Genomic DNA, 57,671 nt, shown 5'->3' on the forward strand with positions numbered 1-57,671 from the left:
ATAAGGGCGGAGATCTTGGTACGATTACAAGGGGACAGATTCCTGAATTGGAAAATGCTGTTTTTGACGGAACTGTTGGCGAGCTTAAGATCGTGACCACACAGTATGGTGTTCACCTGATCAAAATTGAGAAACAGGTTGGGAACTCAAAAGTAGCTAAACTGGCTTATATAGAAAAAAGCCTGGTGTCGAGTAACAAAACAAGGGATGCTGCCTATAAAAAAGCAAGCAATTTCCTAACCGAAGTAAAAGAAGGAAACTTTACTGATCTTGCTCAAAAGAAAGGTTATACGGTTGGTGTTGCAGATAAAATCACTCCTACTCAGGGCTTTGCCCCGGGTTTGGACAATCCGCGTCAGCTCATCCGTGACGCTTATGCAGCCGAAAAAGGAACTGTGCTTGATCAGGTATATCAGATGGACAACGCATTTGTGATTGCACGTCTGACTGACATCAAACCTAAGGGTACTTTGTCTCTTGAGGCGGTCAAAAAAGAAATCGAACCAATGGTTCGCAATGCGGTAAAGGCTAAAACCTTGTCTGAGAAAATTAACAAAGCACTGTCGGGTTCAGGTAATATTGACCAGGTTGCTCAAAAATTAGGAAAAACCGCCGCCCCGGTACAGAATATCGTTTTCAGTAATCCGATCATTCCAGGGCTTGGTCAGGAAAATAAAGTGGTAGGAGCAGTTTTTGGAGCACAGCCAGGAAAGATTTCTAAACCTATTGAAGGAGAAAGTGGTGTTTATGCCTTTGTTGTTGATGGATTTACCAATCCGGCACCAATGGCCAATACCTACAAACAGAAAGAAACCATGATCCAGGCAGCTGGTCAGCGTGCATTAGGTGCAGCTTTCCAGGCATTGCAGGATAAAAGCAAGATAAAAGACAATAGGGTGAAATTCTATTAATCTTATTTTACGTAATTTTGTAGCCGGAAGTAATAACTACTTCCGGCTTTTTATTTTACAGGCTATGGAGATTCAGGAAAATTTTGTCAATAAGGTAGCTGCCAGCGGGTTAATCACCTTCAATCTGGAAGAGTACCTGCATACGGGAGAAAGAGTTGTTTATGACATCAAGGATAATCTTTTTCATGGTTTGATGCTGAGAGAAAAGGATTTCAGGGAGTTTGTAAAGACCCACGACTGGCAAAGCTATAAAGGGAAAAACGTAGCCATAATTTGCAGTGCGGATGCGATAGTACCGACCTGGGCTTATATGCTGCTTGCCAACAAGCTGAAACCTTATGCCAATGAAGTGGTATTTGGAAGCCTGGAGACCCTTGAAACCGTATTGTTTTCAAAAGCTTTGGCTAAAATAGACCTTAAGGCTTTTGAAGGGGAGCGTGTTGTGGTAAAGGGCTGCGCAGACATTGACCTTCCGGTATCGGCCTATGTAGAGATCACCAATCTGCTAAGCCCGGTTGTGAAGAGCATCATGTATGGTGAACCCTGCTCTACGGTGCCCATTTATAAGCGAAAGGATTAATTGGATTGTTTTTTGTATTAGCTTAGGTATGAGAAAGTTATTGTTGGTTATCGTTGTAGTATTCCTGAGCTTTAAATCATTTGGACAAGAGCTTCCTTTTGTCAAAGAGGCGGTATTTAGGCCTGGGGAAGTACTAACCTACAAATTAAAATATGGTTTCATTACTGCTGCAGAAGGAACGCTGAAAGTTTTGCATACCGATCTGAAGTTTGACGGCAAACCAACTTTGAGGTTGAGCGTGGATGGGCAGACATCGGGTACCTTTGATGTTTTTTACAAGATCAGGGACCATTATGATTCCTATATAGACATCAATAATCTGAAACCCTATTTTTACCAGGAAAACATCAGGGAGGGAAGTTACCGGAGGCAAGATAAAGCGAGGTTTAGCCAGACTGAAAAGAAGGTCGTTGCTACCAAGGGCACTTTCACTGCACCAACCATGCAGACCTTTGATCTGGTTTCATCCTATTATTTTGCCCGGAGTCTTGACATTTCTAAAATGAAAATCGGTGATTTTGTGAAGCTGAATTATTTTTTGGGAGATGAGATCAGTCAGCTGGAAATCCAGTACCTGGGCAGAGAGGTGATCAAAACGAAGCTGGGCAAGATCAGGTGCCTGAAATTCAGCCCTTCTATAAAACCGGGACGAATCTTTAAAAAAGACAGCAGGTTGTATCTTTGGGTTTCGGATGACGGGAATAGGGTGCCCCTGAAGGCACAGGTAGAGATACTCGTGGGTTCCGTAATCATGGAAATAAAGTCTGCAGATGGACTGCAGCAGCCGCTGGAGATCATAAAATAAAAGAAATGATAGAAGTACAGAATACCCTGGTCCATGAGGACCTGATCACTGAGCATTTTGTATGCAATTTGAATAAATGCAAAGGGATCTGCTGCGTGGAGGGAGATGCCGGGGCCCCTCTGGATGTAGCTGAAACAGCGATATTGAAGGAAATCTATCCTAAGATCCAGCATTTGCTGGAAGAAAAGGGGATAGCAGCCATTGAGGCGCAGGGAACTTCGGTTGTGGACGCTGACGGAGACCTGACCACTCCATGTGTGGATGGAAATAAAGAATGTGCTTATGTGACTTTTGAAAACGGGATCACCAAATGTGGTATCGAAAAAGGATATGAACAGGGCCTGATTGACTGGCAAAAACCGATTTCCTGTCACCTTTATCCAATAAGGGTAACTCAATATCCTGAATTTGAAGTCTTGAATTATGACAGGTGGCACATTTGCCACGATGCCTGTTCGTTTGGACGGGAACTGAAAGTCCCCGTTTATCAGTTTTTGAAAGGTCCGCTGATCAGAAAATATGGAGAACAATGGTTCAAAGAATTGGAAGATAATGTATCTTCATAGCGTAAATTAACAAACCCCCTATACATTGAAAGGAATAATTTTAGCAGGCGGAAGCGGCACAAGGCTGCACCCTTTGACCCTGGTAATGAGTAAACAAATGATGCCGGTTTATGATAAACCGATGATCTATTATCCGCTATCTACGCTGATGCTTGCCGGCATCAATGAGATCCTGATCATTTCCACACCCCATGATCTTCCTAATTTTGAAAAGCTGCTGGGCGACGGAAGCAGCCTGGGCTGTAAGTTTTCTTACGCAGTACAGGAACAGCCCAATGGCCTTGCGCAGGCATTTGTAATCGGTGCAGATTTTATTGGCAGTGACAAAGTCGCCCTTGTGCTGGGCGATAATATATTTTACGGCGACGGGATGGCCAAACTGCTGCAGTCCAGCGCTGACCCTGAGGGGGGGGTAGTGTTTGCCTACCGGGTTTCAGATCCGGAGCGTTATGGCGTGGTAGAATTTGACGATCAGAAGCAGGCGATATCGATTGAAGAAAAGCCGGTAGCTCCTAAATCGGATTATGCGGTTCCGGGTCTTTATTTTTATGACAATTCAGTTGTTGAGATTGCCAGGAACATCAAGCCCTCACCAAGGGGCGAATACGAGATCACAGACGTGAACAAGGTTTACCTGGAACAGGGCAGGCTGAAAGTAGGTGTTTTAAGCAGGGGTACTGCCTGGCTGGACACTGGCACTTTTGCCTCTTTGATGCAGGCCGGACAGTTTGTACAGGTGATCGAGGAGCGGCAAGGTCTGAAAATTGGAAGCATAGAGGAAGTGGCCTACCGGATGGGATTTATTGATAAGGAACAGCTGAGAAAGATCGCTGAACCTCTGGTTAAAAGCGGATACGGCGCATACCTGTTGAAGCTCATTAAGTAGATGCCAAAATTGCTGAGTCTTTTGTAAATTACAGAAAACTTTGATGGTGTGATTTCAGCTTTCTTTGGATATTGAGGAAATCAGTTCCATCCAAATAATCTGTAATATCATATCATGAAGCAAAAATCTTTTTTTCTTTTAATCCTAATATTGCTTGTCCATGTCTTCGCATTTGGACAGCATGATCCAAAAGCATTAAAGGACTGGCAGGACCAGAAATATTCCATGTTTATACACTTTGGTGTTTATTCAGAACTCGGCGGTGTATGGAAGGGCAAGCCTTCTTACCGAAATGTGAGCGAGCAGATCCAGGCTCATGCCGGTATTTATACTGATGAATATGAAGAAGTCGCGAAAAAGTTTAACCCGGAGAAATGGAGCCCTGACTCTATAGTATCTCTTGCAAAAAGGGCAGGTATGCGCTCTATTGTGATCACATCCAAGCATCATGATGGGTTTTGCATGTTCAAAACAAATACCACTGATTTTAATATTGTCGATTTCAGCCCTTACGGGAAGGATGTGCTTAAGGAGCTTTCGGAGGCTTGTAAACGCGGTGGCTTGCGGTTTGCGCTTTATTTTTCTCTGATCGACTGGCATTTTCCGCAAGCTTCCCCTATATCGGGCAGTAATTCAGATTACATTACACCAGAGCATTTTGAACTGAATAAAAAGCAGATTACGGAATTGCTGACCAATTATGGGCCGGTTTCTGAACTTTGGTTTGATATGGGGTCGCAAAGTGCAAAAGAAAGCAGGGAACTGAGGGACCTGGTTCATAAGCTGCAGCCTGATTGCATGATCGGAAGCCGGATAGGTAACGATATGGGTGATTTTAACGTAATGGGCGATAACCAGGAGCCTGATTATGTCATTGGTGTGCCATGGCAGTCGCCGGCATCTTTTTTTGATGAGACCTGGGGCTACCGGTCTTTTCAGAAAAGGGGCAAAGAAGAGGATAAAATAAAAGAAAAGCTGAAAAGTCTGATCCAGGTGACGAGTCGCGGGGGTAATTTCCTCTTAAACATCGGTCCGAAGGGTGATGGGACTGTTGTTGAGTTTGAACGGGATGTGCTGCTGAGCATTGGCAAATGGCTGGAGAAGAATAAGGAAGCCATCTATGGCACTGATCCGGACCCTTTTCATATTTCCTTTAAATGGGGGAACCTGACCAGCAGACCAAATAAGATTTACCTGCATTTGTTGTCTGTGCCCGAAGAGGGTCTGATCACTTTACCGGGTTTGACTGGTAAGATTAAAAATGTCACTGTTTTGGGAGAGGGTTTAAGGCCTAAATACAGCCAAAATGCTGAGGGGGTTAAAATTACTGTTCCAGCCGGATTGGATATTGCAAAGGAATATAAGGTAATTGCCATTGAGTTTGCGAATGGTTTTAAAGTGCCGCCTGCAAACATTATTGCGGACAAGGTAAAGCCGTTGATCTTAAACAGCCACAATGCGTTTAAGCATTATAGCAGTTCGGGTATTGATTACAGCAACCGCTATCAGAGTACAGTGAAAGAGTCATGGTCGCTCAGCCCTGTGAAAAATGAGACTTTAACTCCTGTTGTGTACTTTACAGAGAATGAAAAGGAAAAATCAATTGATCTTGAAATTAACGGTAAGGTTTCGGTTGTGGCGTTAAAGGGTGGCGATTCAGAAGATCTGAAAAATGATCCTGCGGCAATTACCTGGGGGCCGTTGTATCAATCGGGTAGTTATTATTCCGGCCCGGGTGGCGTGCATGGCAATCTGAAGGATGTAGATGTCAGTAAGCCGTGGCCTGGTGATAAGGGCGTGGTATGGGAGAAGCGGGCTGACTGGAAGAACAATGAGACTTATGAAGTTAAAGCAGATAAGAACACGGCCACTTATCTTTTGCAGGAGATCACTGCTGATAGAGATCAGCCGTTTTTGGTAGGGATTACTTCTGGTGATGCGGTCACTGTTTCTTTGAACGGACACATCCTGGATGAACATAACAATCCGTTTAAGGTAAAAATGATGCACGATGTGATTCTTTTGCCGCTGAAGCAGGGTAAGAACCAGTTGATCGTCAAGTTCTATAATGGGTTTGAGAAAAGCAGCACGATTGGGATTGCCACTGACGTAAAGCAGGTAATTTATCATAAGACGCTGAAACCGCTTTCTGTTGAAAAGGGGCGGTACTATTCGGTCAGCTGGCAGTTGCATAATCCGCTGTCTCCGCATACGACATTGGGCTTGCCAAATGTGAGGTTGGAGTTGAAGTAGCATTGAGGTGAGCGAGGGAAAGGCAAGGAGCTTAGCTTTCAGAAAAAATATACTTCTCCTCTCAGGCTGCATCTTTTTAGGCGCACTGAAGAAGTGCGCAAAAAAGCGCTTATGCCTATTCGGAAAAGTATATTTTTTCTGAAAGCAGGGAGCATAAAACGCAGGGAGGTAAACATAGCTTATTGAAAATAGAGTATTTCTGAACGAGCTTATTACGCTGGAAAAGGTATGCATCCAATTTGGAAAGAAACTTAGTGTCTCAGAACAGGCATAACCAGGTTTGCACCGGTTCTTCACCGGGGCCTAAGCTGGACAGCCTGTGAAGAGATCACTCAGTTTCTCTGCCAAAATCACTTAATGATTAGATAAAATGTCAAAACAATTAACACAGGAATTTACGTCCTTTGAATAACCAAATTCAAAACCAATGACAAAGAACAGCTATTTGTTTCCCTTTATCATGATCACCTCACTTTTCTTTATGTGGGGATTTGTCCATAACCTGGATCCGATCCTTATTCCGCATCTGAAAAGGTCATTTAGTCTGACTACACTTGAAGCATCTTTAGTAGATTCGGCTGTATTTATCGCTTATTTCCTGATGGCTTTGCCTGCCGGATTTATCATGAAAAAATATGGGTATAAAGCTGGGATCATTTTTGGTCTTATTTTGTTTGCACTCGGTTCGTTTTTATTTATACCAGCAGCGAATACTCAGGCATATTCTTTTTTTCTGGGAGCATTGTTCATCATCGCTTGCGGACTCACCATATTAGAGACGGCAGCAAATCCCTATGCGTCGTTATTGGGACCAAAGGAGACCGCAACATTCAGGCTGAACTTTTCACAGTCATTTAATGGACTGGCAGCTACCCTGGCGCCGATTATAGGGGCAAGGATTATCCTGATCAAGGGAATATCTGACGAGGAGCTGAGCACCATGAGTACCTCTGCCCAGCAAATGGCATTGGCGGCTGAAGCATCTTCCGTAAAGACACCTTATCTGGTTTTGGGAAGCATCATCCTCGTCATAGCTGTCATATTTATTTTTTTGAAACTACCGGAGATTAAGGAGGAAGAAACGACTGGAGAAAAAAGGGGGATTCTGCATGCATTAAAACACAGACACCTTAGCTGGGCGGTAGCTGCACAATTCTTCTATGTTGGCGCCCAGGTTTGTGTGATGAGTTTGTTTGTACTGTACGCTACTGAGGCTGCAGGAATTACTAAAGTGCAGGCTGCTGATTATTTGGGCTACGGTATGGGACTGGCATTTCTGACGGGCAGGATAATCGGGACCCTTCTGATGAAATTCATCAAGGCTGAGCGGCTTTTGGTGATTTATTCGATATTGTGTGTAATACTGAGTGCCTCCGCCATGTTCACTGGAGGTCAGGTAGCTTTATTCTCGGTGATCGGCATTGCCTTTTTTATGTCTATTATGTTTCCTACTATATTTTCCCTTGGTATTAAAGACCTTGGGGTCGATACTAAATATGGCAGCAGTTTGATCATCATGTCGATTGTTGGCGGGGCTATTCTCCCGCCGGCTATGGGTTATATCAGTGATCTGATCAGTATTCAGATTGGGTATATTGTGCCGCTGGTCTGTTTTGTGGTGGTACTGTTTTTTGGAATTACAGGGCATAAAGTGATTAAAACGAATGAATTGAAATAAATGAAAAGATACTGTTTGACCCTCGACCTGAAGGACGACCCCGCGCTGATCAGTGAATACGAGGAATACCATAAGGAAATCTGGCCTGAGATCAGGGCCAGCATTACGACTTCGGGCATAGTTGATATGGAAATTTACAGATTTAGCAATCGGCTTTATATGATAATGGAAGTAAATGACGAATTTAGCTTTGAGAAAAAAGGAGCGATGGATGCGGGAAATGGAAGGGTGCAGGAATGGGAGACATTGATGTGGAAGTATCAACAGGCTGTTCCAGGTGCAAAGGCCGGTGAAAAATGGGTGTTGATGGATAAAATATTTGAATTGAATAAATAATGTCAGAAATAACAAATAAGAAATTTTTACAGATCCATCCGGATGATAATGTGCTGGTTGCTTTACAGGACCTGAAAAAAGGTGAGGTAGTGGTGTGGAATAACGGTGTCATTACCCTGCAGGATGAAGTGAATGCCAAGCATAAATTTTTCATCAATGAAATGCAGGTCGGGGATGAAGTGTTGATGTATGGGGTTTTAGTAGGGAAGGCAACAGCTTATATTCCGAGAGGCGGGAGAATGACCACAGAAAACATCGATCATGCCTCACAAGACTATGCCTACGGGGATGTGAACTACAAATGGCAGGCACCCGATGTTTCTGCTTTTGAAGGCAGGACTTTTAACGGGTATCATCGCGGTGATGGAAAGGTTGGGACGGCCAACTACTGGTTGTTCATACCTACTGTATTCTGTGAGAATAGGAATATGGATGTCATTAAGGAAGCGCTGCACAATAACCTGGGCTATACAGTAACTGATAAATACAAACAGTTTACCAGGCAGCTGCTCCACGCCTATCAGGATGGCGAGGCTATTGAGTCGTTTCATGCGGATCAGCTGGGCCTGGCAAATCCTGTTGCCAACAGGGTTTTTAAGAATGTGGATGGCATTAAGTTTCTGAACCATCAGGGCGGATGCGGGGGCACAAGACAAGACTCCCAGGTGCTGAGCAATTTGCTGGTTTCTTATGCGGATCACCCGAATGTGGCCGGTATTACCCTGTTAAGTTTGGGCTGCCAGCATTTGCAGACAGGCGATTTTTTAAACGATCTCCGCAAACGGAACCCGAATTTTAAGAAAAAAGTATTGGTTTTTGAGCAGCAGCTGAGCCAGAGTGAAGAGCAGATGATCGAAGATGCGATCGTACAGACTTTTATCGGGCTGACAGAAATTAATAAATTAGAAAGAAGACCTGCACCGCTGAGTGAGCTGTGTGTCGGGGTGAAATGTGGCGGCAGTGATGGCTTTAGCGGTATTTCTGCGAATCCATCAGTCGGGTATACCTCGGACCTGCTGGTTGCATTGGGCGCAAAAGTACTGCTTGCGGAATTTCCGGAACTGTGCGGGGCGGAACAAAATATCATTGACCGCTGTGAGAGCCAGCCGATTGCTGAAAAGTTCATCCGTTTGATGCGGGACTATGATGCGCAGGCCCATCTTGTGGGCTCAGGTTTTCATATGAACCCTTCGCCGGGAAATATTAAGGATGGTTTGATCACTGACGCAATCAAAAGTACTGGTGCGGCAAAAAAGGCGGGTACTTCACCAGTGGTGGATGTGCTTGATTATACTGAACCGGCAACTAAACCGGGACTGAGCCTTGTTTGTACTCCGGGCAATGATGTGGAAGCGACTACGGGTAAAGCTGCGAGCGGCGCAACTCTGATCTTGTTTACGACAGGTCTCGGTACTCCCACAGGAAACCCCATTTGTCCGGTAATTAAGATTTCAACCAATACGGCCCTTGCGACTAGAATGGGAGATATTATTGATATTGATACCGGTGCGGTGATCAGGGGGGAGAAAACCATTGAAGAAATGGGGACAGAAATTTTGGAGTATTGTATCAAAGCGGCAAGCGGCGAAGTTATTCCCAAAGCAGTTTTATTGAATCAGGACGATTTTATCCCATGGAAAAGGGGCGTTTCATTATAATTAAGCATATATGTTCAGTTTAAAAGGAAAATCAGCAGTGATCACCGGTGGAGGCAGCGGGATCGGAAGAGCGATAGCGGTGCTTTTCGCAAAACAGGGTGCGGTGGTGCACATCATTGAAGTAAATGATGAAGCAAGCACCGGTACGATTGCAGAGATCAATAAATTTAACGGAGAGGCGATTGGTTACAGATGTGATGTGACCAGCCAGCAGCAGGTTGTCGATATCTTTAACAAGATTGGAACCATTGATATTTTGGTCAATAACGCGGGCATTGCCCATATTGGCCGGGCAGATAATACTTCTGAGGAAGACTTTACTAAAGTATTTAATGTAAATGTGAAGGGTGCTTACAATTGCCTGTTTGCTGCAATTCCCCTGATGAAAAAAACGGGAACAGGTGCTGTTTTAAATATGGCATCTATTGCTGCTATTGTGGGCATTACGGACCGCTTTGCTTATTCAATGAGTAAGGGCGCTATTGCAGCGATGACTTTATCGGTGGCAAGGGATTACATGGCAGATGGCATCAGGTGCAACAGCATTTCTCCTGCGAGGGTACATACGCCTTTTGTGGATGGTTTTATTGCTAAGAACTATGCCGGGCAGGAAAAAGAAATATTCGAGAAATTATCAAAGAGCCAGCCGATAGGCCGCATGGGCACATCTGAAGAGATTGCCTCAATGGCCTTATATCTATGTTCAGATGAAGCCGGCTTCATTACGGGAAATGATTATCCGGTAGACGGTGGATTTGTTAAATTAAACAACTAAAACAGTACAAATGAAATTAATCAGATGGGGAGCGGCCGGTCAGGAAAAGACTGGTGTTATAGTCAATGAGACCTGGTATGATACTTCTGCCTTCGGCGGGGATTACAACGAGCAATTTTTTAATGATAATGGTCTGGCAAGACTAGAGGAGTTTGTAAAAGCCAATGAGGGCTCACTGACTGAGATCCCGAAAGACACGAGGCTGGGTTCACCGGTCGCACGTCCTTCTAAGATCGTTTGTATAGGTTTGAACTATGCGGACCACGCCCGCGAAACGAATGCGGCCATACCGCCGGAACCGGTTATTTTTATGAAGTCGACTACAGCGCTGACGGGTCCGTTTGATGACATCATTATCCCTAAGAATTCTGTAAAAACAGACTGGGAGGTTGAGCTTGCTGTAGTGATCGGCAAAAAAGCGTCTTATGTGGAGGAAGCTGATGCACTGGACTATGTGGCCGGATATGTGCTGCACAATGATGTTTCAGAACGCGAATTTCAGATCGAAAGGAATGGGACCTGGGATAAAGGAAAGGGTTGTGATACTTTTGCCCCGCTTGGCCCATTTTTGGCCACTCAGGATGAAATCAGTGATGTCAACAACCTGAGATTATGGCTTACAGTCAACGGCAGGAAGATGCAGGACGGGAATACGTCCAACTTTATATTTAATGTGCCGTTTGTGATTGCTTATGTGAGCCAGTTTATGACCTTGCTGCCAGGCGATGTAATTTCTACAGGAACACCTGCGGGCGTGGGCCTTGGCTTTAACCCGCCGGTATACCTTAAAGAGGGAGATGTGGTTGAGCTGGGCATTGACGGCCTGGGTACTTCAAGACAGGTGCTGAAGAATTATGTTAAAAATTGATTCACACCAGCATTTCTGGAAGTTTGATGAAGTAAGGCACAGCTGGATCAATGAAGAGATGGCGGCGATCCGGCGGGATTTTATGCCTGCGGACCTCGGCCCGTTACTTGAAGAAAACGGCATTGATGGCTGTGTTGTAGTGCAGGTAGACCAGACACCTCAAGAGAATGAGTTCCAGCTTCGGAATGCTTCGGATCACGATTTTATTAGGGGTGTAGTGGGTTGGGTGAACCTTCAGGCGGAAGACATAGAAGACCAGCTGCAGGAATTGAAGGGCCATAAAAAACTGAAAGGGTTCAGGCACATCCTTCAGGGCGAGACCGACCGTGCATTGATGCTGAAACCTGCATTTTTAAACGGGATCAGCAAGCTAAGGGATTTTGGTTTTACTTATGACATTCTTATTTTTCCGGATCAGCTTAAGTATGCGGCGGAGCTGGTGAGTCAATTTCCGGATCAGCCTTTTGTACTGGACCATATTGCCAAGCCTGATATTAAAAACAAGGAGATAACCGAATGGAAACGGGGCATCCAGGAACTGGCAAAGTTCGAGAATGTGTATTGCAAGGCATCAGGAATGGTGACCGAAGCCGACTGGAAATTATGGCAGCTTAAAGATTTTACACCTTATCTGGATGTGATTTTTGAAGCATTCGGCGCAGGGAGGGTAATGTTTGGCTCGGACTGGCCGGTAAGTCTTGTGGCTGCAAGTTACGGACAGGTGATGGGCCTTGTAAAAAATTATATATCGAAATGTTCTGCAAATGAACAGGAGCTGTTCTGGGGTGGTAATGCAACCAAATTTTACAATTTAAAATAAGCAACAATGGATCTGCAATTGAAAGATAAAGTGGTAATCGTAACGGGAGGTGCTAAAGGGATTGGTGAAGGTATAGTTAGGGTTTTGGCCAGGGAAGGCGCCATTCCGGTAATTATTGGCAGGAAGGAATCGGATAATTTAAAGGTGGTTGATGACATTAAAACCAATGGGGGAAATGCTTTTCAGGTAGTAGCTGAGCTGACCAGGCCTGAGGACAATGAGCGTGCGGTAAAGCAGGTGCTGGAACAATTTGGCAGAATTGATGGCCTGATCAACAATGCGGGGGTTAATGACAGCATTAGCCTCGAAAACGGCACCTACGAACAGTTTATACATAGTCTGCATAAGAATGTAGTTCATTATTACCTAATGGCACATCATGCCTTGCCGGCTCTTAAATTGTCTAAAGGGGCAATAGTAAATATTGGGTCGAAAGTAGCGGATACCGGGCAGGGCGGAACATCAGCTTATGCGGCATCTAATGGCGGCAGAAATGCGCTGACCCGGGAATGGGCGGTCGAGTTATTGCCGTATGGCATCAGGGTAAATGCGGTGATTGTTGCAGAATGCTATACGCCTTTATACGAAACCTGGATAAAGACATTGCCCAATCCTGAAGAAAAGCTTGCTTCTATTACTTCAAAAATACCTTTGGAGCAGAGAATGACGACGGCAGAAGAAATTGCTAATGCTGCAGTATTCTTGTTGTCAAATGCTTCAAGTCATACAACTGGGCAACTGGTTTATGTGGATGGTGGTTATACACATCTGGATAGGTCGATTAGCCCAAGTTAGCTGACCCTTGTTAATTTTATAAATCTGGTTAATTTTATAAATTAACAAAAAATACAAAGAATTACTCTAAGGCCGGACCTTGCGCCCTGAAGAGAGGCACAATCTCCCACGCCTTCTCGTAACACTTTGTATTTTTTGTTTTCAGGGCGCATACCTAGCCGCGGAAAAGGTAGGCGCTTAGTAAAAATTCAGCTTCTCAGAGAAAGCATTAGCTGGGATTTTGCGCAACCTGTCCCGAGTTTACCTCGGGAGCTTTGGCAGCTCTAGCTTTCGAAGAGAATGCTTAATTTTTCTAAATAGCCCTGACTTAGGCGATAAGTAAATACTAAATGGCTTTTGTCTCTTCCTTTAAGAATGTAGCTTCATCATCAGTAAGCAACGGACTCAGTGTTTCAAAAACAAGCGCATTATAATCATTCAGCCATTCGATCTGATTTGCTTCCAGCAATTCCTTCTTCACAATTTTCGTACTGATCGGCGCTATGGTCAAACATTCAAAAGCATAAAACTCGTTGAACTCATTAGTTACATCCTTAATGGTATTGACCAGGTTCTCTATTCGGATGCCATGCTTTCCCGGACGGTAAATCCCTGGTTCCACAGAAGTGATCATACCAAGTTCTACAGCGACCGGGGTAGCAGTTGCATTAAATACCTGCGGACCTTCATGAACATTTAAAAAATAACCTACACCGTGTCCAGTACCGTGACCATAATTGATGGCGTGGTCCCATAGCGGCTTGCGCGTAATGGCATCTATTTGATAACCGCAGGTACCTTTAGGAAATCGAACTTTACAGCCGTCAATCATCCCTTTGAGCACTAAGGTATAGTCGATACTTTCTTCTTCTGTATTATTGCCCATTGGAATAGTACGGGTAATGTCCGTAGTGCCATAAAAATACTGGCCGCCTGAATCCACTAAAAACAATCCCTCTGCTTTCACTCCCGAATTGCTTTCTTCAGTTGGCCCGTAATGCGGCAATGCGCCATGTGGCCCGTAAGCGCTGATCGTAGTGAAACTGTCTCCCACAAAACCCTCCTGCTGTGCCCTGAACTTATGCAGTTCGCCGGCAGTTGAAAGTTCGGTGATTGGAGTTTTGCCGATGTTTTCAGAAAGCCATTTTAAAAAACGGGTGATCGCAACGCCGTCCTTTCGCATGGCAGTGCGGGTATTGGCCAGTTCGGTTTCATTTTTTATGGTCTTCAGATTGGTCGAAGGATTGGTCTCTTTAATAATCCTGACTGAAACAGGCAGTATTTTCGTGTAGGCAAAACAATTTCTTTTAGGGTCTACGAGAATGGTGTTATGATCAGGAAGATGTTTGAGTGCATTTTCTATTTCTTCGTATTCAAATACTTCAACACCGCTTTTCAGCAGAATTTCTTTTTCATCAGCGGTTAACTTGTCCGGGTTGATGTATAATTTGGCATGATCCTGATTAATCAGCGCGAAACTCAAAACTACCGGGTTGTAGCTAACGTCCTTACCACGGATGTTGAAGAGCCAGGCGATATCATCGAGAGAAGATACCAGGTGATGATCCGCATTGCTGGCAAGCATGGCCGCCCTGACCTGGGCAAGTTTGCTGCTTACGGATTGACCGGTGTATTTTTCATCGATCAGGAATGCTTTTTCTGCAGGCAGCGCTGGTCTGTCTTTCCATATCGGGCTTAAATAATCTTTATCTGTAATACTGATCCCCTTTAAGGACAGCTGCTGAGTGAGCAGATCTCCCAAAAGCACAGAGACCAGTTTTTCATTGCTGGCGACTATAGCGCCTTTGCCGAGTTTTTCAGTGAGCCATTTGATGTATTCAGCGGCATGCTGGACTTTTTGTCTGACCAGTTCAAAACCGCTGTTTTCCAGCTGCTCTGCAGCCTGTTCAAAATAACGGAAGTCCGTCCATAGTCCTGCAAAGTCATGTGTGATCACCAGTGTTCCGGCTGAACCGGTAAAACCTGAAGCAAAAGGAATGCATTTATAATGGTCAGGCAGGTATTCACTGATGTGCGGATCGGCAGAGGGAATGATGTAGGCCTGCACATTGTCGGCCTTCATTTGATTACGTATGGCGCTCAGTTTTTCAGTATAAGTCATGTCTCGTTTTTTATGTTTTGCACAAATCTATGTATTTAATATTTTATCTGCCGGAGGCAATATGCGCTAATATTTGTTAATTTTAAAACTGTATGAAGAGACTTTTATTGCTGCTGCTTTTTCCTGTGGCGGCATTTGCACAGAAAACAGAAGACCTGACCAGATATGTACAGCCTTATTCCGGGACTGCGGCGTCTACTACCAAAGGGGCCCTGAAACATGGGAGCGGAACCGAGCTGAATGCCAATACGATTCCCGGTGTGGGCATTCCTTTTGGTATGATCCAGTGGACACCGCAGACGCAGACCGGGGAGACGAAATGCAACCCTCCTTATTTATACCGTGATACAAAGATCAGCGGATTTAGAGGCACGCATTGGTTAAGCGGTTCCTGCGTTCCGGATTATGGCAGTTTTACGATAATGCCGGTAACGGGAAAACTCAAAACTACTGTTGCGGCCTATGCTGCGGAATTTTCACATCAGGACGAAATCACTACTCCATATTACTATAGCGTTACATTGCCTGCTGATCAGCTAAAAACAGAATTAACGGGAACAGCCCGCTGTGGTATGTTGCAGTTTACTATGAATAAAACGGATAGCTTGTACCTGCTGATCGTGCCAAATAGTGATAAGGGCAAAGGTTTTGTTAAGATAGACAGGACCAGAGGGGAGGTTGTTGGTTATAATCCGGCTTACAGGATCTACCAGGGAAGCGGCAATCCTGCGGGGTTTAATGGCTGGTTTGTCCTACAGGTTGACAGGGTATCTGCCACGGGCGGCGTTTTTTCCGGCAGCGGACTACTGCTTCAGGACAGTATATTAAATCAAAAAGAATCAGGAGCTTACCTGGGCTTCAAGCTCAATAAGGGCGAGCGGCTTCGCATCCGCATCGGGACTTCCTTCAGCAGTTTGACCGGGGCACGGAAAAACCTTGAGGCTGAAATTAAGACCTGGAAATTTGATGAACTGGTAAAGCAGCAAAAAGAGGTCTGGCAAAAAGCGCTGGCACAGATCAAAGTTAAAACCTCCGTAGAGAAAGACAAAAGGATTTTCTATACGGCCTTTTACCACACGCTTCAGCATCCGCGTCTGTTTAATGATGTGGACGGTACCTACCCCCGGTTTGCGGGTCAGTATGAATTGTCGAAGCTGGACAAAGGCAACTATTATGACGATTTCAGCATGTGGGATACCTACAGGGCACAGCTGCCTTTGTTTGAGATCCTAAAACCGGATCTGGTCAATGATTTTGTTGCTTCAATGATCATCAAAGGCCAGCAGGGTGGCTGGATGCCTATTTTCCCATGCTGGAACAATTATACGGCTGCCATGATCGGTGACCATGTGACCTCTTTTATTGCTTCCGCTTATTTAAAAGGCATCAGGGGATATGACGTCAATGAGGCCTATCGCCTGATGCGGCAAAATGCTTTTGAGCTTCCTCCTGCTGCCGATTATCAAAATGGGAAAGGCAGGCGGGCATTGACCTCTTATCTCAAATACAATTATATCCCAACGGAAGATGATGTACCCTTTGCCTTTCACCGAAACGAACAGGTGAGCCGGACACTCGAGTACGCTTATGATGATTATGCACTGGCGATGATCGCAAAGCCTCTTGGAAAAACTGCTGACTATGAGGAGCTGATAAAAAGGGCGTCGAATTATAAGCATGTATTTGATCCTTCTGTAAACTCAGTTCGCGGCAAAAACGCCGACGGGACCTGGATCGGTAATTTTAAGGCTGATGAAAAATCGTCTTTTATAACAGAGGGTACTCCCAGGCAATATTCTTTTTATGTTCCTCAGGACATTCCCGGCCTGGCCAAATTGATGGGCGGACCAGCAGGATTGGAGAAAGCACTGGATACACTGTTTGAAAAAAATGAATACTGGCATGGCAATGAACCCAGTCATCACATTGCGTTCTTATACAATTATACGCCTTCACCATGGAAGACACAGCGTGTGGTGCGCCAGATCATCCGGGATGAATACAGTGACGGCCCTGGAGGACTGAGCGGAAATGACGATTCGGGTCAGATGTCTGCCTGGTACGTTTTTGCCAGCATGGGCTTTTATCCGGTGAGTCCCGCTTCAGATCAGTACATGATTTGTTCGCCTTTATTTGATGAGATAGAAATCAGCCTGCCGGAAGCCAAAAAATTAAAGATCACTACCCGCAGGACCGCTCCCGAATCCATCTACATCAGGGAGATCAGGTGGAACGGAAAAGTATATGCCAAATATGACATCAGTCATGAGATGCTGATGAAAGGAGGGAATGTGGAAATTTATCTTTTTAATTCACCCGGCAGATAACCAAAGTGTTTTTTGAAAGCTTTTGAGAAATTGTAGGGTTCATTATAGCCCATGGTATAGGCCACTTCATAAATGGTGCATCCGGAATCCAGGAGCATTTGTCGGGCGTAATCCATCTTCAATTCATTCAGATATCCGAAAACAGTGAGTCCGAATAGCTCTTTAAATCCTTTTTTGAGCATAAACTCGTTGAGGCCTGTCTCGCGTGCAATGCCGCTTAAAGTTAAAGGGTCAAACATTCTTTGTTTGATGAGCTGCCTTGCGGCATGCAGCTTATCGATATTGTGGCGTTCCATTTTCAGCGGTTTTTGCCCTTTTAAGTTTTCTGCCTGTTCTGCCTGCAGCAGAAATAGCTCGATGATCTTGGACTCAAAAAACAATTGCTTCATGTTGCCGGTATAGACACAGTTTTGCATTTCATTGATCAGCGACTGCTGTCTTGGCGTGACCGGCAGCGCATGCTCAGAAAGATCGGCCGCTTTTCCTGAGTGTACCTTATCCCAGAATCTTTTCAGGCAGTCGAGATCGGCAGAATACAATCTGCGAAAAAAAGGCTCATACAGGGAAATTCCGAAATTCCTGATCTCGGGACTGCTTAATGCATAATACCCGTCAAAGCCCGGAACAAAGGACAATACATGTTCGTTGTCGTTGAGCACATACTTATCTTTACTGTTCAGCTCCCATGCGGAGCTTTGTCCCTGCAAAGAAAAATACATGGCTAATGTGGGCGTTTCATGCTGCTCCCGCAGGGTGATTTCCCGCTCCTGCCTGCTGTTGGCGGCGAAGATGTCGGCCCCCTCTATTCTGATCTCGCTGAGGCGCATGAAACCTGACGTACCGATTTCGTCAGTATATTGGACCTCACAGTGTTCGGTCAGATTAGCGAAAATTTGGGTATTTAATTCCTTGTCATTCATGTACTTAGGCGATGATGTTTAGAGACAGGTATGAAAGCGAATCTAGTAAAATTTTACCTTTTAAAAGAAAAAGTCAGGAAATAAATCCTTTTTGCATGGTATATTATCCTTTCCTCAGGGGTAGGCGGAACCCAATTATATTCAAATTTGTTTGTTAAGGAATTATTCTTTTTATGAAGCAGGAGTTTATAGTCATTAAAGGTGCCCGCGAGAACAATCTCAAGAATGTTTCCCTTCGGATACCAAAAAGAAAGATCACTGTATTTACCGGGGTATCTGGCTCCGGAAAGTCATCCATTGTCTTCGAAACAGTTGGCGCTGAGGCGCAGCGGCTGCTCAATGAAACTTTCTCGACCTTTATCCGCAACCGTCTCCCTAAACACGGGCAACCCGATGCGGATGCTATTGAAAATCTTTCTACTGCCATAGTGATTGACCAAAAGCGTCTTGGTGGAAATTCCCGGTCCACTGTTGGCACCGTCACCGATATTTATGCGGTGCTGCGGTTGCTGTTTTCGAGGATAGGGAGACCCTTCATCGGATACTCTAATGCGTTTTCGTTCAATGACCCTTCAGGCATGTGCCCCGAATGCAATGGTCTGGGTGAAACCGTAAGGCTGAATATGGATAAGTTCCTGGACAAGTCAAAATCTTTGAATGAAGGGGCGATCCTGTTTCCGGCATTTTCGGTAGGCAGCTGGTACCTGAATACCTATCTCTATTCCGGATTGTTTGACAATGACAAGAAACTGGAGGATTACAGCGAGGCCGAATGGGAGATCTTGCTGCACGGGAAAAGCAAAAAAGTGCCCATGATGCACGATAACCTGCCCATTAACGGAAAATTTGAAGGACTGGCCGATAAATTTAACCGGATGTACATCCAGCGGGATACCAGTGTCCTTTCTGAATCTGTGCGGAGTACACTCGAGCGCTTCATCGTCTTCGCGTCATGCCCCTTGTGTAAGGGTACCCGGCTGAGCCAGGCTGCCCTTGGCTGTAAGATCAATGGCCATAACATTGCGGAGCTTACACATTTGCAAATTGATGAACTGATCCGGGTCATTGCGGAAATTGACGATTCCATCGCCGTTTCGATGACCTCGGCACTGATCACGCGTTTACAGCACCTGGTCGATATCGGGCTGGAGTACCTGAGCCTGGACCGGGAAACCAGCAGTCTGTCGGGCGGAGAGTCACAGCGGATCAAAATGGTGCGGCATCTCGGCTCGAGTCTGACCGACATGATCTACATATTTGATGAGCCCAGTATCGGTCTGCATCCCCGTGACGTACACCGCCTGAACGAGTTGCTGATGCAGCTTCGTGATAAAGGGAATACGATCCTGGTGGTGGAGCATGACCCTGAAGTGATCGGCATTGCAGACCACGTAGTGGATGTTGGTCCGCATGCGGGGGCACATGGCGGAGAGATCGTCTATGAAGGAACAGTGGCGGGACTGGCCCGGGCCAAGACACTGACCGGAAGATTTCTGAGCCATCAGGTCCCTATAAAACAAACATTCAGACAACCTACAGGGCAGCTGATCATCAGTGATGCGGCATTGCACAACCTCAAGAATGTGACGGTATCTATCCCAACCGGGGTTTTTACAGTTGTGACCGGCGTGGCCGGATCCGGAAAGAGCTCGCTGATCAATGGGATATTTGTGAAACAGCATCCTGAAGCGGTCATCATCGATCAGTCGGCAGTAAGCACTTCCATCAGGTCGAATCCGGCAACCTATACCGGGACAATGGATGACATCCGTAAGCTGTTTGCCAAAGAAAACGGGGTAAGCCCTTCTTTATTCAGCTTTAACTCCAAAGGCGCCTGTCCAAACTGCCAGGGTACGGGTTTTATTTTTACAGACCTTGCGTTTCTGGAGCCTGTGAAAACTGTGTGTGAGATCTGCAATGGGAAGAGGTTTAAAGAGGAAGTGCTCCGGTACAAATTAAAAGGCAAATCCATTACTGAGGTTTTGGAGATGACTACCGAAGAAGCCGTTGATTTTTTTGACAAAAAAGACCTGAAACGCAAATTGCAGGCCATCCACGATGTGGGCCTGGACTACCTCACTCTTGGTCAGCCATTGAGTACGCTTTCCGGCGGGGAGTGCCAGCGCATCAAGCTGGCCAGTAACCTGCATAAAGAAGGGAGTATTTATGTGCTCGATGAACCTACAACCGGGCTGCACATGTCTGATACCGGGCACCTGCTGGAGATCATGAACAGGCTGGTAGATGGCGGAAATTCGGTGATTGTGATAGAACATAACCTGGATGTGATCAGAAATGCGGACTGGGTCATTGATATGGGGCCTGAAGGTGGCAAAAAAGGAGGAGAAGTCATTTTCACAGGAACACCGGCAGATCTGTTAAAGGCCCGTGGTTCCTTAACCGGACAGTATTTATCACGGCAAAATGTATAAAAAAGAAGAACAGATCTTAAATGACGTGATAAGCCCTTTATTTGTCTCAATCACCCCCTTGCTTTTTAACTATTGCCAATTATCTTTGAAATATAAAGTATTGATTATGAAACAAAAAACATATATAATTATCTTCCTGCTCTTAACTGCCGGTATGGCGGCGAGGGCCCAGTCGGGGGACTCGCTCAATTACAGCTTCAGCCTGAAGCAAGCTGTCGATTACGCACTCGTGCATCAGGCTGCTGTGCTCAATGCTGCTGTGGATGAGGAGATCGCCAAAAATACGGTGAAGCATACTTTGGGGATAGGACTGCCCCAGGTATCAACCAGTTTTAATTTTCAGGACTACCTCAAACTGCCCACAACTTTGCTGCCCGGTGAACTTGCAGGTCAGCCCGCCGGGACGCTGATCCCGCTGAAGTTTGGGACGAAATACAACAGCACGGGTGCTATCGAACTGAAACAGCTGATCTTTGACGGGAGTTACCTGGTGGGCCTGCAGGCTTCAAAAACCTATAAGGAGCTTTCAGTAAGAAATAGCCGGCGTACACGGATCGAAACTGCGGTAGCCGTGACCAAGGCCTATTATTCTGTGCTGGTCAGCAATGAACAGCTGATCTTGATCGACGCCAACCTCGGGCAGCTCAACAAAACGCTGCACGATACAGAAGCGATGTTCAAGAACGGATTTTCAGAGAAAATTGATGTAGACAGGCTTCAGGTACTGAAGAACAACCTGGAAACAGAACGGGAAAACGTGACCCGGCTGCTCACGGTAAATATTGACATGCTGAAGTTTCAGATGGGCATGTCTATAGAAGCCAGCCTTAGCCTCACAGACAAGATCAGCAATGTGCGTACCGAGGCTGCTGTGGCTGTGACGGATACGGCGGTATACAAAAGGCGTGTTGAATATTCACTTTTGGAGACCCAGAAAAAATTGAATGAACTGGACCTGAAAAGACAAAAGAGCTTTTTCCTTCCAACATTGAGCGGGTTTGCCAGTGCCAGCAAAAACTTTCAGTCCAATGAGCTGTCCAACCTGTATGACCTGAGTTATCCTACGTCAGTGATCGGCCTGACCTTGTCCTGGAACATCATCAGCGGCGGACAGCGAATCTACCAGGTACGCAATGCCAAACTTGCGGTCAAAAAAACAGAAAATGACCTGCTGAACCTTAGAAATGGCATTAGCATGGAAGTGTCGACTGGTCAGAAACTTTACTCGAATGCGCTGCGGTCGGTAGAAAACCAGGAGCGGAACCTCAAGCTTGCACAGGAGATATTGCGCGTAGCCCGGATCAAGTATGAGCAGGGTGTTGGATCAAGCCTGGAGGTGACCACCGCCGAGACTTCGCAAAAGGAAGCACAAAATAACTACATCAGAGCCTTATACGATCTGCTGATCAACAAAGTGGATCTGGATCAAGCTACAGGAAATATTAACTACTAAAACCACCCCAAAATATGAAGACCTTATATACCGTTGCCATCGTGCTTTTTTTAGCTTCCTGCTCATCAGGAGATAAACCTAAAGACAAGAAAACTCAGCTGGATCAGATGAAGAAGGAGCGTACTGCACTTAATGATAAAATAACCAAGCTTGAGGCGGAGCTGGGCGTCGATAAAAACAACGCCGAAATTAAAGAAGTGGTCGCAGAAGAAATCAAGGAGACCACCTTTGAGAACTTTGTAGAAGTTCAGGGAAAAGTGGATGCGGTCGACAATGTGGACATCACACCAGAATCGCCGGGGGCGGTAACAGCTGTTTACGTTAAAGTAGGACAGAATGTGAGCCGTGGACAAGTGCTTGCCCAGATCGATGACAAAGTGCTTCGCCAGAGTATCGCACAGATGCAGACACAACTTGAATTGGCCACTACGGTATTTAACCGTCAGAAAAACCTCTGGGACCAAAAGATCGGGACCGAAGTTCAGTACCTGACTGCAAAAAGCCAGAAAGAAGGCCTGCAGAAACAACTGTCCGGACTTCAGTCTCAGGCAGCCATGAACAAGATCAAAAGCCCGGTTTCAGGAACCGTAGATGCGATGGATCTGAAAATTGGCCAGTCTGTAGCGCCCGGCACGCCTACCGGTATCCGGATCGTCAATGCGAACAACCTCAAAGTAAAAGCTCTGGTATCTGAAAATTATGCTGGTAAAGTGGACGAAGGAGACGAAGTGGAGGTGAACCTGCCGGACTTGCCGGACAGTTTTAACTCCCGCATCAGTTTTGCCGCCAAAGTGATAGATCCGATAGCCCGTGGATTTAACGTAGAGGTAAAGCTCCCGTCCAATAAAAAATACAGGCCCAATATGCTGGCCATACTCAAGATCGTCGACTATAAAAACAATAAGGCGCTGATCGTACCGGTAAATGCCATTCAAAGGTCAGAGACCAGTGAATATGTATATGTGGCGGTAAACGGCAAAGCAAAAAGAACTGACATCAAGAGTGGCAAAACATCTGAAGGCAAAGCTGAAGTCGTTTCAGGTCTGAAAGCCGGAGATAAGGTGATCGTGACCGGTTTCCAGGACCTCAATGATGGCGATGCCGTTAAAATATAAGCTGATTCAAATTTGAATTGAATATGAAAGACGTAAATAAAGAGTTTGGTCCATCCAGTTGGGCCATAGATAACAGAACGGCCATATATGTATTTACCTGCATATTGTGCGTCATGGGATATTTCTCCTACCAGGGGCTCCCAAAAGAGAACTTCCCGGAGGTGATCATTCCCAAGATCTTCGTTCATACCTATTATCCCGGAACTTCACCGGCCAATATGGAAAATCTGGTCACCAAGCAGTTGGAAAAGGAGATCAGGGGTACTCTGGGACTAAAAAAAGTGACTTCCAATTCTTATCAGGATGTCTCTACCATTACAGCAGAATTTAATGCCGATGTAGATATTAAAGATGCCAAGCAAAGGATCAAGGATGCAGTAGACAAAGCCAAATCAGATTTGCCTACAGACCTGCCCGAAGATCCGGTAATCATGGATGTCAACCTTTCAGATATGCCGATCATGTATGTCAATATTTCCGGCGACTATGATCTGAAAAAATTGAAGGAATATGCCGATGACATCGAAGAGAAAATCGAAGGATTGAAGGAGATTGCCGGGGTTGATATTGTCGGTGCACTGGAACAGGAAATCCAGATCAACGTAGACCTTCATAAGATGGAAGCAGCAAAGATATCATTTGACGACATTGGTAACGCAGTGGGATATGAGAACCGAACGATATCCGGGGGTAACGTCAAAATGGACGGTATGCAGCGCTCCCTAAGTATAAAAAAGGAGTTTAAGAGCGCAGAGGAGCTGGCCAGCATTGTGATCAGGTCACAGACCGGCGCTCCTGTTTATCTGAAAGATATTGCAGAGGTTAAAGATTCATTTAAAGAGCAAAAAAGTTATGCCCGGCTTTATGGCAAAAATGTGATCACCCTGAATGTCAGGAAGCGCAGCGGGGAGAACCTGATCGAGGCTTCTGATAAGATCAACGCGATGCTGAAAGAGATGAAAGGAACTACTGTACCTGAAAAACTGAACATCACCATAACGGGCGACCAGTCAGATCAGACCCGGATCACATTACATGACCTGATCAACACGATTATTATCGGGTTTATCCTGGTGACACTCATCCTGATGTTTTTTATGGGGGTGACCAATGCTTTGTTTGTTGCACTTTCTGTGCCGCTCTCCATGTTCATCGCGTTTTTATCCATGCCTGTTCTGGGGGGAGTATTTGACTTCAACTTTACCATGAACATGATGGTACTGTTTTCCTTCCTGCTGGGACTGGGTATTGTAGTAGATGATGCGATCGTGGTGGTCGAGAATACACACAGGATCTTTAACAATGGCAGAACGCCCATCGTCAAAGCTGCCAAGACTGCTACGGGAGAAGTGTTTTTACCGGTGCTTTCCGGTACCTTAACTACCCTTGCACCATTCTTCCCTTTGCTATTCTGGCCGGGGATCATTGGAGAGTTTATGTACTTCCTGCCGGTCACGCTGATCGTCACTTTAACCGCTTCACTGATCGTAGCTTATATCATCAACCCGGTCTTTGCAGTCGACTTTATGAAACCGCATGACGATCACGAAGACAAAAGACCCACTTTTAATAAAAGGGTGAAGATCACATTACTGGTGTTTGCCGTATTGATATTATTGGGTTACCTGATAAACTTTGGGTTGGGCAACTTTTTGGTGCTGCTTGCGCTGTTGTACCTCCTGAATCATTTTGTGCTCACCGGTGTGATCAAGAAATTCCAGAATGTGATCTGGCCAAAAGTGGTCAATAAATACAATGGATTGTTGACCTGGGCGCTGAAACGTCCAAGGACGATGATCTGGAGTACTGTTGGTTTATTTATCTTTACCATGATCCTGGTGAGTATGGTGCCTCCCAGAGTCGTATTTTTCCCAACGGCAGATCCAAATTTCGTTTATGTATATGTTGACATGCCAGTAGGGACCGATCAGGCATATACAGACAAGATCGTGCAAAAGGTTGAGGAGAGAGTGACAAAAGTAGTGGGGCGCAACAATCCGGATGTGTCCTCCATCATCTCAAATGTGACCGTTGGTGTGACCGATCCTCAGTCGGAAGATCAGGGAGAGTATAATAATAAAGGAAAAGTGACCGTCGCATTTGTATCTTACGGGCAAAGAACCGGCGAAAGCACAGCCAGTTATCTGGATAAAATCCGTAAGGCGGTAAGAGGTATTCCAGGTGCGAAGATAGCGGTGGCACAGGAACAGGGCGGTCCGCCAACAGCGAAGCCAATCAGTATAGAAATTACCGGAGATGACCTTGATTCTATTGCGCACACTGCAGACCGGTTAAAAAAACACCTTGACAAAAAACAAATTGCCGGGGTAGAAGAATTGAGCTCTGACTTCCAGAGCAATAAACCGGAGGTTATATTTGATATCAACAGAGAGCGTGCAAACCGTGAAGGAATCTCAACAGGTCAGATTGGTATGGCGTTGCGCACCGCCTTGTTCGGCTACGAAATTTCGAAATTCCGGGACGTAAATGATGATTATGAAATTAACGTAAGGGCTAAAGAAGAGCAGAGAAACAACCTGGATGACCTGCGCAATATGAAGTTAACCTACCGGGATATGGCCATGAACGGGATCATCAGGCAGGTGCCGATCTCTTCTTTTGCAACCATTGATTATGTAAATACTTACGGTGGCGTGAAGCGCAAGCAGCAGAAAAGGATCATCATCCTGTCCTCTAATGTACTCGGAGAATTCAACCCGAATGAGGTAGTTGCCAATATCCAGAGCGAGATCAATGAGTTTAAGGCGCCTGCCGGAGTAGAGATCAGGATGGCCGGTGAGCAGGAAGAGCAGAATGAAACCGCTGCTTTCCTGGGTACGGCTATGCTTAGTGCCTTATTTATCATCCTGATCATCCTGGTGATGCAGTTCAACTCGGTCAGCAAGCCGATCATCATCCTAAGCGAGATCATATTCAGTATCATTGGCGTGCTGCTCGGTGTCACCATCTTCCGAATGGACCTTTCTATTGTAATGACCGGTTTGGGCATTGTAGCCCTTGCGGGTATTGTGGTCAGAAACGGAATCCTGCTGGTAGAGTTTACCGAACTGATGGTAGAGCAGGGCATGCCTGTTTATGAAGCGGTGGTGGAGGCGGGAAGGACCAGGATGACACCTGTATTGCTGACGGCCACAGCTACCATGCTGGGATTGATCCCGCTGGCAGTGGGAATGAACCTCGATTTCGTAACGCTCTTTACAGAGCTTAATCCGCATTTGTATTTTGGGGGCGATAATGCGGTGTTCTGGGGGCCCTTATCCTGGACCATCATCTTTGGATTAAGTTTCGCTACTTTCCTGACATTGGTGTTGGTGCCATGTATGTACCTGGTCGCTGACAATAACAAAAAAAGGCTTAAAAAGATGCTGGCTTCAAAAACTCAGAAGGAGGAGTTACCAAGAACGACAGAAGATTAACGTCATTCTTGCGCTGAATAACCTGAAAATATACGGGGACTGGTCAATCACCAGTCCCGTTTTTTATTCCTGCATATTGTGGCCTTGTAAAGAATATTAATAATACAGCAAACCTTTAGTTAATTTTTTACTTACATAAAGATAACATGAAGGATAAATGAATTTATATTACTGATTTTGCTTTAATTAGCGGGATCATAACTATATTAACGTATTAACATCTCTAACCAAATGAGCTATCAGGATTACAAGTGCAGAAAGTGCAACACGGATTTTCATTACCAGGTGCCGCGGGGGTTTGTACTAAAGCATTTGCTGGGATTTCTGCCACTAAGGATTTATTGGTGCCCTAAGTGTACCGCCAACAGGTATGTGTGGATTGGAAACAAAAAGAAGGGTTAGCCCTTCTTTTTTTGTTTAAACACCTTTGTAAATTATTTGATATAAATGGAATTATTGTTTTACTTTTGATAGGGGATAAATGTCTTGGAGCTATGCTTATGAGAAGAACTTTACTACTGGTTTTATTTTTAACAGTCACATCAGCTACCGCATTTGCGCAAATGAGCGGAGACTATAATTACAGCATAGGATTGCGTGGGTATACCGTCATGCAAATGCCAAGGATATTGAATGAATCCGGTTCAAAGTATTTTACCAATACTACATTGAACGGCGTCATGGTAAAGTTCAATGACAACCAGATCAGCTACCGGCTGAACGGAACTTACTATAACAAATCCAAACAATTTTTTAACAATTGTGCAAGCTGTGAAGAGGCAAATGGTAAACTGGTAGATTATTCATTCAAGGTAGGTTTCGAAAAGAATTTTAACTACGCACGCATACAGCCCTATTTTGCCATAGATCTTGGTTACCGGTCCAACACTTTTTCGGGAGAAATGGAAAATAGGAATGAATTAAAGGCGGCAAGCGCAAGGGCGGTGGCCGTGGATATCGCAACCGTTCAGATAGAGGCTTCTAAAATGGGGATGGTGTTCACCCCTGTTTTGGGTATAAGAGTAGGTATAACAAACCAGGTTTCGATATTTGCCGAGGGAAATCTTGATTTCTTCTATTCCTATGAGCGGCAGGAAACAACCTGGCATGATGCCAATAACACACAGACCTTCAAAAAATTCTATAAATCAGAATTTCTGTTGAATCCGTTCTCAGCTGGCATTCAGATTCACCTGGGTAGCAATAAGTAAGCCCCTGAGTTCCTTACAAAGTAAATAATTGTGTATGTTATGCAGCCATAAATCTTTAAAAAAGTCATTCCAATGAAAGTTGCCTTAATCACCGGTGTTACAGGTCAGGATGGAGCCTATTTAGCAGAGTTCCTGTTAAAAAAGGGCTACTTTGTTCACGGTTTGAAAAGGAGGTCTTCTTTGTTCAACACAGAGCGTATTGATCATTTGTACCAGGACCAGCATGAGCATGGAGTGAATTTTAAACTTCATTTTGGCGATTTAACGGATTCGACCAATCTGATCCGGATCATCCAGGAAACACAGCCGGACGAGATCTATAACCTCGCCGCCATGAGCCACGTCCATGTCAGTTTTGAAATGCCTGAATATACGGCCAATGCAGATGGTATTGGCACACTGAGGTTATTGGAGGCAGTAAGAATTCTGGGATTAGAGAAAAAAACAAGAATATACCAGGCCTCTACTTCTGAGCTATATGGCCTGGTACAGGCAGTGCCACAGAGTGAAACCACTCCGTTCTACCCGCGTTCACCTTATGCCGTGGCAAAAATGTACGCCTATTGGATTACAGTAAATTACCGCGAGGCTTATGGCATGTATGCCTGCAACGGAATTTTATTTAATCATGAGAGCCCTTTAAGAGGTGAGACATTTGTAACCCGTAAAATTACCCGCGCAGCGGCAAAGATTGCATTAGGTCTGCAAAACTGCCTGTACCTGGGAAATCTTTCGGCTCAGCGAGACTGGGGACATGCAAAGGATTATATTGAGGCGATGTACCTGATCCTGCAGCAGGAAAAACCTGAGGATTATGTCATAGCAACAGGAATTACGACGACTGTAAGAGATTTCGTGAAAATGAGCTTTGCCGAATTGGGCATTGAAGTTGAGTTCAGCGGAAAAGATGAGCACGAAAGGGGGGTGATCATTGATGTGGATCAGGAGCTGGTTGTTCAGCTGGGATTGAACGATGTGAACCTTAAACCAGGCACGATTGTGGTGCAGGTCGACGAGAAATATTTCCGGCCTACAGAAGTAGACCTATTGTTGGGTGACCCAACTAAAGCGAATACCAAGCTGGGCTGGATGCCTAAATATGACCTTCCGGCTTTGGTGAAGGATATGGTGCATTCGGATTTACATTTAATGAAAAAAGATGAATATTTGAAACAGGGAGGTTTCAAAACCCTTAATTATTTTGAATAGAGAGTGTAAAAGGGAGTGTAAAAAATTGAACTGTGTCTCTAAGTTAATAATTAACTAGTTGGACACAGTTTATTTTACATACCCTTTGAATAATATACTCATCAACGAAATCTACTTGTTGGCATTACACTTCTATCCGATGCGTTCCTGTCCGGCTGGGTGTATAATACAAATGCTTTCTATACATTAGGCCACTTGTCATTATTCATATTAATTTTGGTATAAAGTGGGGGTGATCAGTAACATGTTTATGTAGAAATACCAGGCATTTACAGTGTGCAATTTGCCAATTTAAAATCCCCAGATTTTGTGTACATTACATTTTTAAGCTTCAATTAGATATATGATTAAACCTCTGACCTCATGTAGGTTTTTTTTTGCTTTGATGGTTTTTTTCAGCCATATTGATTTTATTGATAAATCACACGTAACATTTCATACTTTATATCAAAATATATTTCAAGAAGGATATTTGGGGGTTAGTTTTTTTTTTATTTTAAGTGGATTCATACTAACGCTTAATTACAAAGACAAGATTTTGTCTGGAGAGGTCGGGCATAAAGAGTTTTGGATGGCTCGTTTAGCTCGAATTTATCCCCTACATTTTATTACAACAATTCTGTGCATTCCTTTGACACTAATCTTTTTTAACGATGGAGTATTAATGTGGGGGCTAAAATTATGTTTAAATTTACTTTTATTACAAAGCTTTGTACCTGCAATAAGTGTTTACTATTCGTTTAATGCGCCCTCTTGGAGCATTTCTGATGAAATGTTTTTTTATTTAATATTTCCTTTTTTAATAATATTATATAACAAATGTCGCAGCGCAGTATGCATAAATTTGATTTATTTATTGTTGATACCGATAGGTATCTACTTTGTGCCAAGTAACCTCATACATAGAATTTTCTATATAAACCCATTAATACGACTCGCTGATTTCTCTCTGGGAATTCTTCTTTTTAAATTATATGAGTTGTCAAAAATTGAATTGCTTAAATATCATAGTCTTAAAGCAACTCTATTTGAACTAATTTCTATAATTGTATTTCTTTCTTTCTTTGTATTTCACAAATTTATTCCCGATGGATATCGATTGTCCTGCTATTATTGGTTTCCTATGTCTTTAATTATTTTTATATTCTCCTTCCAACTTGGTTATTTTTCTAGAATATTGTCATATAAGCCCTTTGTAATCTTAGGTGAATTAAGTTTTAGCTTTTATCTGCTGCATAAATTATTGATAAGTTATTTAGAAATTTTTTTTAGTAAAAACATACTGCATCTTTATCCATACATGGTTTTGGCGATTGTTTTCTTTTCGACACTATTGTTGAGTTACCTTTGCCATAGGTACTTTGAAATACCTGCAAACAGATATATAAAGACAAAATATAAATTAAGTTTGATGGAGAGAAAGTAAGGCCATTGTCATAAATCCTTCTAATCTATTAAATTTACATTACATTCCTAATATTGTAACCATTCTCGAGGATAGAACGAATCGCTAGCTACATATAACCATGTGAATAGATTTCATATCGCCTTATATAGAAATTGTGATGACGTATTTAAATAATCTTATCTAACCCTCAGATCTGTCGTTTTTATAGCTGTAAAATAAACAGCCTAAGATAATAATTGTTGAAAAAACATGAAAAAATATAACCCTATCTCACAATCTAAATAATTTGATATATTTGGAATCTTAATTGATTGAATGAAAATGTGACCTTATTGTGATATAATCATTAATCTATTATTTTTTACTGTAGCTTCTGAACCCTGTCTATGAACCTCAAAAAAGTATTAGCGAGTTTTCTATTTTTTTTCGCTGTATTTTCGCACTCAACCTTTGCACAGTCGAACTATTCCGATGTAAGGGTGGATGACCTTAATGATGCACAGATTAGGCAGATGATGCATAGGGCAGAATCTGTTGGTTATAACGATGCCCAGCTGGAGCAGATGGCTGCGGCCCAGGGCATGAAGGCAAATGAGATCCAGAAATTAAGGGCCAGAGTAGAAAAGCTTAGAAAAGAGGACGGAATTTCGAACGCTAATAAAGAAAATGTTGATACACAGGAATTAGACAAAGCCAGAGGATCACAAAGAGACACAACGCTTACAGGAAACAGAAATAATAAAGGTATTAAGTCACAGACCAAAATCAGTGATGATACGCTTGCTAAAAAACAAGATATCTTTGAAGGTTTGAAGCCCAAGATCTTTGGTACGGACCTTTTTAAAAATACCAACCTTACATTTGAGCCCAATCTGCGAATGGCAACGCCAAAGAGCTATGTTGTTGGGCCGGATGATGAATTGTTAATTGATTTGTCAGGAGATAATGACGTCAATTACAAATTAAAGGTTAGCCCTGATGGAACTATACGTTTACAGTATGTAGGTTTAGTTTCAGTGAGCGGACTGACCATTGAGCAGGCAACTGCAAAGATCCGGACGTCGATGAGCGGTACTTACCCGGGTCTTAGGAACGGCCGTACAAATGTAGCTGTGACACTTGGTAATATAAGAAGCATCAAAGTGACAGTTGTAGGTGAGGTTGTCAAACCAGGCTCTTATACTATTCCTTCCCTTTATACTGTATTCAATGTTCTGTATGAATCAGGGGGGCCAAATCAAAATGGATCTTTTCGTAAGATACAGGTGGTTCGTAATAACAAAGTTGTTTCTACAGTCGATGTTTATGATTTCTTATTGAATGGTATCCAAAAGAGCAACATTCGTTTACAGGACCAGGATGTAATTAACGTTCCTGTTTATCAAACCCGCGTGGAAGTTTCGGGTGAAGTCAAGCGGCCCGCATTATACGAAGTGCTAAATACAGAATCACTGGAAGATGTAATTCGTTTTGCCGGTGGGTTTTCTAATCAGGCTTACACGGCTCAGATCAAAGTATTGCAGAACACTAATAAAGAGCGTAAGATCACAGATGTGCCAGCAGATGATTACATAAAATATAACCCCTTAAACGGAGATAAATATATTGTTGAAGCGATATTAGACCGTTTTGAAAACCGTGTTGAAATTTCAGGTGCCGTATTTAGAGAAGGTCCTTATGAACTTGATAAAGGCTTAACTTTAAAAGGATTGATTGAAAAAGCAAATGGATTAAAAGAAGATGCTTTTTTAAACAGAGCATATATCAATCGTCTAAATGCGGATAATACACAAGCATTGATCTCGTTTGACCTTTCTAAGGTGATCGCTGGTACAGAACCTGACATCCCCTTACAGAGAGAGGATAAGATTACCATATCTTCTTTATTTGACTTAAGGGATGAATACAAGATCAGCATACAGGGCGAAGTTAGATATCCCGGAACTTTTGATTATGCAGACAGTATCAGTCTTGGCGACCTCATCCAAAAGGCCGGCGGTTTTAGAGAGGGCGCCACACCAAATAGAATTGAAGTGTCAAGACGGGTTAAAAATAGCGACGCTACCTCAATGTCGGCCCGTACAGCCGAAGTTTTCACCATCAATGTGGATCCGCAGTTAAGAATTTTAGGCCCTAAATTCATCTTGAAACCGTTCGATATGATTTCTGTTCGTAGCTCTGAGGGATATCAGGTGCAAAAGCAGGTGAAATTGGAAGGTGAAGTTTTATATCCAGGGACGTATACTATTACACAGAAAAATGAGAAGATCTCAGATTTGATCAAAAGAGCCGGAGGTTTAACGCCACTTGGCTACGCTGCGGGCGCATCGCTAAAAAGACCAGGTGCAGAGAAAGTGAACCCAGAAGACCGAAATGTCATCAACAACAAGGATGAAGAAGAAAAGAAATACTTAAACCTCAAACGCGCCCGCGAAGCCGGAGCTAAAGACACACTGCAGAAGGAGGTAGAATTAAAGCTAATACAATCCGATCTTGTTGGAATTGATCTGGAACGCATTTTGAAAAAGCCCGCATCCAAGTACGATCTGACCCTTGAGGACGGAGATGTGATCAGAATACCAAGACAACTGCAAACGGTAAAGGTAACAGGAGAAATATTGAACCCAAATAGCATCGTTTATTCTTCTGGTAAAAGCTTTAAACAATATATAAAAGGAGCCGGCGGATTCACTACCAGTGCACTTCGTGGGGGGGCGTATATTAAATACGCAAACGGATCGGTAGAAGCAGCGAGTAAATTTTTGTTTTTCAACAACTATCCTCAAGTGAAGCCAGGAGCCGAGATCTTAGTTCCAAGACGGGCTGAAAGAGAAAAATTGACCGCCCAAAGTTGGATAGGTATTGGGACTGCATTTGCATCTTTGGCGGCTATTGTTGTTAGTTTATTACAGTGATCTATGGCTATTTAAGTTGAATATCATGAATGATGCAAATCAAAAACTAAAGCATAATACCTCAGAGATTTCGTTACGAGAAATTGTACTAAATATAAAATGCTATCTGGATCATATTCTTTCAAAATGGCTGATTATTTCTGGAATTGGAGTATTGGGAGGCATACTTGGATTCACCTACTCACTCTTTAAAAAACTGTCATACACAGCAACTAGCACTTTTGTGCTTGAAGATGGAGAAGCCGGCGGCGGGTTGTCACAGTACGCAGGTCTTGCGTCAATTGTAGGTATTGATCTTGGGGGTGGGGGTGGTTTATTTCAAGGAGATAATATCCTTGAATTGTATAAATCAAGGACAATGATCGAGAAGACTTTACTTAGCCCGGTTGAAGGTGACACCAGCTTATTTCTTATCGATTTATATATTAATCTCAATGGAATGAGAGAGAAATGGGGGGAAAGCCCTGAGTTAAGAAACGTTAATTTTCATCTCAATGCAGGTCAGCACTTTAGTCGTTTACAAGACAGTATAATTGGAAGAGCGGCAGAGGATATTAGTAGGAGCTACTTACTCGTTACCAAACCAGACAAGAAACTTAGCATTTTGAAGGTCGACGTTAAGTCGAAAAATGAGGTTTTTTCAAAGCGATTTAATGATCAAATTGTTAAGAATGTGAATGACTTTTATATTAAGACAAAAATGAAGAAAGCATTACAGAACCTTTCTATCGTACAAGAAAAAACAGATTCTGTACGCAGGGAAATGAATGTCGCAATCCGAGTCTCAGCTAGCGTTGCCGACGCAACTCCGAATTTAAATCCTACACGCCAAATACAAAGGGTAGTACCAATTCAGCGCTCTCAATTTAATGCAGAGGCAAATAAGGTGATATTAACAGAATTGTTGAAGAATTTAGAACTGTCTAAAATTTCCTTATTGAAGGAAACACCTTTAATTCAAATTATAGACCAACCGATTTTTCCCCTACCAAATGATAGGCTTGGCAAAATTAAAGGAACTGTTGTTGGTGCTTTTATTGCCGGGATTTTGGCAGTAGTATTGTTATTAATAAGGAGAATATTTAGTAATTTATAGATGAAAATAGACCAAGCTAGTATTATTCAGTTACCAAAAATGTTAGACCAACGTGGAAATCTGTCCTTTTTTGAGGGAAACAAACATATTCCATTTGACATAAGACGCACCTATTGGATCTATGATGTCCCTGGAGGTGAAATGCGTGGTGGACATAGTTACAGTAAGAATGAAGAATTTATTGTCGCATTATCTGGTAGTTTTGATATTGTATTGGATGATGGTAACGAAAAAAAGACCTTTTCTTTAAACAGATCCTATTACGGCATCTACATTCCGAACGGAATATGGAGACATATGGAAAATTTTTCTACTAATTCATTGGCCTTCATCGCAGCATCAACCGATTATAATGAATCTGATTACGTTAGGGATTATTCAAAATACTTAAGTAATATTGATGCAAAAAGCTAGTGTATATGGTTGTTCGGTCTTTGAACTGCCAAAGATTAGATACAGAGCGGGTAACATTACGCCAGTTCATAATAATATCGAAATCCCTTTTGATATTAAGAGAATTTTCTATTTGTATGATATTCCCGGTGGAGAATCACGCGGGGCACATGCACATAAAGAATGTCATCAATTTCTTATTGCCGCCAGTGGAAGTTTTGAAGTATTGCTCGATGATGGAAAGACAAAGCGAATTGTACAATTGAATAGGCCATATATGGGCCTTCATATTCCACCAGGGATTTGGGCATCAGAGATCAATTTTTCCTCTGGTTCAATATGCCTGGTTTTCGCCTCACAGACATATAAGGAAGGTGACTACATCCGGGATTACACAGAATATTTAAAACATAACAATGGCTAGCTACATTCACCCTCTGTCAGATGTTCATGCCGAAGCAATTGGCGATCTTACCAATATATGGCAGTTTACCGTTGTTTTAAAAGATGCTGTCATTGGAGAAAATTGTAACATCAATTGCAACTGTTTTGTTGAAAACGATGTTATTATTGGAAATAACGTCACTATAAAGTCTGGAGTTCAAATATGGGATGGAATAAGGATTGAAGACGATGTTTTTATAGGCCCTAATGTTACATTCACAAACGATTTGATTCCACGGTCAAAAGTCTACGATAGGCGAATCCAAAGAACAATATTGAAAAAAGGAAGTTCCATAGGAGCAAATTCAACAATCATAGGCGGAATTGTGATTGGCGAGAAATGCCTTGTAGGAGCAGGAAGTGTGCTTACCAAATCTATTTTGCCTTATACAGTTTGGTATGGCAACCCGGCAGTTCAAAAAGGATATATTACTGATGAATCTTGCCTGCTGAGCTTGGATCTGATTGATAAACAGACCGGTGATACGTATTATTTAGATGGTGATAAACCAATAAAACATGATTAAATTTTTAGATTTATATAATATAAACCAATTACATAAAGCAGAGCTATTAAAGGCCTTCGAGCGAGTAATTGACTCCGGATGGTTTATAATGGGCCGGGAATTAAAGCAATTTGAAGCTAACTTTGCCAGTTCTTGCGGGGCTAAGCACGCAGTTGGTGTTGCAAATGGGTTGGATGCCTTGATTTTAATCATAAGGGCATATAAGGAGATGGGCCTGTTTAAAGATGGCGATGAAATATTGGTTCCCTCAAATACTTATGTCGCAAGCATTTTGGCCGTTTCCGCTAACAATCTTGTTCCGGTTTTGGTTGAGCCGGAATTAAGTACTTTCAATATCGATCCTTCCTTAATTGAAAGACATATTACTAAAAAGACGAAGGCGATTTTGCCGGTCCATTTGTACGGACAGCTATGTAATATGGAAGTAATTCAATCAATTGCAAAAAAACATAGCCTAAAAATTATAGAAGATTGTGCCCAATCGCATGGGGCAATGTTAAATAATAAATTTGCTGGAAACTTAGGTGATGCTGCCGGTTTTAGCTTCTACCCAGGCAAAAACCTTGGTGCCTTAGGAGATGCCGGTGCTGTCACAACTAATGATGATAGTCTCGCCGAAACAGTAAGGGCATTACTTAATTATGGTTCTCATGTCAAATACAAAAATAAATATAAAGGTGTAAACAGCCGTTTAGATGAGATACAGGCTGCTCTCTTAAGCGTTAAACTCAACTATTTAGGTTCCGAAACTGAGAAAAGAAAATATATAGCAAATAAATATTTGGAAGGTATAAAGAACAGCAAAATCGTTTTGCCGCTTTGCACTTCAGAATCCAGTCATGTATGGCATCTTTTTGTTATACGGACAGCCGACCGAGAGACTTTACAACAATATCTTCTGGAAAACGAGATTCAGACTGTTATCCATTACCCTATACCACCTCACCATCAAGAGGCCTATAAGGAATGGAAATACATGTCTTTTCCAATTTCTGAACAAATTCATAGAGAAGTCTTAAGTCTACCAATAAGTCCAGTTATGAAAACTGAAGAAGTTGAAAAAGTGATATGGGTATTAAACCAATACTAAGCATAAAATATTTTTACGAATCAAATGACCAATCGACAGTCTTATCGTCAAATATTTAAGGCCACCAGTTTATTTGGTGCAGTACAGGTAGTAAATGTGCTTACAGGTATTATAAGGTCAAAATTTGTCGCAATTTTTTTGGGGCCGACTGGAATGGGAGTTTCTGCACTTCTGCTCTCCAGCGTAACTTTGGTGATAACGGTTGTTAGTTTAGGTATTAATTTCAGTGCTGTTAGAGACATATCAAGAGCAAACGAGTCTGGGGATAAAGAAGAATTAAATGTAATCGTAACTATCTTTAAAAGGTGGCTTTGGGTAAGCTGCATTTTTGGCACTATCGTGTTGATATCCCTTTCACCTATCATCAGCTCAATTGCTTTTGGGGATCGTGCTTATACCTTAAGTCTAATTTTACTTTCCTTAATGGCGATCTTTACTTTACTCACCAATGGAAATATCGCCCTGTTGCAGGGAACAAGAAAACTCAACTATGCAGCAAATTCAACAGTAATAGGCTCCCTTCTAGCACTTTTTACATCTATTCCTTTATATTATTTTTATGGTACTAAAGGAATTGTCCCGGCACTTATATTTAGTGCTGTTATTACTTTTATGGTAACAGAATATTTTGCTCGGAAGGTTTCAGTATCTTCTAGAAATGTAAGCCGAAAAGAGACCGTCGGGGTTGGCATGGCTATGGCAAAACTTGGTATGGTTATGATGCTGGGGCAGATTCTTGGAAGTGTTGTAGTATACTTCATTAATCTCGTCATTCGGAGTAAAGGTGGAATGGCCGATGTTGGATTATACCAGGCTGGAACCATGATCACCAACCAAAGTATTGGACTTGTATTTACTGCGATGAGCATGGACTATTTCCCCAGACTGTCAGTTGTGTCAAATGACAGTGAAAAGGTTAATGAAATGGTAAATCAACAGGCAACTATTACAGTATTGATCGCTAGTCCATTATTAATTTCTTTGATTATTTTTGCCCCAATAATTATACACATCTTATTATCACCACAGTTTTATGTGATTTCCAACTTCGTAAGATGGCTTGCATTCGGCACTTTATTTACGGCTCCGGCCGTAGTACTTGGATATATTGCGCTAGCGAAAGGGGATAAGAAAAGTTATTTCCTATATTGTACGGTCTATAACTCTTTATTTTCTATCTTTTTCTATTTAGGAGGATATCTGTTAAATGGGCTTGACGGGCTAGCAATAGGTATGTGCGTGTTTCAAATAGCATACGGTATCTTTTTAAGTATAAAATTCAATTATTTGTATTCGTTTTCCTTCAACAAACAGTTCATCATTCTTTTTTGCATCATAGGTCTGTTTTGTCTGTGTGCCATGATTTCAGTCTTTTTATTAAAGGGCATACCAGGATATTTGTTAGGTGGAGTAATTTTAATTTCTTCATCAATATATTCATGGCGAAGACTAGATAACCTAATTGGCATCAAAATTCATATTGTTGAAAAAATATCTAACTTTAGAAGAAAATAGCAATAATGAGCAATCAGATCCCATCTTTAGGTGCTGTCGTAAGAAAAATCAGCAACTACTTAAAAATCAAACAAAAGTTTGATGCAATCCATACTAAGTTAACAGATAACGGGCGTTTTTCGTGTAATTGGAGTGATCGCTTGCTTATTTTTGGAGAAGACACTGCTACAACCAGTTTTGATACTCATTATGTTTACCATACTTCCTGGGCTGCACGGATATTAGCGCAGTCACAACCCAATTTGCATATTGATATATCCTCAGATCTACGATTTGTCACTTTGGTTTCGGCTTTCGTTCCGATAGACTTTTATGATTATCGTCCTGTGGATATGGCCCTCTCTGGTTTGTCTTCAAAGCAAGGAGATCTGATGTCACTACCGTTTTCGGACAGTTCAGTTTCATCAATATCATGTATGCATGTAATAGAACATATCGGCCTGGAACGTTATGGCGATCCTCTTGATCCTAGGGGAGACATCAAGGCAATAAATGAGTTAAAACGTGTCTTAAAGCCTGGAGGGCAGTTGTTTTTTGTAGTCCCGGTTGGGGGAAGCGCTCGTATTCAATATAATGCCCACCGTATTTATACTTTTGACATGATTTCTTCGCTATTTGCAGATTTAATTCTGGACAAATTTGCACTTGTTACTGATGATGGGAAGTACATAGAACATTCTTCAAAGTCTCAGGCAGATCTGCAAAAATATGGGTGTGGTTGCTGGTTATTTAAAAAAGAATAGTGTCAGAAAGATATTAATGAAAATAGTAAAGTATCTAGTGCGGCTTTTAAAGCCATTTAAAAATTTCGTTGATAATATTTTATTTTTATTTAAATATAATATCCAGGAGAGGAATATTTCTGCAGAAAGCTTAAATCATTATCTTGATAACATCAGATATGAAATTCAGGGCGACATGAAAATACCTGTTCGTCCTGAAATTGAAGACCCTCGCTCCACTCTAGAGAAAATTATTACAGAAAAATGCTCCGTCAGTAGATTTGGAGATGGGGAATTTGAATTATTACAAGGAAAATCCATAGAATTTCAGGTCAGTTCAACGAGGTTACAGGAAAGGTTAAGAGAGATATTGATATCTAATAACCAGAATGTGATGATCTGCATTCCTCATTATTTCTGGTACTCTATTGAAGATTGCAACTCAACGATTAAAGATTACACTAGAGGCAAGGTTTCTCAGCGGAGGACTAATTACGAACAACTATTGTTAAAAAATAAGCGCTATTTTGCTACTGAATTTACCCAATTGTATATGACATATGATCAGAAAATAGATTTGACAGAATATTTTGAACGGCTAAGATCAATCTGGCTTGGACGAGATATAACGGTCATCCAAGGCTCCGGCATAACCAAAGGGTTTAAATTCGATATTTTTGATAATGCCTTATCTGTCAACTATCTTTACGCGCCATCAAGAGATGCATTTTCTCAATATGATGTGATTTTGGAAAATGCAAAACAAACCGATAAAGGACGTTTGATACTAATTATATTGGGGCCAACGGCAACCGTTTTGGCCTATGATCTGGCTATTTCAGGTTTTCAGGCGCTAGATCTGGGACATACGGCAAAGGATTTCAATTTTTATAAAAACAACGTTGAGAAAAATTCATCCAATATCCATAAATTTTACATGGCAGACTAATGAAGAAAATCATTAACAGTATATCAATTATCGTTTTCTCTAAAGACAGACCATTACAATTGGATGGCTACCTCCGTAGCCTCTTATACTTTAGCGATCTTGATGAAAAACAAATCACTGTATTGTATAAGGATAGTAATGAAATTTTGTATGAAAATCTTTTCGGTGACTATCAGTTCGTAAATTGGATCAAAGAAGATAAATTCATGAATAACCTGACAACAGTCATTAATAATTCGTCTGAGTATATTATGTTTGGCTGTGATGATGTAATTTTCAAAGACTTCATTGACATTAATTATGCTTTAAATACAATGTTTGATCGAAAGGACCTTTTCGGATTTAGTCTCCGGTTGGGTCGCAACATTAAACCGAGTCCAAAAAATATTGTTGTCGAACCATCACATATTACTTGGAACTGGAAGGCTAATAATTTAAGTAGCTGGAATTACCCCTGGGAACTTGATTCAACCATTTATCGCAAAGAAGATGTGCTCGATATTTTGTCTCAACTGGATGAGAAAAAGATCAAAAATCCTAATTTCTTTGAAAGCGAGATCGCAGGTAACCTGTCAAATTATATAAAACTTTATAAGATGGCTGCGTTTCATAAAAGCAAATCAATTGTGGTGACGGTAAATAGGGTTCAGGAGACATTTAAGAACGAATTTGATGATTCACTTGCAACAGATGTCCATAGCTTATACAGAATCTATCTGACAGGAGCAAAAATGGATTATTTAAAAATCTCAGAAAAAAGCAATAAACACATTCATGTAGGTGCAGAATATTTTAAACTTACTGGTACAACAAATTATCAGCTAAATCTGATAATGCGGTTCCAATTTTATTGTAAAAAATTAAGAAATTTTCTGAAGCGTTCTATTTAAACCTATTTATCAGTTCCATGAGAATATTAATACCCGTGTTACAGTTTGGAAACTCCGGTGGTTTTCGGGTTTTATCAAATTTAGCAAATACCTGGATTGCCAGCGGTCATGAGGTTGTTTTTATGAGTCCAATTGCAAACATTTTGCCTTATTTTCCTACTGTAGCAAAAATTATTTGGATAGATGTAAACGGTGATACTTGCGCGGAAAATATGATCATTGAAGAAGCACGATACTCGATGTTTCAACGTTGGAGAGCATTATATCGAGCGTTAAATAAATTGAATTCTTCATTCGACGTAGTCCTGGCTAATCATTCTCTATCAACTTATCCGGTATATTTCTCGCGAATAAAAGCTAAGAAGTTTTATTATATACAAGCATATGAACCGGAGTACTATCAGTCACTTGGGGGTTTGAAATCTAAATGCCTGAGTTTATTTTCGTGGTTTAGTTATTATCTAAATTTGGAAAGGATAGTAAATGCCGATCTTTATATGCGTTATAAAAATATTAGGGCTAAAATGGTAGTTACCCCAGGAATTGATTTGGAAATATTTAAGCCTCAAGCGTCAGATTTTGTTGATAAACGCGGAATAATTGGCTGCATAGGACGTGTGGAATCGTTTAAAGGTACTAGTTATATACTTGATGCTTTTTTACTTGCCTATAAACGGAACCCTAATTTAAAATTGCATATTGCTTTTGGTGATAAGTCTAATGAGAAATTACACCCTGCAATAAAGGTTTTCATGCCGAAAAGCGATCGCGAGTTGAGTGTATTTTATAATTCATTAGACATCTTGGTTACAGCAGGAACCGTTCAGCTTGGTGCCGCCCATTACCCTGTTATAGAGGGTCTTGCATGTGGCATTCCTGTTATCCATACCGGATATTACCCTGGAACAGTATCAAATTCCTGGATTGTTCCTATTCGGGATGCTCAGGCAATAGCGGACAAGATTTTTGAAATTAGTTCAAATCAGAAATTGAAGGATCTTAAGATTGCAAAGGGATTTAGTAGTGTTGATAAATTTAGCTGGCCACTAGTAGCTCAAAAAATGTATTCTTATTTTTTAAATTGAGTATATGTGGTTTTATTATGTGCTATACTTTTTATTAGTAACCGCGTTTTATTTCGCAGTAAGATATGATAGACAAAAAGAAATATTTATTGCTTGTCTTGCATTGCTCTGTGTAATTTCCGGGTTCAGGCCTTCAACCTGTTGCCTCGACTACCTAAATTATGTGGATTATTATAAAGATGTGGACAAAATCGGTTTATTACAAATTGAACCAACCTTTTTTTTAATTGCAAACATTGCCCGAAGTTTGTTTGATACCTCAATTGCGGTATTTGTCATTTACAGTGTCCTTGGTGTTTTTTCGAAGGGGTATGCATTTATAAAATTATCAGAATTCTATTTGTTATCACTAATTATTTACAGTGCAACTTTTTTCATACTTCACGAAATGACTCAAATTAGAGTGGGGGTCGCCTCCTCCATTCTATTGTTGGCGGTTCCGGTTATCTACGAAAAAAAATGGTTTATTTTCTTTTGTCTAATTCTGCTTGGTACATTATTTCATTACTCGTTTTTAATATTTTCTTTTTTTTATTTTCTTAATCCTAATCGAATCAGACCCGTTTTCTATATTTGTCTATTGGTATTTGGTTATTTGATTTTTTTATTAGGTATAAACGCAGCTTCCTTAATGGAATACGTTCCTATTGATTTCATCTCTGAAAAATTCAAAGTCTATAACAGCCTTCTTGAAAATGGGCAAGATGATAAAATTAATGTATTTAATCCACTAGTAATTTTTAGACTTAGTTTCTTAATGTTATTATTGTGGAAATGGGAATATCTATACGAAAGGAATAAATACGCGATTATTCTTATCAAAATATATGCATTCTCCAATTTTTTCTTTGTTTTTCTATATTCTTTGCCGGTTTTAGCGTTCCGAACAAGGGAATTATTAGGCATTGTTGAAATAATATTGCTGCCATTTTTTGTCTATCTCATTAAGGAAAAACATATAGCATTTATAGCCATACTAGTAGTAGGCCTCACTATGATGTCTATCGAAATGTGGTACAATGGTTTGATATTGGGATATTTTTAATTTTTTGTAAATTTGGGCATATATATGCAGGAATATATTTATAGTCATGTTTTGCCTATTGTTGTTTTATATAGACAGACAATTGAAGAGTCTTCCACATTACTCAGTCTAAATGCATCTTTGGCATTGTTAAATTTAAAGATGGATCTTTTTATCTATGACAACAGCCCAGAGGCTAATGTCTCGGATAATCATTTTAGCTGGCGACAGTTTAGAGTACATTATTCCCATGACCCTACAAACGGGGGGCTAAGTAAGGCATATAATGAAGGCGCAAAAAAGGCAGTTCAAATGAACAAAAAATGGTTGTTGCTTCTTGATCAGGATACATCTTTTGCTAAAACAATACTGTCCAGTTATCAAGTCGCAGTTGACAATAATCCAAGAGTCAGGCTATTTGCTCCTATCTTAGAATTGAGTAATGGGATTATATTTTCACCGTGTATCAATAAACACAAGAGAGGTTATCCAGCAAAGGAAATTTCATCAGGCTTGCATAGTCTTTCCAAACTGTCCCCTGTTAATAGTGGTATTCTCGTAGATTTGAATCTATTCCTTGAAGTAGGTGGTTACAATGAAAATCTGAAAGTTGATTTTTGTGATTTCCAGTTTCTTGAAAAAATTCAAAAGAAAGAGAGTGATTTTTATGTCGTTGATTCTGTAGCTTCACAAGATTTTTCCAGTGATGAAGTTTCTCTGCAGAAACAGCGACATAGGTTTGAGATTTACCTTAAAGATGCAATAAATTGTGAGAAGACAAGTTTAAAGGATAAGCTGGAATTTTTGTACACTGTAACAAGACATACGCTCGGGCTCACTTATAAACAAAAAAGCCTGGTCTTTATTAAGATTTATTTTTTAAAATATTTAACATGCTAATGGATAATTATCGTGCTTCAGTATGCATGGCGACATATAATGGTGAAAAATATATTTACGACCAGATTAAGTCCATCCTTGACCAGCTACGATCCGATGATGAATTGATTATCTCAGACGATCAGTCTAAAGACCATACAATCAGCATAATCGAGTCTTTTAATGATCCACGGATTAAACTGTTTCTTCATAAGAACGTAGGAAGGCCAACGGAAAATTTCCAAAATGCATTGGAAAAAGCTGAAGGCGAAATTATCTTCCTGGCGGATCAAGACGATGTATGGATTGAAGGAAAATATGAGAAAATGCGAAAGCTCCTGAAAACATATGACTTAGTTCTTAGCAATTCAATTTTAGTGGATGAAGATTTAAAAGTATTAAATTCGTCTTTTTTTCACTATCATGGATCTGCTAAAGGTGTTGTTAGAAACGCCATTAAAAACTCTTATTTTGGCTCCTGTATGGCTTTTAGAAAGGGCCTGCTGCAATACGCATTACCTTTCCCCTCAACACTGGAGATTGGGCACGACATTTGGCTGGGTTTGGTAGCGGAAATGACCGGGAATGTCTATTTTACAAATGAAGCTATGATTCTATATCGGCGGCATGGGTCTACAGTTACGCCTCATGGCATTGGTAAAAGTAAGCGAAGTTTATTTGTTAAATTATGGAGCCGGATCATTGTGTTAAAATACGTTCTTAAATTTTATTTAAAATATCTTAAACATGCAAGAAGGATTAGTGTCCATAATAACACCAATGTATAACGGGGAAAGATTTGTTAGTCTAACCATCACATCCGTATTAAATCAAACTTATCCTAATTGGGAGATGATCATTATCGACGATGGGTCAAAGGATAAAGGCCCTGCAATAGTTGCTGAATTTGTAGCAAAGGACAATAGAATAAGCCTGTTTAGTCAGAAAAATGGTGGTTCTGCTGCGGCAAGAAATAACGGAATTAGGCGTGCCCGAGGTCAATATATTTCATTACTGGATGCAGATGACACATGGAACCCTGATTTCCTGGAAAAGCAAATTAGTTTAATGAAGGATAAGAAAGCATTATTGGTTTATTCCTCTCATACCCGAATTGATGAACATTCAAAAGAGATTTTAAAACCCTATATCGTCCCGGAAAAGATCGCTTACAATGATCTTTTAAAAACATGTTATATTTCATGTCTAACAGGTGTCTACGATACCAGTGAATTTGGGAAAATATATCTCAGGGAAGACATGAAAAGCTTGCGTGATGATTATGTATATTGGCTAGAAATTCTAAAGCATGTAAAGGTAGCTTATGGAACAAAAGATGTAATTGCCAATTATAGAATTCTTGACTCTTCTGCAAGCCGGAAAAAGAGAAATGTTATTATTCCACATTTTAAGGTCTTGTACAAGGTAGAGAAATTAGGACTATTACGTAGTTTGTACTATTTGTCAAACTGGGCTGTTATAAGTTACTTTAAGTATAAAAAATGAATAACAAATATGACTTTCTTATTGTCGGTGCCGGATTATATGGTTCTACCTTCGCATACGAAGCGACAAAACGTGGCAAAAAATGCTTGGTTGTAGATAAACGAAACCATATTGCCGGAAATATATACAATGAAAATATTGAAGGAATTAATGTACATACCTACGGCGCTCACATTTTTCATACAAGTAGCAGGAGGATTTGGGATTATGTTAACTCCTTTGTGGAATTCAATAGATATACAAATTCGCCAATAGCAAACTATAAAGGAGATCTGTATAATTTACCTTTTAATATGAACACTTTTTATCAGTTGTGGAAAGTGAAGACACCTGATGACGCAAGATCAAAAATTGAGGAACAAATCAGTTCTCATATAAAAAAAGCGCCGAGAAATTTAGAGGAACAAGCATTATCTCTTGTTGGTGGCGACATTTATTACAAGTTAATAAAGGGCTATACCGAAAAGCAATGGGGTCGGAAAGCTACTGAGCTTCCTGCCTTTATTATTAAACGTTTGCCGATTAGATTTACGTTTGATAATAATTATTTTAATGATAATTACCAAGGTATTCCCATTGGTGGATACAACAAAATTATTGAGAAGATGCTTGCCGGAATCGATGTAGAATTAAATACGAACTATATTCACAATAGACCTACACTTGATAACATCGCAAAGAATGTGGTTTTTACTGGAATGATTGACGAATTTTATGATTATAGATTTGGTGCTTTAGAATATAGATCTTTAAAGTTTGAACATGAGATATTGGATATGCCAAACTATCAGGGTAATGCAGTTGTCAATTATACTGATTCTGAAACTCCTTTCACTCGTATCATTGAACATAAACATTTTGAATTTGGAAATCAGGACAAAACTATTATAACCAGGGAATATCCCCTGGAGTGGACTAAAAGGAATGAACCTTATTATCCAGTTAATGACGAAAAAAATGATAAACTTTTCAAGAGATACAAAGAGCTGTCCAGGAAAGAGCAAAAAGTCATTTTTGGTGGGAGATTGGCTGATTATAAATACTATGACATGCATCATGTTGTTGGTTTAGCTCTCAAAAAGATTGCGGAAGTATTTAAAGAGAAAGAGTCACTCGATATAATTTAACTATGGCAATTCTAATTACAGGTATTTCGGGTTTTGTCGGTAGGAATTTACAGTCTTATCTAATTAAATATTCCAAAGAAGAAATATCTGATTTGGATCTAAGAACCCGTTGGCTGGAGAAAATTAAAACTGATACAAATACTATAGTCCACCTCGCGGGTAAAGCTCATGATTTACTGAATTCCTCTCATCCGGACGAATATTATAAAATAAACTTTGATCTAACTTGTAAAGTTTACGATGCTTTTTTAAAGTCAAATGCTAAGTGTTTTATATTTGTTAGTTCAGTTAAGGCTGTTGCCGACAGGATAGAAGGTACTTTGGACGAAACTATTACTCCCCATCCGGAAACCCACTATGGGAAATCAAAACTCATGGCTGAAGAGTATATAATGCAACAGCCTTTACCTAAGGGTAAAAATTTTTATATATTGAGACCATGTATGATCCATGGGCCTGGTAATAAGGGAAATTTAAATCTGTTGTATAGATTTATTCAAAGGGGAATCCCTTACCCATTAGCAGCATTTGATAATAAAAGATCATTCTTAAGTGTCGAAAATCTTTGTTTCGTGATAAAAGAGATAATATCTTCGAACAAAGTCCCGTCTGGAATCTATCACATTGCAGATGATGAAGCACTATCCACAAACGAATTGATAACATTATTGGCGCGGAGTCTTGGGAAAAACCCAAAACTCTGGATAATTTCTAAGTCAATTATTCGTAAATTAGCATGGATAGGTGATAAGTTAAGGCTTCCGTTAAATAGTGAACGCTTAAATAAGCTTACTGAGAATTATATTGTAAGTAATGAGAAGATTAAAAAGGTATTACTTTTAGAATTGCCAATTCAATCAAGTGAGGGCATAATAATAACGGCAAATTCTTTCAACAATGGATAAATATCTCATAACTGGTGGACGAGGATTTTTAGGCAAATATATAAGTGATCATATGTCTGCACTTGGTTTTCAGGTTGAAACTCTTGGGCGTGGAAGTGGAAATTCCATAGTCTGCGATCTGTCATTGAGATACCCTTCATTAGATACCCACGTTGATATTGTTGTTCACTGTGCCGGTAAAGCCCATATTTTTCCCAGGACAGAACGTGAAAAAATTGAATATTCCGACGTTAATGTAAATGGCATGAAAAACTTACTAATAGGTTTGGATGCTGCAGTAATTAGACCGAAATCATTTATCTTTATAAGCTCTGTTTCAGTCTACGGCAAAGATGAAGGACTAGATATTAATGAGCATAGCCCACTTTTGGCAAATGATCCATATGGACAAAGTAAAATTGGAGCTGAAAGTATAATTAGGGAATGGTGTGACCAAAATAATGTTAAATGTACTATCCTTAGACTGCCACTGGTAGCCGGCCAAAATCCACCGGGAAACCTGAAAGCAATGATAAATAGTATAGCTAAAGGATATTATTTTAACGTTTCTAGCGGAAGAGCGCGTAAAAGTATAGTTATGGCTCAGGATGTGGCAGAACTAATTCCCCGAGCCGCAAATATAGGTGGGATATTCAATTTAACAGATGGCTACAACCCATCATTTAAGGAGCTTTCAGTCCTTATTGCAAATCAGCTTAATAAACGATATCCAATATCTTTGCCGGTATGGATGGAAAAAATCCTTGTTTTTCTAGGAAATTATCTTGGCTTTTTTACGCCATTCAATGCATACAGATATTCAAAACTTACGTCCAGCCTTACTTTTGATGACAGGGCAGCAAGGGAGACATTGGGATGGAACCCCAGACAAGTGTTGCAAAATTTCAAAATCAGATAATTTATTATGCGACATCACTTAATTCGCATAGTATTATTCATCTACTGGAAGCTGATAAACGTAGTTTGGTTCTTTTTGACACAGAAAAAAGAGCAGTTGATTTTACAAAGCGACTATTCAATTGTTGTCATAACCTACATCGACAGGTTTGATACTTTTTTTAAGCCGTTGATAAAAAAGTTAAGATTTTGTTTTCCGGATACTCAATTGATTGTTGTAGTCAACGGTCATTTTGATGTTATCAGACAAAACGAATATCTTATAAATTTAAATCTCTTTCTGAAAAAATATAAAAATGTAAAGGCTATTAAGTTCGAGACTCCCCAAAGCCTGAGCAAGCTCTGGAACCTCGGTCTCCTGGAAGCTGCCTGTGAAAGGGTGATGATATTGAATGATGATGTCAACATTTCTCCATGGTTCAGGTCTGAAATCAACCACAGCGGTATATTAAATGAGCGAATTACATTAATGAACAGAAGTTGGAGTCATTTTATGATCTCTAAAGACATAGTAAGAAGGGTAGGCTGGTTCGACGAGCGCTTTCCTGCCATTGGTAATGAAGACGAAGATTATGAAGCCAGACTCGTATTCAGTGGAATTACATTACCAACCATTACATTTAGGCAGATCCAGAATATCGTAGAAATTCCTAAAAGCTATTCATATGGAGAGCACGTAGAATTGGTTAATATTAAGTATGTAAAGGCCAATAAAGAATTCTTTAATTCAAAATGGGAAATTTCTAGCAATAGAAAAGAAGGATTTAAGTATGTGCAAATATTAGGTGCATATTTAAAGCTTAAAAATGGAATGGAAACACCTGATTTTTATGATCTTAACCAAATATGAACCAACAAAATATGAAGCTGGAAAAAGATCGTATTGTCAGGAGTAGTTTCTTTTCTATCCTACAGATTATAACCACGTCTCTTGGTTACATTGGTATTTATTTATTAATTATTTTTACCTTGGGAAAGGAACAACTGGGCATTTGGTCTATCATTACCTCTGTTCCTGCTGTTATGTCTTTTCTTGGTTCAGGAGTTTCAGGGTCATTAGTTAGGCACGTACCATCCTACGCTGACAGAAATCAAATAATTGCGATTAATAAGCTGATTACAAATGGAATTTTGTTTAATTTACTACTTGCGCTGGTCATAATTATTCCTGCATTAATTTTTAAAATGGAAGTTTTAGGGTTTATGTTTGGCATTACTATCGTTCCCCAGCTTTACATAAATATTTACTATATCACACTTTTAGTCTTTCTGATCAACTTTGTTGGGTCAGTTAATTTGTCGGCATTAGATGGTTTACAACTTATCTCCTTAAAGAATAAACTGCTAATTTGCTGTTCATTATTTTTTTGCTTCAACGCATTTATATTTATTTATCTCTTTGGCTTAATTGGTCTGTTATATGCACAATTGATGCAAGGATTACTGGTATTTTCCTTCAGTATTTTTGCCCTATATAAAATAGGCCGCATCAACCTTAGCCTTCGGGATATTGATAGAAAAGTAATCCGCCTTTTCTACACCTACGGCGGAAGGTTGCAATATATTTCCATATTATCAATGCTGTTTGATCCCGCAACCCGATATTTTCTTAACCGTTACTTTGGATTGAGTACGGTTGGAATCTATGACATTGTAAACCGTGTAATCACACAGATTAGGATGCTGATTATAAGTGCAATGCAGGTAATAACCCCATTTGTTGCCAAACGCGACAAAGAAAGCAGTTTCGATTTGATCTATAATAAGGCATTCAGAGGAGCACTTATGATGTGCAGTATTTTATTTGGCTGTTTGATTACTGCCTCATTTTCGGTGATCTATTTATTTAAAAAAGTGGAGGTAGTAGATTTTCAAATCCTTGTGCTCTATCTCTCAAGCGCCAATGTTATTAACATTCTGGCTTCACCGGCCTATTTTATCATGATGGGAGTGGGTAACCTAAAATACATTACGATTTCACATTTCATGTCAACCACTTTAAATATAGTTCTTTTCCTGTGTCTCGGCAATTTAATGGCAGCATCAATTATGGTTTTGCCCACATTTGCAGCAACAATTCTTTCATCAGTTTACGTTGCTGTCAGCTTTAAAAAGAGCTATATCAAGCGATCCGACATTCTGAAAAGAGCCGATCTTGGTATATATTTAACGAGCCTGTTGTTCCCACTAATATGTGTAGCCATTTCCTATTTGCATTTTAATCTAATTATTTTGATCACAGTAGCAGTTATACAAAGCATGACCTTATTGTTTCTAAGCCTTAAGAATGAGTATCTTAGAGAAGTAATTGATATAGTGTTAAAACGTAGACCTATAAAAGCTGTTCCATGAATATCCCGAAGGTTACTATTATCACAGTAGTTTTAAATGGCGAAGCTCATATTGAATGTGCAATAAAAAGCGTTCTTGCTCAGACATATAATAATATTCAATATATCATTATAGATGGACAGTCGACTGATGGAACGTTAGCAATTGTTAACAGATATAAAGAAAAACTAATACTGATTAGTGAGCCGGATAGCGGTATTTATGCCGCGATGAACAAAGGACTCCAACTCGCAGACGGAGAACTTATCGGTATTTTAAACAGTGACGACTGCTATGAGCCTAATACAGTTGAACTCGTAGTTCATGCAGCCAACGAACATCCTTCATATGATATTTATCACGGTTTACTTCGTTGGATCGACGAAGATCAGATTTCTGCATGGGTTCTTGGTCACCATCATAGTTTTTTAAAGCATGGAATGATTGAGCACCCAACTTGTTTTGTAAGAAAGGCGGTATATGACACTATTGGTCACTTTGACGCAGATTATGCGGCGGCCGCAGATTATGCTTTTATGTTGAAAGCCTTCAATCATGGCAAAAAATTCTATTTTCTGGAGCGTATTCTTGCAAGCTTCCGCTCAGGTGGTATCTCAGGTTCTTTCCGCGGAGCCGTTGAAACCCTGACGATAAGACATAAATTTGGATTTATTAGTGCAAATAAGAGAAGACTATTAACAGCTTACTGGTGGTTAAGAACTCGTCAATGAAAGTGGCCTTTTTAATAAGTGACAGCTCACTTGAACGTGGGGGAGAACGTGCGACAATAACGCTTGCAAACAGTTTCGCTGCTGGAAATTACGAGGTAAACTTATTGTCACTATACCAAAAAAATAAGCCAGGTTTTTTTGAGGTAGATAAGCGCATCCAGGTTCATATCGCAATCAAGGGATCCCAATCTAAATCTAAATGGCTGTTCCAAAAGCTTAAAGAAATGATATTTGTCTTTGGTCAGCTTAGAAGGATTGATATTGATGTGTTCATTGGAGTTGGGACTTACTGTTCCGTGCTCCTAGGGTTTTTTAAATGGCTAAATAGCAAAAAAAAATATGTAGCCTGGGAGCATTCTAATTATTTTGCGGTCTCGCCCGCCTGGGATAGACTTAGAAAGGTCTACTATCAAAAATTAAATGCGATTGTCTGCTTAAATCAAACCGATCTTAAAATCTATCTTCAAGAATTTAAGAATGTCTATCAAATTCCGAATATGATAGGCTTTAAAACTGAAGACAAGGCGACAAGAGAGAGAAAAATTATTTTATCAATTGGCGCTTTGGAGGAAGAAAAAGGTTTTGATCTTTTAATTCGCGCTTTTCACACTGTAAAGCATTTAGACGATTGGAATCTTTTAATTGTTGGAGCCGGAAGTAAGAAAACAGAATTATTAAGATTGGCTGCACAATTGGAGATGCGCGATAGAGTGATTATCAAAGACAATACGAAGGCAATAATTCGGGAATATCTCAATGCATCTATCTATGTGCTGCCATCCAGAAGAGAAGGCTTTGGAATGGTGCTTATTGAGGCAATGGAATGCGGCCTGCCTTGTATCGCTTTTGATTGCCCAACAGGTCCGGCAAATATTATTACTCATTACCAAAATGGGCTTTTAGTCCCGGCTTTGGATTATCGGGCTCTTGGTCAAATGATGGCACTTTTGGTAAGCGAAGGCGATCTGGCCAGGAAATTGAGTAACGCAGGATTGACAACTGTTGAACAGTATAGTGAATCAAAGGTTTTGTCATTTTGGAAGATTCTATTAAATGATTTGTACCAATGATAATCGGGATAGACTATAGATTTGCTGTAACGAGCGTTAGAGGCATAGGCTACTATATCCGAAAGGTCGTGGCCCACCTTGCATTGCTTGATGTGACCAATAGCTATATATTGTATGTAAATGAAGATGTAAAAACTGTACTTCCTTCAAACTTTAAGGCAGTTAGATTACAAAGTAAAAATTTGATTTTATTTGAACAATACTACTTGCCACGGCAAGCACAGCTTGATGGGGTTGATGTTTTATGGTATCCCTCAAATTCAGGCCCCATCTTCCTTAAAAAAAGAATCCGATTGGTTGTGACCATACATGATCTTGCCTTTATAAAAGCAAAGACATCAGTCTTTATAGATATGATTACTATTGAGAAAACTAAATTCGCTTTAGCAGAACTTTACAGGTTGTTGTCGCTAAAGCTCGGACTTACAAGAATCAATGAAATAATAACTGTATCCGATTTTTCTGCGTTAGAGATTCAAAAACGGTTACATAGAAAAGCCGTAGTGATACACAACCACGTTGAGGAAATTTCAAATAATATCGAAGACAATACGATATTGGAGCGATTAGGGATAAATTCAAAAAACTATATTTATACAATAGCTGGAGAAGCACCTCATAAAAATTTAAGTGGATATATCAGGCTATTTAAGGAGTTTACTATCAAAAAAACCTTAGTGATCAGCGGTGTTTATAATCCTAAATTAATTCTTAAATATTCGTCGCCTGACGTCATCTTCACCGGGACTATCACAGAATCAGAAAAAAAATCCTTATACAACCACGCTGCTTGTTTTTTACTGCTTTCTTATCAGGAGGGCTTTGGAATACCCATACTCGAAGCAATGCAGTTTGGATTACCTATTATCAGTTCAGACGGGGGCTCACTTCCAGAAATTGGCGACGGGGCAGTTACACTGGTCGATCCGAACAATCTTAAACAAGTAGCACTTCTATTAAATGCTACTATTGAGTCTGGGTTTGTACCTTTGGCAAATCAGAAAGTGCAACTAAAGAAATTCAGTAACTGGACGAAATCAGCGAAATCTCACCTGGAAGTATTTATAACAAGACATCGATAAAATGAAAAAACTGGTTTTTTTTCTTCCTGATATTACTACCTCAGGTGGTGTAGAGAGAGTTGTATGCAGTCTCGCCAACGCCTTACACGCTACAGAATTATATGAAGTGCATATTCTTACCAGTGTCAAAGCGGAAACTTTGCCCCATTACCAGTTGCACAGCGACATTTGTATAGACACACTTTCATGCACGGATTATCCTCGAAATTCCTTTTCAAAGATACTATGGTATTTAAAACTCGTTGAGCCGCTACAAAAATACATCAAACAAAACTCTCCAGATACTATCTTTTCCGAAGGTGGATACCTTTCCCTTTGCCTGGCATTGGTCAGGACGAGGAAAACAAAGAAAATTGGATGTGAGCACATCAATCATAAAGCATTAAATCTGGTTCATTCCTTTGTTAGAAGGCATTTGTTCAAAAGACTGGATGCGCTTGTGGTACTCACCGCCCAGGATCAAACTTATTACCAGGCTTTTTTAAGAAATGTTGTTCTGATTCCAAACTTTATTGATATTGAAAACCTTTTTTTTGAAGGATCCAGAGACCAAACCATTGTGGCTTGTGGCCGTTTGGTAAATCAGAAAGGTTTTGATCTTCTGATCAAGGCCTTTTACAATGTACATAAAAATGAGCCTGGCTGGAATTTGGTCATTTATGGTGAGGGTACGGAAAGACACAAATTGGAAAAATTAACCTCTGATCTCGCATTGCAATCATCTGTAATATTACCCGGTTTTACAAAAAGTATTTATCACAACCTTCAGCGAGCATCAATTTTCGTTATGCCATCAAGGTATGAAGGATTTCCACTTGCTTTATTAGAAGCTATGACAGTCGGGTTGCCGGTTATCTGTACAAATATCAGTGGCATCGACGCACTTATCAGAAACAACGAAAATGGACTATTAGTGGATCCAAATAACGTCACCGGAATTGAAAAAGCAATTCTTAGGCTAATTGGATCAAGCGAACTACGCGAATCCTTATCTTATGCATCAAGGATAACTGCAAGTGACTACCATGTCAGTGTAGTAATAGACAAATGGCAAAATTTAATCGGAATGACGAAACACAATGGCAGAAATGGAATTTAGTGTGCTAATGTCAGTATATTTCAAAGAAGAGCCATCATTTTTGAAGGAGGCGTTGCTTAGCATTAGAAATCAGACACGCAGACCTGGTGAAATTATTCTTATGATCGATGGTGGTATTTCATCAGCGCTGGAACAGGTTATCGATCATTTTAAAAGAATTAATCCCGGACTACTCAAGACGTTCGGGATTCCTAGCAGTGCGGGTCTTGGAAATGCACTTAAACTTGGACTTAACCATTGTCAACATGAAATTGTCGCCCGAATGGATAGCGATGATATTGCTGTACCGTCAAGATTTGCAAAACAATTTGAATTTTTAAAGAATAATCATGATATCGCCATCGTGGGCTCTAATATTGAAGAATTCAATAATCTTCCCGGAGACCTCAAACGGTATAAGATAATGCCCGAAAACGAAACAGAAATTGTCAGATATGCCAAATATAGAAACCCTTTAAACCACCCGACTATTATGTTCAGAAAGGACGCAGTCATTTCTTCCGGCAGTTATAACGGCGATTTCGAATTATTTGAAGACTACAGTTTATTTATCAGAATGCTGGTCCAAGGCCACAAATTTCATAACATCCAGGAAAATCTTTTGTATTTTAGGATTGGTGATGGCCTTGCAAATATTCGTCGCAGAAGCGGGATGCATTATGTAATGAAGGAACTTAAGTTCCTAAAATATGCTTATGACATTAAGTTTATTAATTTAGCGGAGTATTTTAACTCTCTGATAATGAAGATTTTCTTAAGATTAGTTCCGCCAAAGATTGTTTTATGGTTTTATAAAAAGTTTCTGAGGTTTAAAAGCAGCGCATAATACTATACCTTTGTATGCATAAACTGTTTAAAAATCTTAATGACCAGTATATACCTATACCCTCTTTTTTTAGTTCTCTTTTTTTTAATAATGCTGCTTTATTTTAAGCTCGCAGATCACTATAATATCATTGATAAGCCAAATCACAGGAGTTCACACTCTGTATTGACCATTAGGGGCGGAGGTGTTATTTTTCCTATTGCTGCAATAATTTATTCCTTTCTGGACCACTTTCAACATCCTTATTTTATTATAGGCTTATTTTTGATTTCATTTATCAGCTTTCTTGACGATCTACTTACTTTAGACAGCAAAGTCAGGCTTTTTGTCCATTTGATCTCTGTTGCAGCAATGCTTTACGAACTGCGGGTAGATGTTATGCCGTTTTATATAATTGCTATTTCAGCAATATTCGCTATAGGGGTAATTAATGCATACAATTTCATGGATGGAATAAATGGAATGACAGGGGCATACAGTCTGGTAAGCATGTCAACTTTATATTACATCAATGAATACATTATTAAATTTGTGGCCAGCGACCTGTTGATACTGACAGGTATCTCTATATTAGTATTTAACTATTTTAATTTCAGAACTGTAGCCAAGTGCTTTGCCGGCGATGTTGGAAGTATTTCAATAGCCTTCATCATAATATTTCTTACAGGGGGGTTAATTTTAGAAACCCAAAACTACAGCTATATTTTATTTTTTCTGGTATACGGTCTTGATGCCGGATCAACCATTGTCTTCAGGCTGATGAGAAAAGAAAATATTCTGGAAGCTCATAGAAGTCATTTCTACCAATATTTGGCTAACGAAAGGAATGTTTCTCACAAGCTGATATCTTCAGGATATGCAACAATCCAATTAATTATCAATATATTATTACTCCGTTGTAGTTCAATTTCCCTTACTTGCTTCCTTATTATCATGTTTACAGCCACTATTCTATTCATGGCTATCCGTTTTTTTACCGAAGGAATAAATCGTTTGTTGAGAACAGGGATTTAAATTAATAAAACAAGAAATAATTCTATATCTTTATCGCAATGCTCTCTTTTAATTTATCATCATGTAGCGTAGGCGATAGAAACTACGTTTTAAGAGTAGCACGGAATTTGTAGTGTAGTTGTTATACTTTATTTTAAAAATTGTTTACTCAAATCAACATAGTCCCCAGGTGGATCATCTTTTGTTTAGATCTTTTGATCTGTATGCTGTCGCTATCTGCTGCCTACCTAATCAGATATAATTTTGACCTCTCTACAATGGACTATGTGGAGTTTAGTAGAAATGTTCTGATTCTAACGGGAATCAATACAGTCGTCTTTTTCAATGTAAAGACCTTTTCCGGAATTATAAGATATACCAGCGCTCAGGATAGTATCCGTATTTTGTTTGCTGTGCTGATTAGCAATGGATTATTTTTCCTTATCAATCTTTCGGTTGTTGCGTTTAAAGATGCCGCATATGTCTCCAATAGTGTTCTGGCAATCAATGGGCTTGCTAGTTTTTTATTATTGATAACTTATAGGGTGCTGGTTAAATACTTTTTTATGTACATCAAAAACCTAAAACTTGATAAAGTACGGGTAATGATATACGGTGCGGGTGAAGCCGGAGTTGCAACAAAGAGAACCTTTGATCACGATAACAAGGTCAATAAAAATATTATTGCATTTGTTGATGATGACGAAAGGAAGGTAGGAAAAACAATTGATGGAGTTAAGATTCTTGATGCGAGGAACCTGGTAAATCTTATTGTTGAACATCAGCTTGATGAAATTATTTTCGCATCTTATACCATACCTCTGGAGCGAAGAAACCAGATTGTGGAGGTGTGCCTTGAGAATGAGATCCAGGTCCTAAATATACCACCTGCCGACGTTTGGATAGGAGGAAAACTAAATACATCTCAAATACAAAATATAAATATTGAGGATCTTCTGAATCGCGAATCTATAAATATCGATATAGAAGGTATCGGCAGACAACTTAAAAATAAAAGAATATTAATTACA

Annotated in this window: 50 protein-coding genes (1 of these 50 running past the window's edge); 48 read left to right on the forward strand and 2 right to left on the reverse strand. The window is 40.6% G+C overall.

Annotated features, from left to right (window positions below; all coding sequences use genetic code 11):
* From VK541_RS00005 to VK541_RS00065, 13 genes are all read left to right on the forward strand, one after another.
* A partial coding sequence (locus VK541_RS00005; RefSeq protein WP_324365607.1) for a peptidylprolyl isomerase occupies positions 1–911 on the forward strand: 911 nt, incomplete at its 5' end.
* A gap of 64 nt (positions 912–975) precedes the next feature.
* Positions 976–1,491 carry a DUF2480 family protein gene (locus tag VK541_RS00010; RefSeq protein ID WP_324365609.1) on the forward strand — a complete coding sequence of 172 codons (516 nt, stop codon included), beginning with the start codon at positions 976–978 and terminating at the stop codon, positions 1,489–1,491.
* A gap of 28 nt (positions 1,492–1,519) precedes the next feature.
* The gene (locus VK541_RS00015) at positions 1,520–2,296 is read left to right on the forward strand and encodes a DUF3108 domain-containing protein (protein WP_324365611.1); all 777 of its coding nucleotides are present in this window, start codon (positions 1,520–1,522) and stop codon (positions 2,294–2,296) included.
* Positions 2,297–2,301: 5 nt separating this feature from the next.
* Positions 2,302–2,862: a DUF3109 family protein gene (locus VK541_RS00020; RefSeq protein ID WP_324365613.1), complete on the forward strand. Its 561-nt coding sequence runs from the start codon at positions 2,302–2,304 to the stop codon at positions 2,860–2,862.
* A 25-nt stretch (positions 2,863–2,887) separates the two neighbouring features.
* Positions 2,888–3,748, forward strand: a complete 861-nt coding sequence (gene rfbA / locus VK541_RS00025; RefSeq protein ID WP_324365615.1) for a glucose-1-phosphate thymidylyltransferase RfbA — start codon at positions 2,888–2,890, stop codon at positions 3,746–3,748.
* Between the two features lie 114 nt (positions 3,749–3,862).
* Complete coding sequence (locus VK541_RS00030; protein WP_324365617.1) at positions 3,863–6,001, forward strand: alpha-L-fucosidase; 2,139 nt, start codon at positions 3,863–3,865, stop codon at positions 5,999–6,001.
* Positions 6,002–6,428: 427 nt separating this feature from the next.
* Positions 6,429–7,679 (forward strand): L-fucose:H+ symporter permease, encoded by a 1,251-nt coding sequence (fucP, locus tag VK541_RS00035; RefSeq protein ID WP_324365619.1) that lies wholly within the window; start codon positions 6,429–6,431, stop codon positions 7,677–7,679.
* Positions 7,680–8,015 carry an L-rhamnose mutarotase gene (locus VK541_RS00040; protein WP_324365621.1) on the forward strand — a complete coding sequence of 112 codons (336 nt, stop codon included), beginning with the start codon at positions 7,680–7,682 and terminating at the stop codon, positions 8,013–8,015.
* On the forward strand, positions 8,015–9,673 hold the full coding sequence (locus tag VK541_RS00045) for an altronate dehydratase family protein (RefSeq protein WP_324365623.1): 1,659 nt from the start codon (positions 8,015–8,017) through the stop codon (positions 9,671–9,673). Before VK541_RS00040 ends, VK541_RS00045 begins: the two co-directional genes overlap by 1 nt.
* A gap of 10 nt (positions 9,674–9,683) precedes the next feature.
* The gene (locus VK541_RS00050; RefSeq protein WP_324365624.1) at positions 9,684–10,448 is read left to right on the forward strand and encodes an SDR family oxidoreductase; all 765 of its coding nucleotides are present in this window, start codon (positions 9,684–9,686) and stop codon (positions 10,446–10,448) included.
* A gap of 10 nt (positions 10,449–10,458) precedes the next feature.
* Positions 10,459–11,316, forward strand: coding sequence for a fumarylacetoacetate hydrolase family protein (locus tag VK541_RS00055; protein ID WP_324365627.1), 858 nt, complete (start codon positions 10,459–10,461; stop codon positions 11,314–11,316).
* Entirely contained in the window at positions 11,303–12,136 is an 834-nt protein-coding gene (locus VK541_RS00060; RefSeq protein WP_324365629.1) for an amidohydrolase family protein, read from the forward strand. Before VK541_RS00055 ends, VK541_RS00060 begins: the two co-directional genes overlap by 14 nt.
* A gap of 6 nt (positions 12,137–12,142) precedes the next feature.
* Positions 12,143–12,931, forward strand: coding sequence for an SDR family oxidoreductase (locus VK541_RS00065; RefSeq protein ID WP_324365631.1), 789 nt, complete (start codon positions 12,143–12,145; stop codon positions 12,929–12,931).
* A gap of 325 nt (positions 12,932–13,256) precedes the next feature.
* On the opposite strand, the gene VK541_RS00070 is transcribed toward VK541_RS00065, so the two are convergent.
* Positions 13,257–15,032, reverse strand: coding sequence for an aminopeptidase P family protein (locus tag VK541_RS00070; protein ID WP_324365633.1), 1,776 nt, complete (start codon positions 15,030–15,032; stop codon positions 13,257–13,259).
* 92 nt (positions 15,033–15,124) lie between these two features.
* Between VK541_RS00070 and VK541_RS00075 the strand changes: the two genes are divergently transcribed.
* The gene (locus tag VK541_RS00075; protein WP_324365635.1) at positions 15,125–17,359 is read left to right on the forward strand and encodes a GH92 family glycosyl hydrolase; all 2,235 of its coding nucleotides are present in this window, start codon (positions 15,125–15,127) and stop codon (positions 17,357–17,359) included.
* Here VK541_RS00075 and VK541_RS00080 read toward each other — a convergent pair.
* The gene (locus tag VK541_RS00080; RefSeq protein ID WP_324365637.1) at positions 17,332–18,279 is read right to left on the reverse strand and encodes an AraC family transcriptional regulator; all 948 of its coding nucleotides are present in this window, start codon (positions 18,277–18,279) and stop codon (positions 17,332–17,334) included. The two genes, VK541_RS00075 and VK541_RS00080, sit on opposite strands and share 28 nt — an antisense overlap.
* Before the next feature lie 173 nt (positions 18,280–18,452).
* On the opposite strand from VK541_RS00080, the gene VK541_RS00085 reads away from it, so the two are divergent.
* The 34 genes from VK541_RS00085 to VK541_RS00245 form a co-directional block, all read left to right on the forward strand.
* Positions 18,453–20,711, forward strand: a complete 2,259-nt coding sequence (locus tag VK541_RS00085; RefSeq protein ID WP_324365639.1) for an excinuclease ABC subunit UvrA — start codon at positions 18,453–18,455, stop codon at positions 20,709–20,711.
* A 106-nt stretch (positions 20,712–20,817) separates the two neighbouring features.
* A complete protein-coding gene (locus tag VK541_RS00090) occupies positions 20,818–22,164 on the forward strand; it encodes a TolC family protein (RefSeq protein ID WP_324365641.1) in 1,347 nt (448 codons plus the stop codon).
* Between the two features lie 14 nt (positions 22,165–22,178).
* Positions 22,179–23,279 carry an efflux RND transporter periplasmic adaptor subunit gene (locus tag VK541_RS00095; protein ID WP_324365643.1) on the forward strand — a complete coding sequence of 367 codons (1,101 nt, stop codon included), beginning with the start codon at positions 22,179–22,181 and terminating at the stop codon, positions 23,277–23,279.
* 23 nt (positions 23,280–23,302) lie between these two features.
* Entirely contained in the window at positions 23,303–26,716 is a 3,414-nt protein-coding gene (locus VK541_RS00100; RefSeq protein WP_324365644.1) for an efflux RND transporter permease subunit, read from the forward strand.
* A 500-nt stretch (positions 26,717–27,216) separates the two neighbouring features.
* Complete coding sequence (locus VK541_RS00105; RefSeq protein WP_324365646.1) at positions 27,217–27,927, forward strand: hypothetical protein; 711 nt, start codon at positions 27,217–27,219, stop codon at positions 27,925–27,927.
* Between the two features lie 72 nt (positions 27,928–27,999).
* On the forward strand, positions 28,000–29,136 hold the full coding sequence (gene gmd / locus VK541_RS00110; RefSeq protein WP_324365648.1) for a GDP-mannose 4,6-dehydratase: 1,137 nt from the start codon (positions 28,000–28,002) through the stop codon (positions 29,134–29,136).
* Positions 29,137–29,479: 343 nt separating this feature from the next.
* Positions 29,480–30,562: an acyltransferase family protein gene (locus VK541_RS25765; RefSeq protein WP_414692594.1), complete on the forward strand. Its 1,083-nt coding sequence runs from the start codon at positions 29,480–29,482 to the stop codon at positions 30,560–30,562.
* A 368-nt stretch (positions 30,563–30,930) separates the two neighbouring features.
* A complete protein-coding gene (locus tag VK541_RS00115; protein WP_324365649.1) occupies positions 30,931–33,459 on the forward strand; it encodes an SLBB domain-containing protein in 2,529 nt (842 codons plus the stop codon).
* A 25-nt stretch (positions 33,460–33,484) separates the two neighbouring features.
* Positions 33,485–34,555, forward strand: a complete 1,071-nt coding sequence (locus VK541_RS00120; protein WP_324365651.1) for a lipopolysaccharide biosynthesis protein — start codon at positions 33,485–33,487, stop codon at positions 34,553–34,555.
* A complete protein-coding gene (locus VK541_RS00125; RefSeq protein WP_324365653.1) occupies positions 34,556–34,969 on the forward strand; it encodes an FdtA/QdtA family cupin domain-containing protein in 414 nt (137 codons plus the stop codon).
* Positions 34,956–35,372 (forward strand): FdtA/QdtA family cupin domain-containing protein, encoded by a 417-nt coding sequence (locus tag VK541_RS00130; protein WP_324365655.1) that lies wholly within the window; start codon positions 34,956–34,958, stop codon positions 35,370–35,372. Before VK541_RS00125 ends, VK541_RS00130 begins: the two co-directional genes overlap by 14 nt.
* Complete coding sequence (locus VK541_RS00135; protein WP_324365657.1) at positions 35,365–35,919, forward strand: acyltransferase; 555 nt, start codon at positions 35,365–35,367, stop codon at positions 35,917–35,919. Before VK541_RS00130 ends, VK541_RS00135 begins: the two co-directional genes overlap by 8 nt.
* The gene (locus tag VK541_RS00140) at positions 35,912–37,009 is read left to right on the forward strand and encodes a DegT/DnrJ/EryC1/StrS family aminotransferase (RefSeq protein WP_324365659.1); all 1,098 of its coding nucleotides are present in this window, start codon (positions 35,912–35,914) and stop codon (positions 37,007–37,009) included. Before VK541_RS00135 ends, VK541_RS00140 begins: the two co-directional genes overlap by 8 nt.
* Positions 37,010–37,033: 24 nt before the next feature.
* The gene (locus VK541_RS00145; RefSeq protein ID WP_324365661.1) at positions 37,034–38,524 is read left to right on the forward strand and encodes an oligosaccharide flippase family protein; all 1,491 of its coding nucleotides are present in this window, start codon (positions 37,034–37,036) and stop codon (positions 38,522–38,524) included.
* 5 nt (positions 38,525–38,529) lie between these two features.
* Entirely contained in the window at positions 38,530–39,267 is a 738-nt protein-coding gene (locus tag VK541_RS00150) for a DUF268 domain-containing protein (RefSeq protein WP_324365663.1), read from the forward strand.
* Positions 39,268–39,283: 16 nt separating this feature from the next.
* A complete protein-coding gene (locus VK541_RS00155) occupies positions 39,284–40,195 on the forward strand; it encodes a GT-D fold domain-containing glycosyltransferase (RefSeq protein ID WP_324365666.1) in 912 nt (303 codons plus the stop codon).
* Positions 40,195–41,085, forward strand: a complete 891-nt coding sequence (locus VK541_RS00160; RefSeq protein WP_324365668.1) for a hypothetical protein — start codon at positions 40,195–40,197, stop codon at positions 41,083–41,085. Before VK541_RS00155 ends, VK541_RS00160 begins: the two co-directional genes overlap by 1 nt.
* Before the next feature lie 17 nt (positions 41,086–41,102).
* Complete coding sequence (locus tag VK541_RS00165) at positions 41,103–42,170, forward strand: glycosyltransferase family 4 protein (RefSeq protein ID WP_324365670.1); 1,068 nt, start codon at positions 41,103–41,105, stop codon at positions 42,168–42,170.
* A 4-nt stretch (positions 42,171–42,174) separates the two neighbouring features.
* The gene (locus VK541_RS00170; protein WP_324365671.1) at positions 42,175–43,215 is read left to right on the forward strand and encodes an EpsG family protein; all 1,041 of its coding nucleotides are present in this window, start codon (positions 42,175–42,177) and stop codon (positions 43,213–43,215) included.
* A gap of 24 nt (positions 43,216–43,239) precedes the next feature.
* Positions 43,240–44,094: a glycosyltransferase gene (locus VK541_RS00175; RefSeq protein ID WP_324365673.1), complete on the forward strand. Its 855-nt coding sequence runs from the start codon at positions 43,240–43,242 to the stop codon at positions 44,092–44,094.
* Complete coding sequence (locus VK541_RS00180) at positions 44,094–44,861, forward strand: glycosyltransferase family 2 protein (RefSeq protein ID WP_324365675.1); 768 nt, start codon at positions 44,094–44,096, stop codon at positions 44,859–44,861. The genes VK541_RS00175 and VK541_RS00180 overlap by 1 nt, the downstream gene beginning before the upstream one ends.
* Positions 44,821–45,579 carry a glycosyltransferase family 2 protein gene (locus VK541_RS00185; protein WP_324365677.1) on the forward strand — a complete coding sequence of 253 codons (759 nt, stop codon included), beginning with the start codon at positions 44,821–44,823 and terminating at the stop codon, positions 45,577–45,579. The genes VK541_RS00180 and VK541_RS00185 overlap by 41 nt, the downstream gene beginning before the upstream one ends.
* Positions 45,576–46,706, forward strand: a complete 1,131-nt coding sequence (glf, locus tag VK541_RS00190) for a UDP-galactopyranose mutase (RefSeq protein WP_324365679.1) — start codon at positions 45,576–45,578, stop codon at positions 46,704–46,706. Before VK541_RS00185 ends, glf begins: the two co-directional genes overlap by 4 nt.
* 2 nt (positions 46,707–46,708) lie before the next feature.
* On the forward strand, positions 46,709–47,611 hold the full coding sequence (locus VK541_RS00195) for an NAD-dependent epimerase/dehydratase family protein (protein ID WP_324365682.1): 903 nt from the start codon (positions 46,709–46,711) through the stop codon (positions 47,609–47,611).
* A complete protein-coding gene (locus tag VK541_RS00200) occupies positions 47,604–48,509 on the forward strand; it encodes an NAD-dependent epimerase/dehydratase family protein (RefSeq protein WP_324365685.1) in 906 nt (301 codons plus the stop codon). The genes VK541_RS00195 and VK541_RS00200 overlap by 8 nt, the downstream gene beginning before the upstream one ends.
* Positions 48,510–48,515: 6 nt before the next feature.
* A complete protein-coding gene (locus VK541_RS00205) occupies positions 48,516–49,358 on the forward strand; it encodes a hypothetical protein (RefSeq protein WP_324365687.1) in 843 nt (280 codons plus the stop codon).
* Positions 49,359–49,369: 11 nt separating this feature from the next.
* Positions 49,370–50,860 carry a hypothetical protein gene (locus VK541_RS00210; RefSeq protein WP_324365689.1) on the forward strand — a complete coding sequence of 497 codons (1,491 nt, stop codon included), beginning with the start codon at positions 49,370–49,372 and terminating at the stop codon, positions 50,858–50,860.
* Positions 50,857–51,570: a glycosyltransferase family 2 protein gene (locus tag VK541_RS00215; RefSeq protein ID WP_324365691.1), complete on the forward strand. Its 714-nt coding sequence runs from the start codon at positions 50,857–50,859 to the stop codon at positions 51,568–51,570. Before VK541_RS00210 ends, VK541_RS00215 begins: the two co-directional genes overlap by 4 nt.
* Complete coding sequence (locus VK541_RS00220) at positions 51,567–52,640, forward strand: glycosyltransferase family 4 protein (RefSeq protein ID WP_324365694.1); 1,074 nt, start codon at positions 51,567–51,569, stop codon at positions 52,638–52,640. The genes VK541_RS00215 and VK541_RS00220 overlap by 4 nt, the downstream gene beginning before the upstream one ends.
* Positions 52,637–53,722, forward strand: a complete 1,086-nt coding sequence (locus VK541_RS00225; protein ID WP_324365696.1) for a glycosyltransferase family 1 protein — start codon at positions 52,637–52,639, stop codon at positions 53,720–53,722. Before VK541_RS00220 ends, VK541_RS00225 begins: the two co-directional genes overlap by 4 nt.
* Position 53,723: 1 nt before the next feature.
* Positions 53,724–54,821 carry a glycosyltransferase family 4 protein gene (locus VK541_RS00230; protein ID WP_324365698.1) on the forward strand — a complete coding sequence of 366 codons (1,098 nt, stop codon included), beginning with the start codon at positions 53,724–53,726 and terminating at the stop codon, positions 54,819–54,821.
* Positions 54,802–55,647 (forward strand): glycosyltransferase, encoded by an 846-nt coding sequence (locus VK541_RS00235; RefSeq protein ID WP_324365700.1) that lies wholly within the window; start codon positions 54,802–54,804, stop codon positions 55,645–55,647. The genes VK541_RS00230 and VK541_RS00235 overlap by 20 nt, the downstream gene beginning before the upstream one ends.
* A gap of 39 nt (positions 55,648–55,686) precedes the next feature.
* Positions 55,687–56,661 (forward strand): UDP-GlcNAc--UDP-phosphate GlcNAc-1-phosphate transferase, encoded by a 975-nt coding sequence (locus VK541_RS00240; protein WP_324365702.1) that lies wholly within the window; start codon positions 55,687–55,689, stop codon positions 56,659–56,661.
* 257 nt (positions 56,662–56,918) lie between these two features.
* On the forward strand, positions 56,919–57,671 hold the 5' portion of the coding sequence (locus VK541_RS00245) for a nucleoside-diphosphate sugar epimerase/dehydratase (RefSeq protein ID WP_324365704.1). It continues 1,068 nt past the right edge of the window; only the first 753 of its 1,821 coding nucleotides appear in the window; its start codon is at positions 56,919–56,921; its stop codon lies off the right edge, out of view.

The organism is Pedobacter sp. (genome assembly GCF_035317785.1).
Taxonomy (GTDB): Bacteria; Bacteroidota; Bacteroidia; order Sphingobacteriales; family Sphingobacteriaceae; genus Pedobacter.

Coding starts and splice junctions, on each gene's coding strand:
- VK541_RS00010 (WP_324365609.1), top strand. CDS start 976: ATGGAGATTCAGGAAAATTTTGTCAATAAGGTAGCTGCCAGCGGGTTA.
- VK541_RS00015 (WP_324365611.1), top strand. CDS start 1,520: ATGAGAAAGTTATTGTTGGTTATCGTTGTAGTATTCCTGAGCTTTAAA.
- VK541_RS00020 (WP_324365613.1), top strand. CDS start 2,302: ATGATAGAAGTACAGAATACCCTGGTCCATGAGGACCTGATCACTGAG.
- VK541_RS00030 (WP_324365617.1), top strand. CDS start 3,863: ATGAAGCAAAAATCTTTTTTTCTTTTAATCCTAATATTGCTTGTCCAT.
- fucP (WP_324365619.1), top strand. CDS start 6,429: ATGACAAAGAACAGCTATTTGTTTCCCTTTATCATGATCACCTCACTT.
- VK541_RS00040 (WP_324365621.1), top strand. CDS start 7,680: ATGAAAAGATACTGTTTGACCCTCGACCTGAAGGACGACCCCGCGCTG.
- VK541_RS00045 (WP_324365623.1), top strand. CDS start 8,015: ATGTCAGAAATAACAAATAAGAAATTTTTACAGATCCATCCGGATGAT.
- VK541_RS00050 (WP_324365624.1), top strand. CDS start 9,684: ATGTTCAGTTTAAAAGGAAAATCAGCAGTGATCACCGGTGGAGGCAGC.
- VK541_RS00055 (WP_324365627.1), top strand. CDS start 10,459: ATGAAATTAATCAGATGGGGAGCGGCCGGTCAGGAAAAGACTGGTGTT.
- VK541_RS00060 (WP_324365629.1), top strand. CDS start 11,303: ATGTTAAAAATTGATTCACACCAGCATTTCTGGAAGTTTGATGAAGTA.
- VK541_RS00065 (WP_324365631.1), top strand. CDS start 12,143: ATGGATCTGCAATTGAAAGATAAAGTGGTAATCGTAACGGGAGGTGCT.
- VK541_RS00070 (WP_324365633.1), bottom strand. CDS start 15,032: ATGACTTATACTGAAAAACTGAGCGCCATACGTAATCAAATGAAGGCC.
- VK541_RS00075 (WP_324365635.1), top strand. CDS start 15,125: ATGAAGAGACTTTTATTGCTGCTGCTTTTTCCTGTGGCGGCATTTGCA.
- VK541_RS00080 (WP_324365637.1), bottom strand. CDS start 18,279: ATGAATGACAAGGAATTAAATACCCAAATTTTCGCTAATCTGACCGAA.
- VK541_RS00085 (WP_324365639.1), top strand. CDS start 18,453: ATGAAGCAGGAGTTTATAGTCATTAAAGGTGCCCGCGAGAACAATCTC.
- VK541_RS00090 (WP_324365641.1), top strand. CDS start 20,818: ATGAAACAAAAAACATATATAATTATCTTCCTGCTCTTAACTGCCGGT.
- VK541_RS00095 (WP_324365643.1), top strand. CDS start 22,179: ATGAAGACCTTATATACCGTTGCCATCGTGCTTTTTTTAGCTTCCTGC.
- VK541_RS00100 (WP_324365644.1), top strand. CDS start 23,303: ATGAAAGACGTAAATAAAGAGTTTGGTCCATCCAGTTGGGCCATAGAT.
- VK541_RS00105 (WP_324365646.1), top strand. CDS start 27,217: ATGAGAAGAACTTTACTACTGGTTTTATTTTTAACAGTCACATCAGCT.
- gmd (WP_324365648.1), top strand. CDS start 28,000: ATGAAAGTTGCCTTAATCACCGGTGTTACAGGTCAGGATGGAGCCTAT.
- VK541_RS25765 (WP_414692594.1), top strand. CDS start 29,480: ATGATTAAACCTCTGACCTCATGTAGGTTTTTTTTTGCTTTGATGGTT.
- VK541_RS00115 (WP_324365649.1), top strand. CDS start 30,931: ATGAACCTCAAAAAAGTATTAGCGAGTTTTCTATTTTTTTTCGCTGTA.
- VK541_RS00120 (WP_324365651.1), top strand. CDS start 33,485: ATGAATGATGCAAATCAAAAACTAAAGCATAATACCTCAGAGATTTCG.
- VK541_RS00125 (WP_324365653.1), top strand. CDS start 34,556: ATGAAAATAGACCAAGCTAGTATTATTCAGTTACCAAAAATGTTAGAC.
- VK541_RS00130 (WP_324365655.1), top strand. CDS start 34,956: ATGCAAAAAGCTAGTGTATATGGTTGTTCGGTCTTTGAACTGCCAAAG.
- VK541_RS00135 (WP_324365657.1), top strand. CDS start 35,365: ATGGCTAGCTACATTCACCCTCTGTCAGATGTTCATGCCGAAGCAATT.
- VK541_RS00140 (WP_324365659.1), top strand. CDS start 35,912: ATGATTAAATTTTTAGATTTATATAATATAAACCAATTACATAAAGCA.
- VK541_RS00145 (WP_324365661.1), top strand. CDS start 37,034: ATGACCAATCGACAGTCTTATCGTCAAATATTTAAGGCCACCAGTTTA.
- VK541_RS00150 (WP_324365663.1), top strand. CDS start 38,530: ATGAGCAATCAGATCCCATCTTTAGGTGCTGTCGTAAGAAAAATCAGC.
- VK541_RS00155 (WP_324365666.1), top strand. CDS start 39,284: ATGAAAATAGTAAAGTATCTAGTGCGGCTTTTAAAGCCATTTAAAAAT.
- VK541_RS00160 (WP_324365668.1), top strand. CDS start 40,195: ATGAAGAAAATCATTAACAGTATATCAATTATCGTTTTCTCTAAAGAC.
- VK541_RS00165 (WP_324365670.1), top strand. CDS start 41,103: ATGAGAATATTAATACCCGTGTTACAGTTTGGAAACTCCGGTGGTTTT.
- VK541_RS00170 (WP_324365671.1), top strand. CDS start 42,175: ATGTGGTTTTATTATGTGCTATACTTTTTATTAGTAACCGCGTTTTAT.
- VK541_RS00175 (WP_324365673.1), top strand. CDS start 43,240: ATGCAGGAATATATTTATAGTCATGTTTTGCCTATTGTTGTTTTATAT.
- VK541_RS00180 (WP_324365675.1), top strand. CDS start 44,094: ATGGATAATTATCGTGCTTCAGTATGCATGGCGACATATAATGGTGAA.
- VK541_RS00185 (WP_324365677.1), top strand. CDS start 44,821: ATGCAAGAAGGATTAGTGTCCATAATAACACCAATGTATAACGGGGAA.
- glf (WP_324365679.1), top strand. CDS start 45,576: ATGAATAACAAATATGACTTTCTTATTGTCGGTGCCGGATTATATGGT.
- VK541_RS00195 (WP_324365682.1), top strand. CDS start 46,709: ATGGCAATTCTAATTACAGGTATTTCGGGTTTTGTCGGTAGGAATTTA.
- VK541_RS00200 (WP_324365685.1), top strand. CDS start 47,604: ATGGATAAATATCTCATAACTGGTGGACGAGGATTTTTAGGCAAATAT.
- VK541_RS00205 (WP_324365687.1), top strand. CDS start 48,516: ATGCGACATCACTTAATTCGCATAGTATTATTCATCTACTGGAAGCTG.
- VK541_RS00210 (WP_324365689.1), top strand. CDS start 49,370: ATGAAGCTGGAAAAAGATCGTATTGTCAGGAGTAGTTTCTTTTCTATC.
- VK541_RS00215 (WP_324365691.1), top strand. CDS start 50,857: ATGAATATCCCGAAGGTTACTATTATCACAGTAGTTTTAAATGGCGAA.
- VK541_RS00220 (WP_324365694.1), top strand. CDS start 51,567: ATGAAAGTGGCCTTTTTAATAAGTGACAGCTCACTTGAACGTGGGGGA.
- VK541_RS00225 (WP_324365696.1), top strand. CDS start 52,637: ATGATAATCGGGATAGACTATAGATTTGCTGTAACGAGCGTTAGAGGC.
- VK541_RS00230 (WP_324365698.1), top strand. CDS start 53,724: ATGAAAAAACTGGTTTTTTTTCTTCCTGATATTACTACCTCAGGTGGT.
- VK541_RS00235 (WP_324365700.1), top strand. CDS start 54,802: ATGGCAGAAATGGAATTTAGTGTGCTAATGTCAGTATATTTCAAAGAA.
- VK541_RS00240 (WP_324365702.1), top strand. CDS start 55,687: ATGACCAGTATATACCTATACCCTCTTTTTTTAGTTCTCTTTTTTTTA.